General features: G+C 49.5%; 55 protein-coding genes and 1 pseudogene (1 of these 56 only partly in view). 49 read left to right on the top strand and 7 right to left on the bottom strand.

Annotated elements, in window-relative coordinates; translation table 11 throughout:
* From NR121_RS00535 to NR121_RS00435, 21 genes are all read left to right on the top strand, one after another.
* A protein-coding gene (locus NR121_RS00535; protein WP_054817205.1) for a 3-hydroxyacyl-CoA dehydrogenase family protein crosses the window boundary here: on the top strand, nt 1-270 show its 3' portion. 588 nt of this gene lie to the left of the window's left edge; 270 of the gene's 858 nt are visible here — the last part of the coding sequence; its start codon lies off the left edge, out of view; its stop codon occupies nt 268-270.
* A gap of 19 nt (nt 271-289) precedes the next feature.
* Entirely contained in the window at nt 290-1,069 is a 780-nt protein-coding gene (locus NR121_RS00530) for an enoyl-CoA hydratase/isomerase family protein (protein ID WP_256830287.1), read from the top strand.
* Nucleotides 1,070-1,080: 11 nt separating this feature from the next.
* Nucleotides 1,081-2,262 carry an acetyl-CoA C-acetyltransferase gene (locus tag NR121_RS00525; RefSeq protein ID WP_062408173.1) on the top strand — a complete coding sequence of 394 codons (1,182 nt, stop codon included), beginning with the start codon at nt 1,081-1,083 and terminating at the stop codon, nt 2,260-2,262.
* 49 nt (nt 2,263-2,311) lie between these two features.
* Nucleotides 2,312-3,895, top strand: coding sequence for a long-chain-fatty-acid--CoA ligase (locus tag NR121_RS00520; protein ID WP_062408175.1), 1,584 nt, complete (start codon nt 2,312-2,314; stop codon nt 3,893-3,895).
* Entirely contained in the window at nt 3,892-5,085 is a 1,194-nt protein-coding gene (locus NR121_RS00515) for an ABC transporter substrate-binding protein (protein ID WP_062408178.1), read from the top strand. The genes NR121_RS00520 and NR121_RS00515 overlap by 4 nt, the downstream gene beginning before the upstream one ends.
* 93 nt (nt 5,086-5,178) lie before the next feature.
* Complete coding sequence (locus tag NR121_RS00510; RefSeq protein ID WP_062408179.1) at nt 5,179-6,060, top strand: branched-chain amino acid ABC transporter permease; 882 nt, start codon at nt 5,179-5,181, stop codon at nt 6,058-6,060.
* Nucleotides 6,061-6,076: 16 nt separating this feature from the next.
* Nucleotides 6,077-7,105: a branched-chain amino acid ABC transporter permease gene (locus NR121_RS00505; protein ID WP_062408181.1), complete on the top strand. Its 1,029-nt coding sequence runs from the start codon at nt 6,077-6,079 to the stop codon at nt 7,103-7,105.
* Nucleotides 7,080-7,850: an ABC transporter ATP-binding protein gene (locus tag NR121_RS00500; RefSeq protein ID WP_054817210.1), complete on the top strand. Its 771-nt coding sequence runs from the start codon at nt 7,080-7,082 to the stop codon at nt 7,848-7,850. Before NR121_RS00505 ends, NR121_RS00500 begins: the two co-directional genes overlap by 26 nt.
* Nucleotides 7,847-8,593 carry an ABC transporter ATP-binding protein gene (locus NR121_RS00495; protein WP_306274216.1) on the top strand — a complete coding sequence of 249 codons (747 nt, stop codon included), beginning with the start codon at nt 7,847-7,849 and terminating at the stop codon, nt 8,591-8,593. The genes NR121_RS00500 and NR121_RS00495 overlap by 4 nt, the downstream gene beginning before the upstream one ends.
* Nucleotides 8,590-9,753 carry an acyl-CoA dehydrogenase family protein gene (locus NR121_RS00490; protein WP_283956631.1) on the top strand — a complete coding sequence of 388 codons (1,164 nt, stop codon included), beginning with the start codon at nt 8,590-8,592 and terminating at the stop codon, nt 9,751-9,753. The genes NR121_RS00495 and NR121_RS00490 overlap by 4 nt, the downstream gene beginning before the upstream one ends.
* A gap of 38 nt (nt 9,754-9,791) precedes the next feature.
* A complete protein-coding gene (locus NR121_RS00485; RefSeq protein ID WP_054817211.1) occupies nt 9,792-10,559 on the top strand; it encodes an electron transfer flavoprotein subunit beta/FixA family protein in 768 nt (255 codons plus the stop codon).
* A gap of 14 nt (nt 10,560-10,573) precedes the next feature.
* Nucleotides 10,574-11,551, top strand: a complete 978-nt coding sequence (locus tag NR121_RS00480) for an electron transfer flavoprotein subunit alpha/FixB family protein (RefSeq protein ID WP_054817212.1) — start codon at nt 10,574-10,576, stop codon at nt 11,549-11,551.
* A gap of 14 nt (nt 11,552-11,565) precedes the next feature.
* Nucleotides 11,566-13,605, top strand: coding sequence for a heterodisulfide reductase-related iron-sulfur binding cluster (locus tag NR121_RS00475; protein WP_256830107.1), 2,040 nt, complete (start codon nt 11,566-11,568; stop codon nt 13,603-13,605).
* A gap of 134 nt (nt 13,606-13,739) precedes the next feature.
* Nucleotides 13,740-14,189: an acyl-CoA thioesterase gene (locus NR121_RS00470; RefSeq protein WP_062408187.1), complete on the top strand. Its 450-nt coding sequence runs from the start codon at nt 13,740-13,742 to the stop codon at nt 14,187-14,189.
* Between the two features lie 10 nt (nt 14,190-14,199).
* Entirely contained in the window at nt 14,200-15,384 is a 1,185-nt protein-coding gene (locus NR121_RS00465; RefSeq protein WP_306274217.1) for a M24 family metallopeptidase, read from the top strand.
* Between the two features lie 204 nt (nt 15,385-15,588).
* On the top strand, nt 15,589-16,485 hold the full coding sequence (locus NR121_RS00460; protein WP_256830106.1) for a DMT family transporter: 897 nt from the start codon (nt 15,589-15,591) through the stop codon (nt 16,483-16,485).
* Nucleotides 16,486-16,699: 214 nt separating this feature from the next.
* Complete coding sequence (locus NR121_RS00455) at nt 16,700-17,914, top strand: betaine/proline/choline family ABC transporter ATP-binding protein (protein ID WP_054817213.1); 1,215 nt, start codon at nt 16,700-16,702, stop codon at nt 17,912-17,914.
* The gene (locus NR121_RS00450) at nt 17,911-18,576 is read left to right on the top strand and encodes an ABC transporter permease (protein ID WP_054817214.1); all 666 of its coding nucleotides are present in this window, start codon (nt 17,911-17,913) and stop codon (nt 18,574-18,576) included. Before NR121_RS00455 ends, NR121_RS00450 begins: the two co-directional genes overlap by 4 nt.
* The gene (locus NR121_RS00445; protein WP_174349836.1) at nt 18,573-19,475 is read left to right on the top strand and encodes a glycine betaine ABC transporter substrate-binding protein; all 903 of its coding nucleotides are present in this window, start codon (nt 18,573-18,575) and stop codon (nt 19,473-19,475) included. Before NR121_RS00450 ends, NR121_RS00445 begins: the two co-directional genes overlap by 4 nt.
* A gap of 17 nt (nt 19,476-19,492) precedes the next feature.
* Complete coding sequence (locus tag NR121_RS00440; protein WP_174349837.1) at nt 19,493-20,146, top strand: ABC transporter permease; 654 nt, start codon at nt 19,493-19,495, stop codon at nt 20,144-20,146.
* A 162-nt stretch (nt 20,147-20,308) separates the two neighbouring features.
* Entirely contained in the window at nt 20,309-21,631 is a 1,323-nt protein-coding gene (locus tag NR121_RS00435; protein ID WP_054817215.1) for a glycosyltransferase family 2 protein, read from the top strand.
* Between the two features lie 135 nt (nt 21,632-21,766).
* On the opposite strand, the gene NR121_RS00430 is transcribed toward NR121_RS00435, so the two are convergent.
* The 3 genes from NR121_RS00430 to NR121_RS00420 all read right to left on the bottom strand — a co-directional run bounded on the left by NR121_RS00430 (nt 21,767) and on the right by NR121_RS00420 (nt 24,639).
* Nucleotides 21,767-22,408 carry a cell wall hydrolase gene (locus NR121_RS00430; RefSeq protein ID WP_062408203.1) on the bottom strand — a complete coding sequence of 214 codons (642 nt, stop codon included), beginning with the start codon at nt 22,406-22,408 and terminating at the stop codon, nt 21,767-21,769.
* Nucleotides 22,409-22,602: 194 nt separating this feature from the next.
* Entirely contained in the window at nt 22,603-23,616 is a 1,014-nt protein-coding gene (locus NR121_RS00425) for a ParB/RepB/Spo0J family partition protein (RefSeq protein WP_062408205.1), read from the bottom strand.
* A gap of 147 nt (nt 23,617-23,763) precedes the next feature.
* A complete protein-coding gene (locus NR121_RS00420) occupies nt 23,764-24,639 on the bottom strand; it encodes a LysR family transcriptional regulator (RefSeq protein ID WP_256830100.1) in 876 nt (291 codons plus the stop codon).
* A 210-nt stretch (nt 24,640-24,849) separates the two neighbouring features.
* On the opposite strand from NR121_RS00420, the gene NR121_RS00415 reads away from it, so the two are divergent.
* From NR121_RS00415 to NR121_RS00365, 11 genes and pseudogenes are all read left to right on the top strand, one after another.
* Nucleotides 24,850-25,911, top strand: coding sequence for a Bug family tripartite tricarboxylate transporter substrate binding protein (locus NR121_RS00415; RefSeq protein ID WP_256830098.1), 1,062 nt, complete (start codon nt 24,850-24,852; stop codon nt 25,909-25,911).
* Nucleotides 25,912-26,061: 150 nt separating this feature from the next.
* Entirely contained in the window at nt 26,062-27,576 is a 1,515-nt protein-coding gene (tcuA, locus tag NR121_RS00410; RefSeq protein ID WP_137670075.1) for an FAD-dependent tricarballylate dehydrogenase TcuA, read from the top strand.
* A gap of 233 nt (nt 27,577-27,809) precedes the next feature.
* The gene (locus NR121_RS00405; protein ID WP_256830096.1) at nt 27,810-28,583 is read left to right on the top strand and encodes an SDR family NAD(P)-dependent oxidoreductase; all 774 of its coding nucleotides are present in this window, start codon (nt 27,810-27,812) and stop codon (nt 28,581-28,583) included.
* A 26-nt stretch (nt 28,584-28,609) separates the two neighbouring features.
* Nucleotides 28,610-29,413 carry an inositol monophosphatase family protein gene (locus NR121_RS00400; protein ID WP_137670077.1) on the top strand — a complete coding sequence of 268 codons (804 nt, stop codon included), beginning with the start codon at nt 28,610-28,612 and terminating at the stop codon, nt 29,411-29,413.
* A 313-nt stretch (nt 29,414-29,726) separates the two neighbouring features.
* Nucleotides 29,727-31,022: an FAD-binding oxidoreductase gene (locus NR121_RS00395; RefSeq protein WP_062408217.1), complete on the top strand. Its 1,296-nt coding sequence runs from the start codon at nt 29,727-29,729 to the stop codon at nt 31,020-31,022.
* Nucleotides 31,006-32,328, top strand: coding sequence for a (Fe-S)-binding protein (locus tag NR121_RS00390; RefSeq protein WP_256830095.1), 1,323 nt, complete (start codon nt 31,006-31,008; stop codon nt 32,326-32,328). Before NR121_RS00395 ends, NR121_RS00390 begins: the two co-directional genes overlap by 17 nt.
* A complete protein-coding gene (locus NR121_RS00385) occupies nt 32,325-33,749 on the top strand; it encodes an FAD-binding oxidoreductase (RefSeq protein ID WP_054817218.1) in 1,425 nt (474 codons plus the stop codon). The genes NR121_RS00390 and NR121_RS00385 overlap by 4 nt, the downstream gene beginning before the upstream one ends.
* Before the next feature lie 246 nt (nt 33,750-33,995).
* A complete protein-coding gene (locus NR121_RS00380; RefSeq protein WP_054817219.1) occupies nt 33,996-35,231 on the top strand; it encodes an MFS transporter in 1,236 nt (411 codons plus the stop codon).
* 204 nt (nt 35,232-35,435) lie between these two features.
* Nucleotides 35,436-35,663, top strand: a complete 228-nt coding sequence (locus tag NR121_RS00375) for a hypothetical protein (RefSeq protein WP_062408224.1) — start codon at nt 35,436-35,438, stop codon at nt 35,661-35,663.
* A 175-nt stretch (nt 35,664-35,838) separates the two neighbouring features.
* Nucleotides 35,839-36,212, top strand: a pseudogene (locus NR121_RS00370) (MerR family transcriptional regulator); the annotation flags it as partial.
* A 72-nt stretch (nt 36,213-36,284) separates the two neighbouring features.
* A complete protein-coding gene (locus NR121_RS00365) occupies nt 36,285-36,572 on the top strand; it encodes a hypothetical protein (RefSeq protein ID WP_062408226.1) in 288 nt (95 codons plus the stop codon).
* A 79-nt stretch (nt 36,573-36,651) separates the two neighbouring features.
* On the opposite strand, the gene NR121_RS00360 is transcribed toward NR121_RS00365, so the two are convergent.
* Entirely contained in the window at nt 36,652-37,014 is a 363-nt protein-coding gene (locus NR121_RS00360; RefSeq protein WP_054817221.1) for a DUF423 domain-containing protein, read from the bottom strand.
* A gap of 125 nt (nt 37,015-37,139) precedes the next feature.
* On the opposite strand from NR121_RS00360, the gene NR121_RS00355 reads away from it, so the two are divergent.
* The 11 genes from NR121_RS00355 to NR121_RS00305 all read left to right on the top strand — a co-directional run bounded on the left by NR121_RS00355 (nt 37,140) and on the right by NR121_RS00305 (nt 48,270).
* A complete protein-coding gene (locus NR121_RS00355) occupies nt 37,140-37,697 on the top strand; it encodes a nitroreductase family protein (RefSeq protein WP_062408228.1) in 558 nt (185 codons plus the stop codon).
* A 295-nt stretch (nt 37,698-37,992) separates the two neighbouring features.
* Nucleotides 37,993-38,712 carry a glycosyltransferase family 2 protein gene (locus NR121_RS00350; protein ID WP_062408230.1) on the top strand — a complete coding sequence of 240 codons (720 nt, stop codon included), beginning with the start codon at nt 37,993-37,995 and terminating at the stop codon, nt 38,710-38,712.
* An 18-nt stretch (nt 38,713-38,730) separates the two neighbouring features.
* A complete protein-coding gene (locus NR121_RS00345; RefSeq protein WP_062408232.1) occupies nt 38,731-39,501 on the top strand; it encodes a polysaccharide pyruvyl transferase family protein in 771 nt (256 codons plus the stop codon).
* A 45-nt stretch (nt 39,502-39,546) separates the two neighbouring features.
* Entirely contained in the window at nt 39,547-40,554 is a 1,008-nt protein-coding gene (locus NR121_RS00340) for a glycosyltransferase family 4 protein (RefSeq protein WP_074728235.1), read from the top strand.
* Between the two features lie 41 nt (nt 40,555-40,595).
* Nucleotides 40,596-41,690 (top strand): glycosyltransferase family 2 protein, encoded by a 1,095-nt coding sequence (locus NR121_RS00335; protein WP_054817225.1) that lies wholly within the window; start codon nt 40,596-40,598, stop codon nt 41,688-41,690.
* Nucleotides 41,691-41,720: 30 nt separating this feature from the next.
* A complete protein-coding gene (locus tag NR121_RS00330) occupies nt 41,721-42,503 on the top strand; it encodes a glycosyltransferase family 2 protein (protein WP_249929565.1) in 783 nt (260 codons plus the stop codon).
* Entirely contained in the window at nt 42,500-43,285 is a 786-nt protein-coding gene (locus tag NR121_RS00325) for a glycosyltransferase family 2 protein (RefSeq protein ID WP_062408240.1), read from the top strand. Before NR121_RS00330 ends, NR121_RS00325 begins: the two co-directional genes overlap by 4 nt.
* Before the next feature lie 19 nt (nt 43,286-43,304).
* On the top strand, nt 43,305-44,087 hold the full coding sequence (locus tag NR121_RS00320) for a glycosyltransferase family 2 protein (RefSeq protein WP_054817229.1): 783 nt from the start codon (nt 43,305-43,307) through the stop codon (nt 44,085-44,087).
* Between the two features lie 190 nt (nt 44,088-44,277).
* Complete coding sequence (locus NR121_RS00315) at nt 44,278-45,234, top strand: alpha/beta hydrolase (RefSeq protein WP_054817230.1); 957 nt, start codon at nt 44,278-44,280, stop codon at nt 45,232-45,234.
* Between the two features lie 235 nt (nt 45,235-45,469).
* Complete coding sequence (locus NR121_RS00310) at nt 45,470-46,888, top strand: DHA2 family efflux MFS transporter permease subunit (RefSeq protein WP_306274233.1); 1,419 nt, start codon at nt 45,470-45,472, stop codon at nt 46,886-46,888.
* 230 nt (nt 46,889-47,118) lie between these two features.
* Nucleotides 47,119-48,270 (top strand): alpha-hydroxy-acid oxidizing protein, encoded by a 1,152-nt coding sequence (locus NR121_RS00305; protein ID WP_062408241.1) that lies wholly within the window; start codon nt 47,119-47,121, stop codon nt 48,268-48,270.
* A gap of 174 nt (nt 48,271-48,444) precedes the next feature.
* Here NR121_RS00305 and NR121_RS00300 read toward each other — a convergent pair whose 3' ends face one another.
* Nucleotides 48,445-50,001, bottom strand: a complete 1,557-nt coding sequence (locus NR121_RS00300; protein ID WP_256830082.1) for an ABC-F family ATP-binding cassette domain-containing protein — start codon at nt 49,999-50,001, stop codon at nt 48,445-48,447.
* Between the two features lie 223 nt (nt 50,002-50,224).
* Here NR121_RS00300 and NR121_RS00295 point away from each other — a divergent pair, with 223 nt between their 5' ends.
* Nucleotides 50,225-51,025, top strand: a complete 801-nt coding sequence (locus NR121_RS00295; protein ID WP_054817231.1) for a helix-turn-helix domain-containing protein — start codon at nt 50,225-50,227, stop codon at nt 51,023-51,025.
* Nucleotides 51,026-51,108: 83 nt separating this feature from the next.
* Here the strand turns inward: NR121_RS00295 and NR121_RS00290 are convergent, their stop codons facing one another.
* Both NR121_RS00290 and NR121_RS00285 read right to left on the bottom strand, forming a co-directional pair.
* Nucleotides 51,109-51,951, bottom strand: a complete 843-nt coding sequence (locus NR121_RS00290) for an aldo/keto reductase (RefSeq protein ID WP_054817232.1) — start codon at nt 51,949-51,951, stop codon at nt 51,109-51,111.
* 60 nt (nt 51,952-52,011) lie between these two features.
* Nucleotides 52,012-53,229, bottom strand: a complete 1,218-nt coding sequence (locus tag NR121_RS00285) for an MFS transporter (RefSeq protein WP_256830080.1) — start codon at nt 53,227-53,229, stop codon at nt 52,012-52,014.
* 133 nt (nt 53,230-53,362) lie between these two features.
* Here NR121_RS00285 and NR121_RS00280 point away from each other — a divergent pair, with 133 nt between their 5' ends.
* The 5 genes from NR121_RS00280 (at nt 53,363) to sleB (ending at nt 57,535) form a co-directional block, all read left to right on the top strand.
* Nucleotides 53,363-53,758 carry a winged helix-turn-helix transcriptional regulator gene (locus NR121_RS00280; protein ID WP_062408247.1) on the top strand — a complete coding sequence of 132 codons (396 nt, stop codon included), beginning with the start codon at nt 53,363-53,365 and terminating at the stop codon, nt 53,756-53,758.
* A 240-nt stretch (nt 53,759-53,998) separates the two neighbouring features.
* Nucleotides 53,999-54,310: a hypothetical protein gene (locus NR121_RS00275; RefSeq protein ID WP_256830079.1), complete on the top strand. Its 312-nt coding sequence runs from the start codon at nt 53,999-54,001 to the stop codon at nt 54,308-54,310.
* Nucleotides 54,311-54,327: 17 nt separating this feature from the next.
* Nucleotides 54,328-55,920, top strand: coding sequence for a DUF5050 domain-containing protein (locus NR121_RS00270; protein ID WP_256830078.1), 1,593 nt, complete (start codon nt 54,328-54,330; stop codon nt 55,918-55,920).
* A gap of 193 nt (nt 55,921-56,113) precedes the next feature.
* Nucleotides 56,114-56,554, top strand: a complete 441-nt coding sequence (locus NR121_RS00265; protein WP_256830077.1) for a hypothetical protein — start codon at nt 56,114-56,116, stop codon at nt 56,552-56,554.
* A gap of 336 nt (nt 56,555-56,890) precedes the next feature.
* Entirely contained in the window at nt 56,891-57,535 is a 645-nt protein-coding gene (gene sleB, locus NR121_RS00260) for a spore cortex-lytic enzyme (RefSeq protein ID WP_062408251.1), read from the top strand.
* Nucleotides 57,536-57,671: the final 136 nt, after the last annotated feature.

Genomic DNA, 57,671 nt, shown 5'->3' with positions numbered 1-57,671 from the left:
CAGTTTATCGAGGCCATTCGTCTAGTGGAAGAAGGGGTGGCGTCGCCCGAAGACGTGGATAAAGCGATTGTGCTCGGCTTGAACTATCCCATGGGGCCATTTACGCTCCAGGACTTCGCAGGCGTCGATATCGGCCTGAACGTCATGGATTATTTTTATGAGGAATTTAAGGATGACCGTTTTGCAGCGCCTTTATCCTTACGCCGATTGGTGCGCGCCGGACGGTTAGGAAAGAAGACGGGGGCGGGATGGTATGATTACAACAAATAAGCAGGGACGTGAACCGGACATGACCTATGAAACGATAGAACTGGCTGTAAAAGAAAACATCGCGATCGTTTACTTGAATCGCCCTCCGTACAACCCTCTAAACGGACAATTATTCCGTGAGCTGTCGCATCTGTTCGATCGTCTGGAGCAGGATGCGGACATCAAAGCCGTTATTATTACCGGTACAGGAGACAGGGCATTCGCTGCCGGCGCGGACATTAAGGATATGATGGACCTGAACGCCAACGAAGTGCTGCAATTTTGCCAGGTGTCCCGGCTCACATTCTTCAAGATCGAATCTCTGTCCAAACCGGTCATTGCGGCGATCAACGGTCTGGCGCTCGGCGGCGGCTGCGAATTGGCACTCACCTGTGATATAAGACTGGTTTCAGAGCATTCCAAATTCGGATTGCCGGAGATTAATCTTGGCATAATTCCCGGCGGGGGCGGAACACAAAGGCTCCAAAGGCTGATTGGTCAGGCAAAAGCCAAGGAACTGCTCTATTTCGGCGAGATGATCGATGCGGCTAAAGCGTTGGAGATCGGACTGGCGAATCGGGTGGTTCCACTTGCGGAATTGCTCCCGGAAGCCGTGGCGCTTGCGAAAAAGCTTGCGGAAAAGCCTGTGGTGGCGATGCGGATGATGAAAACGGCGGTGAACGCGGGATATCATGCGGACCTCCAGACAGCACTGGATTTGGAAATGGCATGCTTCGGGAACGCATACGCCAGTGAGGACCGCAGGGAAGGCATGCAATCCTTTGTAGAGAAACGCAAAGCTCAATTCTCAGGACGTTAGGAGGAGAAGTGATGGCAAAACGCGAGGTTTATCTCATCGAAGGCGCGCGAACCGCCTTCGGTGAATTCGGGGGTTCCTTCAAGGACGTCACGGCTATTGATCTGGCCGCGGCATGCGCCCGTAAAGCGATGGAAAAATCTAATGTATCGCCGGAGGAAATCGATCAGGTCGTGATCGGCAATGTCATTCAATCCAGCCCGGATGCCGTTTATACGGGAAGACATGTCGGCTTAAAGTCGGGTGTCCCCAAGCATGTTCCGGGGCTTACGGTGAACCGCCTCTGCGGTTCCGGCCTGCAGGCGATCATCAGTGCGGCCCAATCGATTCTGTTGGGAGAGGCCGATTTGGCGCTTGCTGGCGGCGCGGAAAATATGAGCCAGGTGCCGCATGTGATTCGGGGCGCCAGATGGGGTATTCCGCTTGGCAAAGCTCCCATGGAGGATTATTTGTGGGAGACGCTTTACGATCCTTATGGAGATTGCACGATGGCGACCACTGCAGAAAACCTGGCCGTTAAATACGGGATTACCAGAGAGCAAGCGGACGCTTACTCCGTCCGGAGTCAGCAGCGAGCGCTGAAGGCTATAGAAACAGGCATTTTTTCGGAAGAAATCGTTCCTTATACGGTAAAAGGGAGAAAAGGCGATATCCTTGTTGACCGGGATGAGCATCCTCGATCGACAACGATGGAAGCCCTCTCCAGGCTTCCCTCCCGATTTACGATAGACGGCGTCGTCACGGCCGGCAACGCAAGCGGCATGAATGATGGCGCGGCCGTAACGGTCATCGCTTCGGAGGAGTCGGTGATCCGGCGCGGCTTAAAACCTCTCGCGCGATTGGTGGCGTGGGGCATTGTAGGCGTGGAGCCGGCCATGATGGGCATCGGACCCGCCGACGCCATTCGCCAGGCATTGCAAAGAGCGGGAATGACCCTTCAGCAGTTGGATTTGATTGAAATTAACGAAGCGTTCGCAGCTCAATATCTCGCCTGCCGGCAGGAGCTCGATTTTGATCCCGAGAAAGGCAACGTGAATGGCGGCGCCGTTGCGTTAGGCCATCCGCTCGGAGCCAGCGGTGCCCGAATCACGCTGTCCTTACTGTACGAACTGCGCCGCAGAAACCAAAGATTCGGTGTTTCCTCCTTATGCATCGGCGGCGGCCAAGGGATCGCAGCGATCTGGGAGCGAGTCTGAAACGGATGCAGGGATGGGATCATAAAAAGTCTCAAGGGGTGAATCATCAATGTATCAAGACTGCTATGGACTTACCGTTACAGAGTTATTTGAAAGGGCTTACAAGTTAAATCCTTCCAAAGAAGTGATTTATGATCGCAGCCGAAGGCTGACCTATCAAGAGCTTCGTGAAGAATCGATACAGCTGGCTGCTTCGCTGCAGGATCTTCAAGTGGAGAAGGGGGACCGGGTGGCGGTTTGTTTGCCGAACTGGCACGAGTTTGTCGTGATCTACCTGGCTCTTTCACATCTTGGTGCGATCCTGATTCCATTCAATACACGGTATCGGCAGGAAGAAGTGGAATATATCTTGTCCAATAGCGGCGCGAAGCTGGTTTTCTGTACCGATGAGTTCGGCGGCGTCCCTCATTATGAGCAATTCTCCACCTTGTTGAAGTCATCGAAGACGCTTCAGCAGATGATATCGGTCAGGTTCGAACGGCCTGGAATGCTTTCTTATCATCAGCTGCTGGAACGAGGAAAGCATCTGCCTCTTACTTTTGCAGCGATCGACCGGCGGGAGGATGTCTTCGGGATTCTATATACCTCCGGAACCACCGGCAGGCCGAAGGGTGTCATGCTTACTCATGCGAACGTTGTGCATACGGCCGCCATCACCGCGGAATCGATGCGCTGTACACCGGATGACGTTATGCTGGTGGCGGTTCCCGTCTTTCATGTGTTCGGTATTACGCCAAGCATTCTTACCAATTTCGCCTGCGGCGGAAAGATGGTGCTTGTGGACGTATTCAAGCCGAAAGATGTGCTGGAATTGATACAAAACGAGGGAATTACCATACACCACGGCGTTCCGACGATGTTTATCCTCGAACTGAACCATCCGGCGTTTTCCGTTTATGACCTTTCCTCCCTGCGCACAGGCATTATTGCCGCAGCCCCATGCCCGGTAGAAGTCGTCAAACGTATTCGATCGGACATGGGATGCGATATCGTGGTGGCATACGGGCTGACGGAAACCTCGCCGACGCTGACCATCACGGATTTCAACGATGATGATCGGATCAGGTCCGAGACGGTCGGAAAAGTGCTGCCGGGAGCGGAGGTGAAAATCGTCAATGGACAAAGGGAACCGGTTGCCTTCGGAGAGGTCGGTGAATTAGCCTGCCGTGGATTCGGGGTGATGAAAGGGTATTATCAAATGCCTCAGGAAACCAAGGCGGTGATTGACGATGAGGGGTGGTTATACACGGGAGATTTGGCCACGATCGATAAGGACGGGTACATCCGCATTGTAGGACGAAGCAAGGAAATGATCATTCGAGGAGGATACAACATTTATCCAAGGGAGATCGAGGAGGTGCTATACAAGCACCCGGAGGTTCTGGAAGCGGCGGTCGTCGGACTTCCCGATTCGGTCCTGGGGGAGATCACCTGCTCCGCAGTCCGGTTGAAAAGCGGCGCGAAGGTAGAAGCCGAAGAATTGAAGCAATTTATTCGTGAGCGGCTGGCGGATTATAAAACGCCCGACAAAATCGTTTTTATGCATGATTTTCCCATGACGCCAAGCGGAAAAATCAAAAAAATGGATTTGCAACAGCAATTGAAAATCGAATTGGAGGGTCAGTTGAGATGAAGAAGATGAAAAGACGGCTGTGGACTTCACTCATGGCTTTGACTCTATGGATTGCAACGGTCGGCTGCTCCTCTGCATCTTCGATTCCGGAGAATACGGCTGCTCCAGCAACCCCATCGGAGGGATCGGCGCAAACCATCAAAATCGGTGTCATCGTTTCCGAGACGGGACCTGCTTCCTCTTTGGGCAAACCTGAAGCTGAAACGGCAAGACTGCTTAAGAAACAGATCGAAGGGCAGTTGTTCAACGGTAAAAAAGTGGAATTGATCATCAGCGATAATGAAACGAACGATACCAACGCGGTCGTTATCGCAAAAAAAATGGTATCGCAGGATAAAGTCATCGCCATCGTCGGAGGGACGCAAACCAGCACGAGCGTAGCCATCAGCGAAGTGGCGAAGGAAAACAAATTGCCGCTGATTGCCTTGGCGCCTTTATCCAAGGAGGTGCTTGGCGAGTATGTATTCCAGGTCACGCAAAGCAACGCTACCGTGCTGCAAACGATCATTGATTATCTAAAATCCAACAACATCACTAGCGTTGCTTGGACGAATGCACGCGATGCCTTCGGCCAAAGCGGTCTGCCGATTTTCAAGGAGCTGGCGAAGGCGAATCACATCGAGATTGTCGCGGTGGAGGATTTCGACGGGGCAGCCACCGATATGACCGTACAGCTGACCAAAATTAAACCGAAAAAACCCGGCGCCGTCATCGTATGGTCTCGTCCACCGGGGGCGGGCATCATCGCCAAAAATTTCAACCAGCTCGGGTTTGACGTGCCGATGATTCAAAGCCACGCGGTAAGCAATGAAGGCTTCCTGAAGCAGATCGGAGCCGAGGGGGAAGGGGTGTTGGCGATCGGAAGCAAAATGAATATTCTGGATGCCCTTCCGGATTCGGAACAAAAACAACTGTTAATGAAGTTTAATGATGAATTCCAAAAAGAATACGGTACCTCCCCGGGGCCGTTCGGAGGGTATATGTACGATGGAATCCATCTGGTGCTCAAGGCCATCTCCAATGGCCATGAAAGTCCGCAGGCCATTCGCGATTACATTGAGAGCGGTCTTGGAAAGCACCTAGGTGTCACGGGAACGTTCGAATTCAGCGCGGATGTTCATGACGCGGCGGCAGGCGACGGGCTGGCGCTGCTGCGGGTAGCGAAGCAGGGCTGGGAACCGGCCAGATAATGTTGCGGTTTACCCGGAGGGATAAAGGCACATAGGATATCGTTTCCGGTCAGTGCGATGTGTCTATATCTCATATAGAAGAGAGGGGACAAAATGGATACGATCAGCCAAGTTATGCAATATCTCATTACGGGCCTCACGACGGGGAGCATCTATGCGCTTATCGCCGTCGGTTACGTTACCATCTATAATGTAACCGGCGTGATTAACTTTGCGCAAGGAGAGTTTACGATGCTTGGAGCTCTTCTATGCGTATCCTTCGTTCAATCGGGGGTTCCGCTGGTTTTCAGTATCATACTGGCCATTGTTCTTACGGCCTGTTTCGGTTTCTTCATGGAGAGAACGACGGTCTATCCGGTCAGAAATGCGAATTTTGTAACGTTGATCATTATTACGATTGGCGTATCGATCGTGCTCAGGGGGGCAGGTCTGCTGATTTGGGGAAACACGCCGTTAAGCCTCCCGCCGTTTTCCGACAGCTCGCCGGTTATGATCCTGGGCGCCGTCCTGATTCCGCAAAGCATCTGGGTGTTTGCGACACTGGTGCTGCTGCTGGGTATGCTGTATTTATTTTTTGAAAAAACGGTGCTCGGCACGGCGTTGAAGGCATGCGTCATCAACCCCAAGGCCGCGCAGCTAATGGGAATCAATACCCGATCGATGTCAGCTTTTGCGTTTACGGCCAGCGCTGCGGTCGGCGCTGTGGCCGGCATCGTGGTGACTCCGATCACAGGAGCCATTTACGATATGGGCCTCTTGCTCGGCCTAAAGGGCTTTATGGCCATGGTCATCGGCGGGATGAACAACATATCCGGCGCCGTCTTTGCCGGTTTTTTGATTGGCGTGATCGAGGCGTTCAGCGGAGGGTACATTTCCACTTCCTACAGCGATGCGATCAGCTTTGCTTTCCTGCTGCTGGTATTGTTCATTTCACCGAACGGCATGATGAGTAAAGCAACCGGAAAACGGGTCTAAAGAAAGGGGGAGTCTTGTGAAGAAGCAAACGCTGTATGCCAGCCGGCTCAAGCCGCTTTTCATCCTGATGGTGCTCATCGTGCTTGCGCCGGTCCTTTTTCATTCTCCTTATTATTTGACGGTATTGGTGCTGATCGGGATTTACAGCATCATTACGCTGGGATTAAGTCTGCTGATGGGATATGCGGGTCAAATCTCGCTTGGGCATGCGGCCTTCTTTGGAATCGGAGCGTATACCTCGGGCATCCTGACCGTTAAGTACGGGGTTGCGCCGCTTGTGGCGATGTTGGCCGGGATTCTGTTGACAGGTTTGATTGCTTTTGCAGTCGGCATTCCAACGCTGAAGCTGAAGGAGCATTTTCTGGCGCTGGCGACCATCGGTTTTAACATTATCGTATACATCGTCATTTTAGGCATGTACGACCTGACCGGCGGGGCATCGGGTTTAACCGGGATTCCGAAATTTTCGGTATTCGGCTTCGACATTCGCGGGGAATGGAATTATTACTTTCTCGTATGGGGGATTGTGCTTCTCCTGGCATCGTTTTGCATTAATTTAGTGCAATCCCATATCGGCAGGGTGCTTCGGGGGATTCACGACAGCGAGATCGCGACGCTCACGCAGGGAATAGATGTATTGAAATATAAGCTGCAAATTTTTGTGTTAAGCGCGGTTTTTGCTTCTGCAGCCGGAAGCTTGTACGCCCATTTTATGAATTTTCTCGCACCGGGAACATTTTACGTGCTGGCATCGATCCAACTGCTGATCATGGTCGTTGTCGGAGGGGCTCAACCGATTTGGGGCGCGATCCTTGGCGCTTTCGTGATGACGGTGCTGGCGGAAGGCGTGCGCCATTATGTCCCGATGGTAATGGATGTCGGCGGAGAAATTGAAATTATCATTTACGGTCTTCTGTTGGTTCTCGTCATGATGTTTATGCCCAAAGGCTTGCTGCCGATGATCGGCGCAATACAGGAACGCTTCCGACGCAGGAAGCTCCCGGAAGGAGGCGGGCCGCATGGACAGCGCACTGTTGGAAGTTAAGCAATTAACCAAACGTTTCGGCGGCATTGTAGCGGTGGACGGTGTTTCTTTCAACGTTCGAAAAGGGGAGATCGTAGCGGTTATCGGTCCGAACGGAGCGGGCAAAACGACGCTGTTTAACATGATTTCCTCTATTTTGGAGCCAAGCGAGGGCGAGGTCTGGTTCAAGGGAGAGAAATTAACCGGAACGCAGGTTCACCGGCTGGCTGCGAAGGGGATCACGAGGACCTTCCAAAATCTTCAAATTTTCGAGTCCATGACGGTGCTGGAAAATGTCATGCTCGGTACGCATACAAAGCTCAAAACGACGATCTTCAATGCCGGCTTTCGGCTGCCGGTGGTGAAAGAAGACGACGAAACCGCGGCTTCTTTAGCGCTTCAGGCATTGGAATCGGTTGGCTTACAGGACAAACAGGCGGAGATTGCCGGCAACCTTCCTTACGGTTTGCGCAAGCTGCTGGAGTTGGCCAGGGCGATTGTGCTGAAGGCGGATCTGATCCTGCTCGACGAACCGATGGCGGGCTTAAATGACGGGGAAAGCCACCGGCTCGCTTCGTTCCTGCTGGAGATGAAAAATAAGGGGCACTCTTTTCTTTTTGTCGAGCACGACATGGCCGCCGTCATGAAAATTGCGGATCGCATCGTCGTTATCGATTTCGGGGTCAAGATTGCCGAGGGGTCCCCCGAGCAAATAAGAAACCATCCTAAGGTGATCGACGCCTACTTAGGGAAGGAGTTGGAATGATGCTGCAGGCCAACGGCATTACCGCTTACCACGGCCGCATCCGCGCGCTGCATCAGGTCAGCCTGTCCGTCCATCCGGGCGAGATGGTATCCATCATCGGAGCGAATGGCGCAGGGAAGAGCACGCTGCTTGGGGTTCTTGCGGGCTTATATAAGCCGGCGCAAGGAGAGATTCTCCTGGGGAAAGATCGGATCGAGCATCTGCCGGCGCATCAGGTCGTCCGCAAAGGGATCAGCCTTGTGCCCGAAGGAAGGCAGGTGTTTACGAGCTTGAGCGTCAGAGAAAATCTGATTCTTGGCATGTATCACAAATATAAGCGAGAGAAGCACACGGTGGAGTCGAAGCTGGAAGCGATGCTGGAGATGTTCCCCGGTTTGAAGAAGCACTATAAGTCAGCGGCCGGCAATATGAGCGGCGGGGAGCAGCAAATGCTGGCCATCGCCCGAGGGCTGATGGCGGATCCGAAAATTATTTTGCTCGATGAGCCTTCTATGGGACTTGCGCCTTTCATTGTGAAGGAGATCCTTGTCATTTTGCAGCGCATCAGGGACGACCTCGGGACGATGGTCATTTTGGTGGAGCAGAATGTAAAAGCCGCCTTGAAGGTGGCGGACCGGGTGTATGTGATGGATCGGGGAACCTTCGTACTGGAAGGCAAACCGTCTGATCTGTTGTACGATCCGATGGTTCAAAAGACATATCTTGGTACAGTTCACGAAACCAAAGGAGCGGTAAATGCATGAGTGATGTACAGACGAAGGTGAAAGGGATGTTCTTCCTATCCGATGAACAGGAAGCGATTCAATCGCTTGCGCGAGAGTTCGCCTCGCAGGAGATTGCGCCTCGCGCAAGACACTATGATGAAACGGAAAGCTTCCCTGCGGAAATCATGAAGAAGCTTTACGAGACCGGCCTGTCTAATCTGGCGATCCCCGAAGCGTATGGCGGTGCGGGGATCGATAAGATATCCCATGCGTTAATCATGGAGGAAATCGCGAAAGCATGTGCCGGTGTTGCGACCAGCCTGGATGCGAATTCGTTGGCCTCCTATCCGATTCTGGTGGGAGGAACGGAGGAGCAAAAGCGCGTTTATTTGCGTCGTCTGACGGAAGAAGGACAGTATGCGGCTTTTGCGCTGACGGAGCCTGCCGCCGGCAGCGATGTAAGCTCGCTGCGAACGACAGCAGAACGAATCGGCGACGATTACGTGTTGAATGGGGAAAAGTGCTTTATCACCAATGCCAGCGTAGCGAATTTTTATGTCGTGCTCGCCAAGCTGAAAGGCGAAACTGGATCAAGAGCATTTACCGCGTTTATCGTCGAGCGGGACGCTGAAGGTGTTTCTGTGGGAGAGAAAGAGAAAAAGCTTGGACTTCGTGCATCCGACACGGCATCCGTTCTATTCGAAGACGTGAAGATTCCGTCGGCCCAACGTCTGGGCGCTGAAGGGGAGGGCTTTAAAATATTCATGAAGGCTCTGATGTATGCCAGACCGATGGTCGGCTCGCAGGCGGTCGGAATCGCCCAAGGCGCTTATGAAGCCGCTGTGCAATATGCAAAAGAGCGAAAGCAGTTCGGGAAGCCGATCGCCGATCTGCAAGCCATTCAATTTATGCTGGCTGACATGGCGATGAATATTGAAGCGTCCCGTTTGCTGGTACAAAAAGCGGTGTTTCTGCTGCAGGAAGGCCGTCCTTCCGTCAGGCACGCCTCATTCGCCAAGTGCTTCGCTGCGGATACGGCCATGAAGGTAGCAACGGACGCCGTACAAATCTATGGTGGTTATGGCTTTATCCGCGAGTACCCGGTCGAGAAATATTTTCGGGATGCGAAGATTATGCAAATTTATGAAGGGACGAACCAAATTCAGCGTGTCGTTATCGCCAAAGAAATTTTATCCTGACAAGTGGAGAACGTTTGTCATTTCGGAGGGAGAAGTCCATGGACATAATTGTGATCATGAAGCAAACGATGGATACGGAAGAAAATGTGGTGCTGGTCGAAGGACGCATTCAGGAAGATGGAGTGCGTTTTATTATGAATCCCTACGACGAATATGCCGTGGAGGAAGCCGTACGATTGCGGGAGGCATTCGGAGGTACGGTTACCATCGTCTCTATCGGGCCGGATCGTGTGGAAGCTTCGATGAGAACGGCATTGGCGATGGGTGCGGATCAAGGTGTCCTTGTCGATGACGAGTCGCTGTTCGGCGACGAATGGACAACCTCGAAAGTCCTGGCGTCGGTGATCCGCAGCTGCCCGTTCGATCTCATTCTGACCGGGAATATGTCTGTCGACAACGGATCCGGTCAGACGGGACCCAGGGTCGCAGAAGAGCTCGATATCCCGCATGTCTCGTCTGTTACGAAGCTGACGGTGGAAGGCAGCCGGCTCACGGTGGAGCGGGATGCGGAAGGGGATACGGAGACCGTCGAGCTCTGCCTTCCGGCGCTTGTCACCGCGCAGCAGGGGCTGAATGAGCCGCGCTATCCTTCCTTGCCGGGGATTATGAAGGCGAAGAAGAAACCGATCAATCGGATCGGTGCGGCGGAACTTGGAGTGAACGTCGGGGAAGTCCAACCGAAAACAAGGGTAATCCATCAATACGTCCCCCCGAAGAGGGGCGCCTGTCAACTGCTAGCCGGCGATGCGCAGACCCAGGCGTCAGACTTGGTGCAGCTGCTTCGAAACGCTGCCAAAGTGATATAAGAGGAGGAAACGCGATGAGCAGAAACGTACTTGTTTTGGCGGAAATTCGGGACGGCGGCATTCGCAGCGTGACCTTCGAGGCGCTGGGCGCAGCAAGGCTGGCCGCGGAGGGCGGAACGGTAAACGTTGCTTTATTGGGAGCAGGAGTATCCGTGCACGAATCTGCATTGAGAGAACAGGGCGCTGACCGTATATATAAGGTGGAGCACGAGGCATTGCGGCATTATACTCCGGATGCGTACACCCAGGCGTTCGCGGCGTTATTAAAAGAGACGGCACCGGATTGCGTCTTTATGGGGCATACGGCGACCGGCAAAGATTTGGCTCCCCGTGTTGCCGCTAAATTTGGATGGGGATTGATCTCCGACGTCACAGATATTGCGCTCGTGGACGGCGAATTGGTCTTTACCCGTCCGATCTACGCAGGTAAAGCGTTCCAGAAGAAAAAAACGACGGAGGCCGTCGTCTTCGCCACCATTCGTCCAAACAACATTCAGGTCGGCAAACCGGATGCATCCCGTATTTCGGAAACGGTGGATTTCAAGGTGGAATTCACGGATCTTCGCTCTACCGTGCGGCATGTGGTTCGTCAATCGCTCGGGAGGGTGGATCTGGCCGAGGCCAAAATTATCGTCTCCGGAGGAAGAGGAGTGAAGAGTGTCGACGGATTCAAGCCGCTGGAGGAATTGGCCGACGTGCTCGGCGCTGCCGTAGGGGCCTCGTGCGGGGCGTGCGATGCGGGTTATTGCGATTATGCTTTGCAAATCGGGCAAACGGGTAAAGTGGTTACGCCGGATTTATATATCGCTTGCGGCATATCGGGTGCGATCCAGCATGTTGCCGGTATGTCCAACGCCAAGATCATTGTCGCCATTAATAAGGATCCGGAAGCGCCGATTTTTAAAATTGCCGATTACGGCATCGTCGGAGATCTTTTCGAGATCGTACCTTTATTGTCGAACGAATTTAGAAGCGCATTGATAACGTCGTAACAGGAGGTTTCCACATGTGGCCGCTGCTGAATTTCGCTGCTTTTATCGCCGTTTCGGGGTTTGCGGTCTATTGGTTCGCAGCCGTGGTGTACAGCCGCATAACTTATATTCGACTGGGCAAGCCCCACGAATTAAAGCAGGACCTGGACGTACGCATTCGTGAATTTTTAATCCAAGTATTCGGTCAGAAGAAATTGCTGAAAGACAAAAAGAGCGGCATGATGCATATGGTGATGTTTTACGGGTTCATTATTTTGCAGTTCGGCGCAGTTGAGCTGATCGTAAAAGGGTTTATCAAAGGGTTCGAGCTGCCGCTTGGAGCGGCACACCCTTATTTCAGTTTAACTCAAGAGGTGACAACCTTCTTGGTTTTATTGGCCGTGGCATATGCCTTCTACCGGAGATATGTCGAGAAGCTTTCCCGGCTTAAACGAGGGCTGAAGTCGGGGGTCGTCATTTTATTCCTTGCCGTGCTGATGAGCTCGATCTTGCTGTCGCTGGCGTTTGAGCGGCTTTGGTTAGGGGCAGACAGCAGCTTGTATGCGCCTTTCTCTTCTTTATTGGCCGCTTTGTTTACAGGACTGTCGGAAAGTCAGGCTGGCGCAGCTTTTTATATATTCTGGTGGGTTCATTTGCTTACGCTGCTGGCCTTCTTGGTCTATGTGCCGCAATCGAAGCACGCACATCTTTTGTTTGCGCCCGTAAACATTGCGCTGCGTGAAACGAAACCTTACGGGAAACTGAGCTCGCTCCATTTGGAGGACGAGACCCAGGAATCCTTCGGTGCAGGCAAAGTGGAAGATTTCCGGCGCAATCAATTGATCGATTTGTATGCGTGCGTTGAATGCGGTCGCTGCACCCAGATGTGTCCGGCTTCGAACACGGGCAAGACACTGTCTCCCATGGATCTCATTGTCAAGCTGCGCGATCACTTAACGGAGAAAGGGGCCGTAACCTCCCGTACTCCCTGGATGCCTTCGTTATCCTTTGCATCCGGCGCTGCGGCCGGGACCAGGCAAGCTGCGGATCAGCGTCCCGAAGAGAAAAGGTTAATCGGCGACGTGATTACGGAGGAGGAGCTGTGGGCGTGCACCACATGCCGCAATTGCGAGGACCAATGTCCTGTTTCTAACGAGCATGTGGAGAAAATCATCGAAATGCGCCGTTATCTGGTATTGACTCAGGGAGACATGCCTCACGAAGCGGCACGGTACTTTCAACATATCGAGAGGCAAAGCAATCCGTGGGGGATCAGCCGCAAGGACCGGATCAAATGGCGTGAAGGGCGCGAGGATCTCGTGATCCCGACAGTGGAGGAAACAGACGATTTCGAGTACTTGTTCTTTGTCGGTTCGATGGGCTCGTTTGATATCCGCAGCCAAAACATCGCCCGATCCTTCGCCAAAATCTTGAACACAGCGGGCGTGAAGTTTGCGATACTCGGCAATGAAGAGAAAAATTCGGGCGATTCCGCGCGAAGAATGGGTAACGAAATGCTGTTCCAACAGCTTTGTCAAGAAAACATCGCAGCGTTTCAAGCCTATGGAGTAAAGAAAATCGTAACGATATGTCCGCATACGTACAACACGTTTAAAAACGAATATCCGGAGTTTGGTTTGGAGGCGGAGGTTTTCCATCATACGGAGCTGATCTGGAAACTCATCCAAGAAGGCCGCATAAGACCGGAGAAGGAAATGGAAGAGGCGGTGGCTTATCACGATTCATGCTACTTGGGCCGTTACAATGGAATCTTCGACATCCCGCGCCATATTCTCCAGGCGGTTCCCGGCGTGAAGCTTCTGGAGCTGGAACGGAACCGGGAAGACGCGATGTGCTGCGGCGCAGGGGGAGGAATGATGTGGCTGGAGGAATCGCAGGGCAAGCGCGTAAACGTCGAACGAACGGAGCAAGCGCTTCAGGCGCGTCCGACCGTCATAGGGAGCAATTGCCCCTATTGTTTAACCATGATGAGTGACGGCGTGAAAAGTAAAGGGTTGGAAATCCAGGTTCAAACCTTGGATATCGCAGAAATTGTAGAACGAGCGTTATTGTGAGTCTGTGATCGTCTGGTTATGCACGATTTTTATATTATGTTTTTAAGACGAACAGAAAAATAAAATGGAATCATTCGAAGTTTTGCATTACAATAGGAAATAGGGGTGGCAGAAAACCCAAAGGTGGTGGTAGAATGAGACGAAACCAGTTTCGTTTGCGTGTGAACTGGGGAGATACCGACAAGGCGGGCATTGTATATTATCCGAATTATTTTAAGTGGTTTGATATTGCAGCACACGAGTTTTTCCGGAGTATCGGTCTTTCTCCTTCGACTTTATCGGAGCGGGATGGCGTCATCCTGCCTCTGCTGGATGTCCGCTGCTCGTTTGAGAAACCGCTTTATTACGACGATATCATCACGGTGATGACCGAAGCAGCGGAGGTCCAACCCAAAACCATAAAGCTGACGCATCAAGTGTTTGCCCGCGGCGTTCGCACAGGTCATGGGTATGAATTGCGAGGATGGGTAAAGGAAGCAAATGGCAGCATCAAAGCAGTGGAAATTCCCGCAGCCTACCGTGCGGTTCTGGAAGAGGACCGGCCTTTTCCGCCGCTGAATGCGGATCCGTGGTTGTGCTCTTGAGGTGACAAGGATGATGGATGAATTGCTAAACAGGCATCAGCGCTTGCAGCAGCTCATGAAGCAGCGCGGAGTGGATGCCTTTGTGATTACCCATAATGTAGGACTCTATTATTTCGCAGGCTCCATGCAAACGGGATATTTGCTGATCCCTTCCGAGGGGGAAGCCACATTCTTTGTACGGAAAAGCGTATCCCGCGCCCGCAGCGAATATGCGGGAAGGGTGGAGCCGCTGGAGTCGTTGACCGAACTTCAATCCCGGTTGGAACAGGAGCGGCCCGACCTGTATCGCGGCAAGGAGCTTGTGTTTGCGACGGAGTTTGATGTGCTTCCCGTATCGTATTATCAGCGTTTGCAAAAAGCGCTGCCCGGCGTCAGATGGGTGGACGGCACAATGCTGACCCGCGAGACCAGAATGATCAAGACGCCTTACGAAATCCGCAAAATCAAGGAGTCTGCCATGGTGCTCCACACTGCGCTTGAGCGCTCCTTATCGTACATTCATGTCGGTATGTCGGAGCTTGAGATGATCAGCCGCATAGAGCATGATATGAGACAGCTGGGGCATATCGGCCTTATGCGGATGAGAGCGTATAATCAGCAGAATTCCTCCGGAATTATCGTGTCGGGAGCTTCTGCGGCATTTCCTACATCCTTTGACGGGCCTGCGGGAGGAGAAGGGCTAAGTGCAGCCTTTCCCTTCGGAGCAAGCCGCAGAACATTTGAAAAGAATGTTCCCATATTGATCGATGTTGGCTGCTGTATAGACGGGTATCATATTGACCAATCGAGAACCATAGTGTTCGGGGAATTGCCTGACGATTTGCAGTATGCTTATGATGCCGCCGAGCGAATCGCCAAACAGACTGAAACCAATATGCGGGCCGGAACCGTCTGCGAGCGGCTTTACCTGGATGCGGTAACGATGGCTGAAGCGGAAGGGCTGGTCGATCACTTCATGGGATTCAAGGCGGACAGGGCTAAATTTTTGGGACATGGCATCGGGCTTGAGCTTGATGAATTTCCCGTGCTGGCCGAGAAATTCACGTACCCGCTTCAACCCGGAATGGTGATTGCCGTTGAACCGAAATTTACTTTTCCCGGCCGTGGAGTCGTCGGCACCGAAGATACCTATCTGATTACGGAAACGGGATGCGAGCGAATCTCAATGACACCTCCCGGATTGATTAGAATGTAAACATTTCATATGTCAAAAGCAAAGTATAACGAAAAACGATGAGATCATGAGGATAATACCAGGGACTTGCTTGAAAACCACGATCATCGTCCAATTCTTGGAATATCCCGTTTTGTCAAAAGAGATCGAAGGGGTATAATTAAAGCTGGATTTCATATCAACCTTCTGTACGTAGACGGGTTAAATCATGAGGAGACAATGATCATGGGGAAACTTTCCCGGACGCAAACCGTTTTATTCATTATTTTTTTAGTTACTGTCTGGGGAGTGAATTGGCCGTTATCCAAATTTGCGTTGTTGTACACACCGCCGGTATTGTTCTCGGGACTCAGAACGTTGTTAGCGGGTCTTGTTCTGCTGCTGATTGCTTTGCCAAGATATAAAAAACTCCATTTCAAAGAAACCTGGCCGGTCTATTTGCTGTCCGCTTTGTTTAATGTCGTTTTGTATTACGGGCTGCAAACGATCGGGCTGAATTATCTGCCTGCCGGCCTGTTTTCTGCGCTTGTGTTCCTTCAACCTGTCCTTGTGGGCCTATTCTCATGGATGTGGTTGGGGGAAGCGATGTACGGCCTGAAAATGGCGGGCCTTGTTCTCGGTTTTTCCGGAGTGGGACTCATCAGTACGGGCGGTATATCCGGCCATATCTCCTTCACGGGCATTATGTTTGCCCTGGGTTCTGCGCTCAGCTGGGCGATAGGGACCGTTTATGTGAAGAAAAAAGCTTCGGCCGTGGACCCGATCTGGCTGGTGACGCTCCAATTCATCACAGGCGGGCTCTTCATGACGGCTGCGGGCTTAAGTGTAGAGCGTTGGACCGATATTGTCTGGACACCTGCTTTTATTCTGACGCTTCTGTTTATTTCGCTTTTTGTCATCGCGATAGGCTGGCTCGTATTCTTTAGACTCATTGACTCCGGTGAGGCAAGCAAAATGTCTTCGTACACGTTTATGATACCTATCGTGGCCATTCTGGCCGGAAGCCTGTTTCTTCACGAGCCGATAACCTTGTCTCTTTTGGGCGGGGTAGTGCTGATTCTCGTCAGCATCTATTTTGTGAACAAGACACCGGGCAGGGTCAGGTTAAAGACCAAAAGCTGATAACCGTATCCGGAAGGGGCTGTCCCCAAGCATTGGCATGGCATGGAACATCCCGAATAGGAAAACGAAAGGACCTCAAATCCCGCTGAAGGCGGGGATGAGGTCCTTTTTTTATATAACGTTAAGCAGGGCATAGGTGTGAGATGCTCCAATGTGCCTCGAATGTTTCAATTCGTTGAAAGATGGGTAAAAAATTAGAAAGGGGGGAATAGGGATGATTCGTTTTGAGAAAGTGAGAAAGGTCTATGAAGACGGATTTGTGGCTCTGAAAAACATTAATCTTGAATTCAAAGAGGGCGAATTAACCGTACTGATCGGTCCAAGCGGCTGCGGAAAGACCACATTGATGAAGCTGATCAACAGGCTGAATCATCCGAGTCAGGGAAAAGTATTGATCCGCAACAAGGACATTTCCGGCATTGACCCGATCCAATTGAGGCGAAGTATAGGCTATGTCATCCAAAGTATCGGTTTATTTCCACATATGACGATTGCGGCTAATGTGGGCGTCGTTCCCCGATTGCTTCATTGGGATAAAGACCGCATTGATCAGCGGGTGGATGAGCTTTTGCGCCTTGTTCATCTTGACCCTGATACCTACCGTAACCGGTATCCTGCAGAGCTTAGCGGCGGACAGCAGCAGCGCATCGGAATCATTCGGGCGCTCGCCGCAAACCCCGAAATTATATTGCTCGATGAACCGTTCAGCGCGCTGGACCCGATCAGCCGTGAGCAGCTTCAGGATGAGCTCATCAGACTTCAGCAGGATTTCAAACATACCATCGTCTTTGTGACTCATGATATGGATGAAGCGCTTAAAATAGCCGACACCATTGTTCTGATGAAAGAGGGCGAGGTTGTGCAGACGGGACGGCCCGAACAAATTCTGCGGCATCCGGCCGATGATTTTGTCAGAAATTTCATCGGCAAGAAAAGGCTGCAAACCGGAACGGCCGATCAATTGCTTAAAGTAGACGATGTCATGACGGAGAATGCTGTAACCGCATATCCGACGCGCGGCTTGGCCGAAGCCATCAAGCTGATGGAAAAGCGGAAAGTCGATTCTTTGATTGTGGTAGACCGGAACAACGATTTACTCGGTTATGCTTCGATCTTCAGTGTGCTGGACATGTACCGGGAAGAATTCGCCACGTTGGCCGACGTCATGAGCCCTTTTGAGCATGTGGTGGAATCGGGTATGCCGGTAACAGCCGCCATTTCTCTTATGAACGAACACGGGCTGCCCTATGTGCCGGTGATCCGCAACGGACGTTTTGCCGGTCTTATTACCAAGGGAAGCCTTGTCCGGCATCTGGCCGAAGTGTACGCGCCGGCTGAATCAACGGAATCGGAGCTGCCTGAGGCTGCGATATCCGATATGCATTGGGAGCAATCCACTCAGGAGATGAGGGGCGGCGAGACGCTATGATCGCTCAATATTTTGAATTTGTCTTTAACCGTCAGGAAGATATTTTGCGGGCACTGCAGGAACACCTGGTGATCTCGGCTGTATCGGTGGCGCTCGGGGCTGCGGTGGCGATTCCCATTGGAATTTGGCTGGCCGCAAACAAGATTTCCTGGATAAACGGGATCATCTTCTCCATAGCCAATATATTGCAAACGATACCCAGTCTGGCCCTGCTGGCCATACTTATTCCACTGTTGGGAGTTGGCCGCACACCCGCCGTTTTTGCGCTGTTCCTGTATTCACTCATGCCGATTCTGCGTAATACCTATTCCGGTTTTCAATCTGTCGATCCGAATCTTCTGGAGGCTGCCAAAGGAATGGGTTACAACCGAAGGCAGATGTTAATCCAGATTCAACTGCCGCTTGCTTTTCCTTATATTATGTCAGGGATTCGGGTAACGACGGTCTACATTATCAGTTGGGCTACATTGGCGACACTGATCGGCGCCGGAGGGCTGGGGCAATTAATATTTGCCGGCATGGGGACCAACAAGAAAGAGCTTATTTTTACAGGTGCTGTTCTGGCGGTTATTTTGGCGTTGGTTGCGGACTTTTTCCTGAGCCTTGCAGAAAAGCGGGTTACAGCCAACACCCATACCGCAGCCCAGGGGGAAAACCAATGATCCGGCAGAAATTTGCTTCTTCGTTATGCCTAACCATCCTTGCCGTCTTCCTCATTTTTCCGCTTTCGGGATGCGGGAACGAAGACAGGATTATCATCGGCACTCAGACCTATTCGGAGCCCAAGATATTAGCGCAAATGCATAAGCTTATGATCGAGGACAGGACTGGCCTCAAGGTCGATGTATTACCCGATCTGGCATCCAGCGGCGTTGTCACCCAGGCGTTAATAAACAACGATATCCAAATGGCCGTGCTGTATACGGGCATGATCTTTGATCAATATTTTCCGGTTGAGCCCGACAAGGACCGCGAACGCGTGTTCCGGCAGGCCAAAGAAGGCTTTGACAAGTATTACGGCTTACATTGGTTTGATCCGTACGGCTTTGAGAACACGTATGCCTTTACCGTAAGGGAGGACGTAGCGGAACAAAACCGACTCGACACGATTTCCGACGTAGCGCCTATAGCCGCCAATATGTCCCTTGGCGTAGATACGACCTGGCTGGAGCGGGAAAGCGACGGTTATCCCGCATTTCGCAAGCATTACGGGATCACCTTCGGCAGAACGATTCCTATGGAAGTGGCGCTGGTTTACAAGGCGGTGGCGAATAAGAATGTGGATATCGTGCTGGCATATTCCACCGATCCCCGCATCAAGGAATACCATCTGAAATCACTTCAAGACGACAAGCAGTTTTTCCCTCCTTACGATGCGGCGCCGGTGATCCGTAACGATGTTCTCGCCAGGCATCCGGAGTTGAATGAAATCATGAGTCTGCTGGCGGGTAAGATAGATGTGCAAACGATGATCGAGTTGAATTATGAAGTCGACATCAATAAAAGAAACGAAAGAAAAGTAGCCGAAGAATATCTGAAAAAAGTTGGACTGCTGGACTAAAGACAAGAGGTGGTTGTATGGAGTTGTTTTTTCGCTATGTGGGGGAAAACTGGCTTTACCTCGTTGAACTCACTTATCAGCATATTCTGATGGTTGTATCGGGCTTGCTGTTAGCTTTGATGGTAGGAGTTCCTCTCGGTATACTTGCTGCAAGAGTCCCCAAGCTGGCCGGTGTCATTTTAGCCTCGGCTAATGTCGTGCAGGTTTTTCCAAGCCTGGCTATGCTGGTGCTGCTGATGATTGTATTCGGGCTCGGATTCAATACCGTGGTCATCGGATTGTTCCTGTACTCGCTGCTGCCGGTAATCCGCAATACGTATGTTGGACTGACCCAGGTGGACCCGGCGATTACCGAAGCCGGGCGGGGGGTAGGCATGAATCCCTTGCAGCTGCTGGTTCTTGTGCAGTTTCCCCTTGCTCTGCCATTTGTGTTTACGGGCATAAGGGTGGCAGCCGTCATCGCGATCGGCGTCGCAACGATCGCCCCGTTGATCGGGGGAGAAGGTCTTGGACGTGAAATTTATTCCGGCATCAATATGGATAATTCAGCCCGTCTCTACGCAGGAGCTATTCCGGCGGCCGCGCTTGCCCTGTTGGCCGATTTTCTTCTGGGTTACCTGCAGCGGCGGGTGGGCCGGCAAAGGAAGGCTGCTTCAAAGACGACCGCTTAAAAGACACGGAAAAGTCGTAGAAATACGGCTTTTTTTATTGCCTTTTTCAAGAAATTACGATACATTAATAGTTAATTAGATTAAAAGTTAATCTTATAAATCATATCTTTCGCATGGCTCGTCATGATTCACAGTCATACAGTCACAGGATTGGATAACTAGATGAATAAGAGGCTGAAGAATCGAAACCTATATATTTCTGTTTTAGCAAAGTTCATACTTAGTCATCTCTTTTCATTGGGGTGGTTGTTCTTCTCCATTTGGATTTCTCAACGATGGATTATGGAATTAGGACAGATCGTGAGTATCCCGGCGGCGATCCTGATCATTGCCGGCATTGCCTATATTCCCGGCTATATGAACAGTTTCTTGGTTTCAAGTCTTCTTTTGGATAGACAACCGCCTTTTAAACATCAGTATCCGGCAAACGATATTACGGTTCTGATTACAGTTCACAATGAAGAGAAAGGAATACGAGATACGTTAAGGCAGATCAGTTGCCAGGATTATGAGGGAAGCATCCACGTTCTTCTTGTCGATAATCATTCCACGGACCGTACGGTGCAAGCAGCCCAAGATGCCGCAAAGGAATTCGGCCTTTCGCTGCAAATCATCCCTGAATGGAATAAGGGCAAACACCATGCTCTAAATAAAGGGCTAAAGTATGTTAAAACTCCATATATGGTTACGCTGGATGCGGATACCTTGCTGCATAAAACGGCTCTCCGGTTTATTGTGAGCCGAATGCTTTCTGCCCCAAAAGAGGTTTGTGCCGTCGCGGGAACGGTATTGGTTCGGAACAGCAGAGACAATATGCTGTCAAAGCTGCAGGAATGGGATTACTTTTTGGCCATTTCTTCTGTAAAAAGGCTTCAAGGTCTCTATCAACAGACGCTGGTAGCACAAGGGGCGTTTAGCTTGTATAAAACCGAAGTAGTCAAGGAAATCGGAGGATGGCCGGACGTGATCGGAGAGGATATCGTGCTGACCTGGAAATGCCTGAAGGCCGGCTATAAGGTATACTTTGAACCTTTAGCGGTAGCATTTACAACGGTTCCCGTCTCGTTGGACCATTTTGCCAAACAACGCAGCAGGTGGGCCCGCGGAATGATCGAAGGGCTTAAAACGGTAAAGCCTTGGCAGCAGCCCAACGTGTTTGCGAAATTTTTAACGGGGATCAATTTTGTCATGCCCTTTATTGATGTATCTTACACTTTCTTTTGGATTCCCGGCCTCATTTTGTGCTTTTTCGGCGTGTTTTGGATCGTCGGGCCTCTGACGCTTCTCGTCCTTCCGATCACGCTTTTGAGTTATTTCGTTCTGTATCAATTTCAGAAAAATGTCTTTAAGTCGTTGGGTCTTCGGATCCGGAAAAACAAGTTGGGCTTTGTTCTATTTGTGTTGGGATATCAAATGCTGACAAGTCCCATTGCAGTCTGGGGGTATTTGCAAGAAGCCTTTCAGCTGAAACGGGTTTGGAAATAAGAAGCTCATGCGGGATGCAAGAGCTTCTTTCTTTATCACAAAATAAAACCTGCTTTGTCGGTTATCCATGAATGGCCTCGTTAGAGGGTTTCTTATTGAGCGTGCAGGAGATATGCAGGAGTGCCGGGGGGATACTTAAAGAGTAAACACGTGCTGGTCGATACGGACTTTTATCGGACGGCTCTTGCTCCAGGCCGATGTTGCAATCTTGGGATTGTAGTAAAAGAGAGCTCCGTTCGTCGGATCCGATCCGTTTAAAGCGGCCCTGGCCGCCTGGTAGGCGGAAGGTCCCGGCGTCAGGTTGTACTGTCCGTCCAGAATGGCGGAGAATTGACCCGGTTGAAAAATGACCTCCGTAATGGAATCGGGAAATGCATTGGACTGCACCCGATTGAGGACGACCGCGCCTACGGCAATTTGGCCCTGAAGCGATTCGCCTCTGGCCTCGGCATGGATCAATCGTGCCAATTGCTCCAATACATTTTGCTTTGGAGCGGCCGATTGTTTCAATAGCGATAAGGTCTTGGAATCGGCCGTACCGCTAACAGGCAAGCCGGACTGTTTTTGAAATTTTTTTACCGCTTCGTATGTAATCGATCCATAGTAGCCGGTTGCGCCGGCCTGAAAGTAGCCAAGCGTACTAAGCCGCAGCTGCAAGTCGAGGACATGCTCGCTTTGCGTGCCCTTCTCCAGCGCTGCTGCACCGGCCGGCATCGCCATGGCCGTAAGGCCAAGGAAACCACCGATTAATGCGGCAATGACGGAACTTTTCTTCATCGTATTCAAACAACCTCCTATTCCTTTTTGGGATCGCCTGCTGTGACGGCATGGCGTGTTCAGGGATGTTCATCCGACCGGGGAAGTCACCGTACACGCTCAAAACAATAAGGCCGGAACAGCTCCCGACGGTCCTCAAAGGGTTCGAAGCCGTTGTCTGATTTTAGCCCGGGTTCTATGTTTTTTAATAATTATTAGAAAATTTGGATCGATTTTTTAACCCGGTCCCTGATGTTTTTCCATTCTGCCAGATGCTTCTCAAGGTTGTCGATCAGCTGATCGACGTCCTTCAAAAAAACGTCCTTATGGTTTGTATTGATGTCCATGTTGTCTGCGGGCACCGGAGTATGGGCTAGAAGGGAGGCGAGTAATCGCTGCAGCTGATCCTCTATCGGTGCTGCCGACCGTTGTTCTTGTTGTTCATTCTTATCCGGCTTCGTATCCTTTTTCCGGGGCGCGTTCTTCGTCGTCTTCGGTACGGCGCTCTTTTCCCTTTCTGCTTTATTTTGTTCATATATGGACCAGGTTTCAAGCAATGCGGGCCCTGTTTTGTACAATAGCTTGTCTTTCGTTGCTGAAGAGATACTTTTATCCTTAAATAATCGGGCGATCTTTTTGACATCACTCACAGGCATCTCGTCTCTGGCGATAATCAAGGCGAGCGGATCCCGGTACTCGATCGGCAAATCTTTAATGGGCAGCAGCTGATCTTCCGTCAGTTTGTCTTTTCGGATTTCCGTTCCGCTCACGATGAGCTTTTTTACGGCCATGCCGAACTTCAGCAGATCACACTTGTTTTTGATGTAGGCTTCCGGCTTGCCAAGCTTGCTGGACAGATATTTGATCGAGCTGCTGAACTTAGGATCGTGAAGAAGCTTGTTGAACGCCTCGGCTTCTTCAATGGGGGAGAAACCTTCTCTCGTCAAATTTTCCGCAATTTGTTCCAGATAAATTTCCGTTTCATCCGTTACGGTAGAGACAAGACAAGGGATCGTAGGGCGCCCCAGCATTTTGCAGGCTTTGTACCTACGGTTCCCGTATATGATTTTATAGCGGCCGTTACCCGTGGCTCTGACTTTAATGGGTGACAGCAGGCCAAGCTCTTCAATGCTTTTCATTAATTCCTGCAGTGCTTCTTCGTCAAATTGATATCTGGGCTGATCGGTATCCTCATCAATCAGGTCGGTTAAAATGTCGGTTATTTCCATTAGGCATTCGATCTCCTATCATTCGATTTCATCCCGGAGAGAAGTCCCGGGCGGGGGACATGCGCATATCAATATTATATAACATGGTCCCTTCGGAGGAAATGCGTGCTATGTATACTATATCTTTCATTTACAAAGGCGAGGGCGTTACCTGGGTGCCTCCTGGTTATATTGACTTTTCATAAAATCAACAAAAGCCTTTACCACGGACAGCTCCAAAGCCGCATGACGATGGGTCATCCAGGTTTTCCGGGAGATGGGCTGGTTCTCTTCGGAGTATAGGTCAATGGTATGCAAGGAATCGATTTCGCTGAGACTGATGCTGGGAATGATAGCATAACCCAATCCATTCTTGACGAGCTCGACACAGGTATCGATTCGGTCGACATCCATGGTGATCAGAGGGGGGTGATGAAAGGTTTTGTGCCACCAATGATCGATGGTTTGCTTGAGATGGCTGTCCGTTTTGTAGTTGATTCTTGCTAAAGTCGGCAGGTCCTCCAGATGGATAGGCTCTTTTGAAGCTATGGTAACGGGTTCTTCGTATAAAAAATAATGGTGCTCATGCCAATGATGATCCCCGCGTACAATGCCGATGTGGACTTCATCCTTATACAAATAATTCATGACTTCCGTGCTCCATCCGGTTTTTACTATAATTTCAACATCCGGGTAAAGCTTTACAAATCGTTTGAGCAAAGCGGGCAGGCGATATCGTGCGAAATTGCTTGAAACACCCAGCCTCAGCGTACCTTGAACCTGATGGCCCATGTTTTGTATTTTCTCTTTTGTTTTTCGGATTTCATGCAAAATTTGATCGGCCAGCTTGACAAGACATTCCCCCTCGGCAGTAAATTCAACACCTTTCTTTCCTCTGGAGATGATGGGGGTATTAAAATATTTTTCCAGATTTTGAATCCGATACGTAATGGCCGGCTGGGAAATATACAGGATTTCAGCGGTTCTGCTGATATTTTTTTCCGTATACAGCGTTTTTAGCAGTAAAAAGTCTTTTTCATCCATTTGAGGGCTCCTTTTTAAATAAAACTTATGGATAATGATAAGAATTAAATATTTTTGTTATCAATGGGATTATATTACAATACCCTTACGCGGAAAAGCAACCAGCTGCATGGGGGAGGTAACATTTCATGATGATTGAAACGGGAGCAGGTTGCGTTCGGCCGCAGTTTCACAAGCACAAAAAAATGATGTAAGGAGGGTATTCTTACAATGTTATTGAAAGCGCTGTCAAACAAGGTTTGGAAGATCATGCTGTCGGGATTGCTTACTCTTGGTTTAGCCGCATGCGGCAATTCATCGGAACCGAAAGTGCAGATTGTACATTCGGGGCCGGCACAGGCGAGTAAAAAAACATCCAACTATCCCGATAAGCCGATAACCATGATTGCTCCTTCCGGACCGGGAGGCGGTTGGGACAGAACGGCAAGGGTGACGGCCAAAGTATTAACCGAAACCAAATTAATCAGCAAGTCCATGACGGTGGAGAACAAGCCGGGCGGTGGCGGAGTTGTGTTTTTGGCGGACTATGCGACGAAGGATAAAAAGAACAATTACAAGCTTTTTATCAGCTCGCCTCCAATCCTGCTCAATCATCTGAAGAAAGAAGGAAACAGTCCTTTCGGTTACAGGGATACGACGCCTCTGGCGCAGTTGATTAAAGACTACGGGGCGATCGTGGTGAACGCCGATTCCAAATTCAAGGATTTGAAATCGCTGATCGATGTGTTAAAGGCTGATCCATCCCAAGTCACGTTTGCAGGAGGTTCCGCTCCGGGGTCCATGTACCATATGGTGTCTGTGCTTCCCGCATTGAAAAGCGGCATCGATGCGAAGAAAATCAAGTACGTTTCTTACGATGGCACGGGTGAATCGATGACGGCTCTATTGGGCGGCCATGCGGATGTGCTTAGTACGGACGCTTCCAGTCTGGGGGATTACCTGAAAGCGGGTAAAATCCGGGTGTTGGCGGTAGCCTCGCCGTCCCGTTTAGGCGGAGAGTTGAAGGACGCACCGACAATGAAAGAGCAGGGGGTAGATGCTGAATTTAACATATGGAGAGGCGTGTTCGGTCCCAAGGAGATGGATAAGGACGCCTTTGACTATTGGGAAGCGAAGCTCAAAGAGATGGTCCAATCGGAAGCTTGGCAAAAAGAGCTTAAAGCCAACAATTGGGAGGGCGATTATAAGAACCCGGCTGATTTTAAAGCATTCCTGGAAAAACAGGAAGCGCAAATTAAGGAGTTATTAACAGCGATAGGTATGGAAAAATAATGCCTATTCGCCATAAAAGTATAAACAAAACTTATTACATTTCATAAAATATGAATATTATATTTATGATGACGATTGATATAGACTATTAACAAGGTGATTATCACCTTGCACATCTTTACCCCAAAAAAGTCCCCGGAGGTAGGAATCATGTCGAATGAATATCCTTTACAGTATGATGTGGTTGTTGTAGGCGCAGGCAATGCGGCACTCTGTGCCGGGATATCCGCTAAAGAGGAAGGCGCCAATGTCTTAATCCTGGAAAGAGGGCCGCAGCATAAGCGCGGCGGAAATTCCTTTTTTACGGACGGCGCTATAAGGACTGCCTTTCAAAATCTGGATGATATCCGGGAAATTATCCCGGAAATGACGGATGAAGAAGCCGCTAGAATTCAGATCCCTATCTATCATGCAGAAGATTTTTACAATGATCTGATGAGGGTAACCGGCGGCAAAAGCGATCCTCAATTAGCGAAATACATGACGGGACAATCCACTCAGGTGGTCAAATGGATGCAGCGCAATGGAGTGATCTTTGAGCTCAATGAGAACCAATCCTTTGAGAAGGATGGGATACTGACCTTCTGGGGCAACCTTCCTCTTAAAACGCAAAATAAAGGGGTCGGGCTCATTGAACAATTGAATAAACGTGCAGAAGAACTGGGAATTGATATCTGGTATCAGTCTCGAGCCGTCAAGCTGGTGGAGGAAAACAATCAAATTACGGCGATTCAAATTGAACAGCCGGACGGGGTCGTGACCGTACGTACGGGAAGCGTTATTTTGGCTTGCGGCGGTTTTGAGGCGAATAAAACAATGCGCGCCAGGCATCTTGGTTCCGAATGGAACGCTGCGATTGTAAGAGGTACCGAGTATAACACCGGGGATGGGCTTATGATGGCGTTGGATATCGGAGCACAGCCTTACGGCGATTGGGCTGGATGCCATTCCATCGGAACAGACTGCAAAGCACCGGAGGTAGGCGATTTTTCCAAGCCGGGGGACATTTACAAAAAGTCCTCTTTTCCGCTTGGCCTCCTGATCAACAAAGAGGGAAAGAGATTTGTCGACGAGGGTGCCGATTTCCGGAATTATACGTACGCCAAATATGGACGGGAAGTTTTAAAGCAGCCGGGCGGCATGGCTTATCAAATTTTCGATGCCCAGGTGTATCCTCTGCTCCGCAAGGAGTATGTGATTGAGGAAGCCACGTTTGTAAAAGCGGATACGATCGAAGAATTAGCGGACATGCTTGAGGTAGATAAGACGCAATTCTTACAAACGATCCGGGAGTTCAATCAAGCTGTGCAGGAAGGCGCCTACAATCCTACCGTGAAAGATGGGAAAGGTACGGCCGGAATTACACCGCCTAAATCGAACTGGGCGCTGCGGCTGGAAGAAGGACCCTTCTATGCTTATCCGGTTACTTGCGGGATTACGTTTACCTTTGGCGGTATCCATGTGAATACGCATGGAGAAGTTCTCGGCAAAGAGGGTACGCCTATTCCGGGTCTCTATGCCGCAGGTGAAATGGTGGGCGGATTATTCTATGATAATTATCCCGGAGGATCAGGATTAATGTCAGGCGCCGTTTTTGGTAAAGCAGCCGGAGCCTCCGCTAGCCGCTATGTAAGAGAGAAAACGCAATCAGCGGCAAGTCAATAAAAACAATCGTTTGAACAACAGCTTGTCACTTTCGTTATCAGCCCTTGAATCTCCCAAGCAGGAGAGTTCTAGGGCTTTATTCATATGTGGACGAAAATGCCAAATAGTGCTAAAATTCTACGGATATAGGGGGTTTGGATGTGAGATCACGCTTCCGGTTTCATTGGTAGTCCGGCGTACATGCGGCGGAAAGCCGAAGGATCAATAAATGGATGATTTAGGGGGAACCATCGGTGACATCACTTCATGGAAAAACAGCCTTCGTCACTGGAGCTGCTTCAGGTATCGGTCGTGCATCGGCTATCCAATTAGCCCGTCATGGAGCTAACGTTTGTCTGGTTGATATTCAGGAAGAGGGATTGAACCAGGTAAAAGAAGAGCTGGAAAGGTTAAAATGCAATGTGATCGCCGTAACGGCTGATGTTACAGACTATGTCAGCATGAAGTCGGCGTTCCATCAATTTCAGCGGTGGGGAAAACAACTTGACATTTTGTTTTCCAATGCCGGCGTTGTAGGTCTGCTTACTCCGATAGAAGATATGCCCGAGGAAGAATGGGATCGAATTATGACGGTCAATGTAAAGGGAGCTTTTTTGACAGTGAAATACGCGATCCCCTTCATGAAAGACAATGGGGGATGCATTATTGTAACGAGCTCCATACACGGCAACCGTATTTTTAACAGCTACGGGATGTCGGTCTATTCCACTTCCAAGGCCGCATTGACGGCTTTCGCCAAAACGGCCGCATTGGAATTGGCACGCTACAAAATTCGTGTGAATGTCATTAGCCCGGGTGCTGTTGAGACCGGTTTGAATGATCATTTGGTTCGATCAGACGAGCTTTCGAAAGTCATTATCCCCGTGGAGTACCCTGAGGGTAAATACCCTTTTGGCATAGGCCATGCCGGTCAAATTGCTGATCTGGTTACCTTTCTGGCTTCGGGGCAAGCGGCTTATATCTCCGGTACAGAAATTTATATTGATGGAGCAAGATCTCTAATATAAACAATCAGAATGGGAGAGAAGCAGACATGAGTTATTTAGAAATCGCTTGCAAGGCGGCAAAAGAAGCAGGCAGAATGATTCGTTCCCGAGCGGGAGGTGAACTGGCCGCAGAAGAGAAAAGCTCAAGCTTTGATGTGGTGACCGAATTTGATAAAAAAGCGGAGCAGCTGATCCGTGCTTCTATATTGGAGGCCTATCCCGATCACGCTTTTCTTGGCGAAGAAGAGACCTACCATTCCTCCCGTCCTCTGCACGAAGTTCTTGAAGCGGCGGTTGACGTTCCATTCTTATGGATTGTAGATCCGATCGACGGAACGACAAATTTTGTACATGGGATTCCGGGGTTTACAGTTTCCATTGGGCTGGCTTGCAAAGGGGAGCTTGTACTCGGTGTCGTATATGATCCAAGCCGGGATGAATTGTTCTGGGCAGAACAAGGCAAAGGGGCCTATCTTAACGGTAATCCGATAAAGGTATCGGCAACGGAACATGCCGCTGAATGCGTAATCGCCACCGGGTTTATGCCGGCGTACAGGGAGCTGAATATTCCTAGCTTAGCCTCCTTCGGCAAGCAATTCCGGGGAATTCGGGTGCTTGGCTCGGCCGCTTTACATATGGCTTATGTGGCCTGCGGCAGACTCGGGGCATTCTGGCAGTACGGCTTAAATGCCTGGGATTTGGCTGGAGGTGTCGTACTTGTGAGGGAGGCCGGCGGCATGGTGACCGACATCGGAGGAGGCGAGTTTGGCCTGTCTGTTCAACATATCATCTGCAGCAACGGGAAGGTGCATCCTGCCATGATCAGCTGCTTAAAGCAGAACGTACAATAAGGGTCGAATCAAAACTTAAAAAGACAAATGGACAGTCGGTATTTGACTGTCTTTTTGTTTGTATTTTTTTCACAAACCGGTATCGCTTACCCCCATTTACAAAGTAAGGCTCATCGGCATGGCTATGATCCGATCGCTTCAAGGACGCCTGTTATGGGTCTTTTTTGCTCTTGTGAACCATAGAATATAGTAAACATGATTGTTGTGATTCATGGTCAATAGAAAAGGGCCGAGGCTGCTTTGGTTTGTCCCGGCCGCTTTACTTTGACTTATCCAAGCAAAAGAACCAGTTTATGCAAAGGTGAGGGATCGGATGACGAATTTCGATGTACAGCAGTTGATAGAATCGTGCAGGTTGACCAAGTGTACGGATCAAATGATCAAGAGTCTGGGACAGCCGGAGAATGCGGACATCCCGGTTGCCGAGCCCTGTAGTGAAGACGAGGCAGCCGGGATTTTGCGCCACGCCAGCGGCAGGGGGCTTGCCGTGATTCCCATGGGCAGCGGGAACCAGCTGCACATTGGAGAGAATCCGCGGAGAGTGGATTTTTTGCTATCCTCCAGGCAGCTTACAGGGATTGTAGAGCATTCGGCGGGGGATCTTACGATCACCGTACGGGCAGGGACTCCTTATTCCGAAATTCAGACTTATCTTAGAGAGCACAGCCAATTCATTCCCATCCAGCCGCCTGCCGCAGATGATTCAACGGTTGGAGGGCTCGTGGCGACGGCCGCGAGCGGTCCGGAAAGAATATTATACGGATCCTGGCGGGACAATGTGCTTGGTCTCCGAGTGGTATACCCGAACGGAAACGTGATTCGCACGGGGGGCAAGGTGGTGAAGAATGTCGCGGGTTATGACATGAACAAATTGTTTGTCGGCTCATATGGATCTTTAGGCTTCATAAGTGAAATTACCTTGAGGGTACGCCCCTATCCGAAGCACAAGGAGATACTCATAGCACAAAGTGATCGTCTGAAAGAGCTGACTGAACTTGCCGCTTTGGTGCTCGCCTCGGAATGTATTCCAAGCCGTCTGGAGCTGTCATCCAATCCTGCGGCAGGAGGGTATGAGCTCGCGATCGGCTGTGATGAAGTGGGGAGCGCTGCCAGTTATCAGGCGGAGCGGATTCGCGCTCTTGCCGGCACCCTGGGAGCTGCCGTTGAATTTACCCGTCTCATGAATGAACCGGTAGAGCCATATGAGCTTCAATACCGGACCCGATGGAAGGGGCTGGAGCCCGATTCTTTGCTGTTAAGAGCGGCTTGTCCGATCCCGGACATGACGGACCGGCTCTCTTTGTTCGAGAAGGAGGCGTCTGCACGGAACGTTTCAATGGAATTTGCCGCAAGTCTGGGTGTCGGAACGCTCCGCATTCGCCTTCGTTCAACGGTTCCTTCTGCGTTGGTTGAGACAGCGCTGCGGTTAAGAGAGCTGTCGGAAGAGCGAGGGGGCTACCTGGTCGTGGAATACGGGGAGGCCCCGCTTAAAAAGGAAATTGGAGTATGGGGTACGATCCAAAACGGACTTTCGATCATGAAAGGCATCAAACAAACCGTCGATCCGGCTTGCATTCTAAGTCCGGGACGGTATGCAGGAGGGCTGTAGCGTGAACAACCATTTCAAGTGGCCGGATCCGCCCGGTGCAGATAAATATTCCGTGTGTGTGCATTGCGGGTTGTGCTTGCAGGCATGCCCCACTTATCTGGAAACAGGCAATGAGGCGCAATCTCCCAGAGGACGCGTGGATTTAATTAAAGCGGTCTCCGAGGGGCGCATGGCGATCAATGAATCTTTTATCGATCCTGTATTTCGCTGTCTGGATTGCCGGGCTTGCGAAACGGCGTGTCCATCGGGGGTGCAGGTGGGGATCTTGATCGAGGAGGCACGGGGCCAAATCCGCCAGGCTGAGCCTCTGACAGGCTTGAAAGGGATGGTGAGCGGCGTTTTTCTGAAGGGCATATTCCCGAAACCCGGCCGATTGAAAGCCTTGGGCAAACTGACCCGATTTTATCAAAAATCCGGAATGCGGAAGCTGGTCCGCGGTACCGGAGCCATCAAGCTGTTCCCCAAGCATTTGCAGGACATGGAAAGGGTCATGCCGGAGGTGTCCGCCCGCACTTCACGGGAAGCGCTTCCTGCGCTTCTTCCGGCCGTCGGAGTCAAACGGGGCACCGTCGGGCTGATCCTCGGCTGTGTGATGGATGTCCTTTATTCCGATATTAATCTGGCCACGGCTCGTGTGCTGGCGCGCAACGGATTTGATGTCATGGTCCCCCAGGACCAGACCTGCTGCGGAGCCCTTCAGGTACACGCGGGGGAACGGCCTACGGCCAAGATGATGGCTAAGCAGAACATCGACGCTTTCCTGAAAGCCGGAGTGGATTATATCATTATTAATGCGGCCGGCTGCGGCGCGACGTTGAAAGAGTATGAAGAATTGATGCACAGCGATCAGGAGTATGCCAGCAAAGCCGGGCAGTTTGTAAGCAAAGTCCGGGACATCGCTGAATTTCTGGTAGAGGTCGGTTTTGAACCACCAAAGGGTAAAATAGACGCAAAGGTTACCTATCATGACGCATGCCATCTCGCCCATGCCCAAAAGGTTCGAACCCAACCGCGCCAGCTGCTGCGTTCCATTCCGGGAGTGGAGCTGATCGAAATGCGGGATTCCGATGTGTGCTGCGGGTCTGCGGGGATTTACAACCTGACCCATCCAGACATGGCTGAACCTATCCTGGAGAAAAAAATGGCCAATGTCCCTCCGGAGGCCGCATGCCTTGTTATGGGCAACCCGGGCTGTATGATGCAGATGTCCGTAGGTGTTCACCGGAAGGCCATGGATCAGGAAGTTGTGCATACGATTACCCTTTTGGATCGGGCATATGAGGCGGAAAAGAGGACGGGAACATGAACCAGGAACAATTAGTTGCCGAACTGCAGAGAATCGTAGGTCCCAAGGAAGTGATCCATAAACCGGATGATCTTATTGCTTATGAATGTGACGGATTTACGATTGTTCGCGCCCGTCCGCGGGCCGTCGTTTTTCCTAATAATACCCAACAGGTTGCTGCCGTAGTGAAATTGCTTCACGATAACGGGATTCCGTTTATTCCCCGCGGTGCCGGAACAGGGCTCTCCGGAGGGGCTACGCCCATAAACGGCGAGGTATTGATCAGCCTCGTTAAGATGAACCGGCTGTTGAGCGTGGATTTCAAGAACCGGACGGCGGTGGTGGAGCCGGGACATGTCAATTTGAAGCTAACGAATGCCATAGCGCATGAAGGCTATTATTATGCTCCGGATCCCTCAAGCGGCATGTCCTGTACGATTGGCGGAAACGTAGGGGAGAATGCCGGCGGGCCGCATTGTCTGAAATACGGGGTCACCAGCAACCATGTCCTCGGTGTTGAAATGGTCATGCCCGACGGTGAAATTGTAACGTTAGGCGGAGCAGTACCCGACATGCCCGGCTATGATCTCACGGGCTTAATCGTAGGCTCGGAAGGCACAATGGGCATCGTCACCAAGATCGTCGTCCGGATTCTCAAGAAGCCGCAGGGCGTCAAAACCGTGGTTGCCCTGTATGATTCGGTGGACGATGCGAGCCAGACGGTCTCCGCTGTCATTGCAAGCGGTATCATCCCCGGAGCGCTCGAAATGATGGACCGCGTCGCCATTGAAGGGGTGGAAGCGGGAAATTACCCTGTCGGCTACCCGAAGGATCTGGCGGCCGTGCTCCTGATTGAATTGGATGGCCTTACCGCCGGTATGGAAGCGATGGCGGAGCAGATTGTCGACATTTGCAGGCAATATCACGTCCGTGAAGTGCGGGTGGCGCAATCGGACAAGGAAAGAACGCTTTGGTGGGCCAACCGCAAAACGGCATTTGGAGCGATGGGGAAAATCTCCCCGGATTACATGGTGCAGGACGGGGTCATTCCCCGCAGCCGGCTGCCGGAAGTGCTGCGGCGGATTTCGGATATCAGCAGGAGATCCGGGCTGCGTATCGCCAATGTATTCCACGCCGGAGATGGAAACCTGCACCCGCTTATTTTGTTTAATTCAGCCAACCCGGGAGAAACGGAGCTGGCCGTGAAGGTCGGCTCGGAAGTGCTGCAAGTGTGCGCCGACGTGGGAGGCACCATAACAGGCGAGCATGGGGTAGGAATCGAGAAGCAGCATGACATGCCCAAAATCTTCACACAAGAAGAGATCGATGCCCAAGTGGAGATCATGCGGGTGTTCAATCCCCATAATCTGTGCAATCCGGATAAGCTGTTCCCCAAGCCTTCGCGCTGCGTAGAAGTGAAGAGAGCGGCGCATACGCATTGAAGCTGAGCGAGGCGTCCGACGCTTCTGGTTGACGAGTTTACTCTATTTAAAGCGGGTGCTGAGGCAAGCGCCCGCTTTAAACATGAGTACGGCTTTTTTTATATGAAGGGTGATTGACGTTTTGGCTTCCATCGGTTTAAAGTGATTCTGAAAGGCGTCTGCGTTTGAAGTCCTAATCTATGGAAATAATAAAAGAATTGGAAGATGCCGATGCACGATTAAACCAAGGGAAAAGGAAGCTTGAACATGAAAAACACAGCCTTACTTCGAGATCCGAAACAACGCAAATTGCTGTTCAGCGCCGGTCTAAGCTGGCTGTTCGATGCGATGGACGTGGGCATCATCTCGTTTATCGTGGCTGCCTTGGCTGTCGAATGGAATCTGGCCGCACAGCAGATTGGACTGCTAACGGCCCTGAATTCGATCGGAATGGCTGTAGGAGCGGCCGTTGCGGGTTCTCTTGCGGACCGTTATGGACGCCGGTCCATTTTGATTTGGACGCTTCTTATTTTCTCTGCAGCCAGCGGGTTGTCCGCTCTGGCCACCAGCTTTGCCGTTTTATGTGTCCTGCGTTTTGTGACCGGATTCGGTCTTGGGGGCGAGCTTCCGGTTGCCTCGACGCTCGTTTCCGAGTCCGTACCAGCTCATGAGAGAGGCCGTGCGGTTGTGCTTCTCGAAAGCTTCTGGGCGGGCGGTTGGATCGTCGCGGCGCTGATTGCCTATTTTGTCATTCCGCATTACGGCTGGAGGACGGCCTTTATTATCGGTGCATTACCGGCTTTGTATGCTTTGTACCTCAGACGGGCTATTCAGGATTCTCCCCGCTATATCGGGCAGCGGAGCCGGAAGCTCTCGTTTATGGAACGGGCGGCATCCGTATGGTCGCCCAAACACCGCAGGTCAACCGTCACACTCTGGATTGTGTGGTTCACCGTGGTATTTTCCTATTACGGCATGTTTCTGTGGCTTCCGACGGTTATGGTCATGAAGGGCTTCGAGCTGGTGAAGAGCTTTCAATACGTCTTGATCATGACCCTCGCACAGCTGCCGGGATACTTTACCGCCGCTTACTTTATTGAAACTTTAGGCCGCAAGTTTGTGCTTGTTGCCTATTTGCTGCTGACGGCAGCAAGCGCCGCATGGTTCGGCAGTGCCGAAACGGAAGGCATGCTGATGGCGGCCGGAATTTGTCTTTCCTTCTTTAATCTTGGCGCATGGGGAGGACTCTATGCCTACACGCCGGAATTGTACCCGACGTCGGTTCGCTCTACCGGTGTCGGACTTGCCTCCTCCTTCGGCCGGATCGGAGGCATCATCGGCCCATTCCTTGTAGGTATGCTATTGGCGCGAGGGCTTCCGATGACCTTTATATTTATGGTGTTTTTTGTTTCGATTGTCATCGGAGCATTAGTCGTACTGTTCTTAGGTAAAGAAACCAAAGGAACAGATCCGGATCAAGACACCGATGTTTGCATGGCCTAATGAAACGGTTGTCGCTATAAGCTTACATAACATTGGGGGCTCTTTATGCTTCATTGTGAAGAGGTCGCGATCCCAACACATGGCGGCTCTTGAAATTAGGGATTGTGCTCTTGACAGGATCGCTGTAGTATTACTTATCAGAAGGACTTTTTCCATATGCCGTAAATTTATGCCGTAAATTAATGATGACGAGAGGTGATTTCAATGGGAAAATGCAGTATTGATCATTCTCATGAAGATGTGGCACAAAAGCTCGAAAGCCAAAAAGAGTTTTTACCCGAATCCTTAACTGCGGATCTGCAGCAGTTTTTGCTGAGAGAACATTCGCAGCATACCTTAAACGAACTATTTCACCTGCTGAAAAAATATGATCTTGCGTCTAAAGAAGAGCGGGAAGAGAGAAACGTAAAATTAAAACAGCTTACGGGCTAAGAAAAGAACGAGAGCGCAGCATAGGCTCTCGTTTTTTATTCATGCTGCAGGTTTATTTAGAACATTAATGCAATGCTATGCTAAAGTGTGATCGGGTCCGCCTGTGATCTAAAAAAAGGGGTTGACTTTGACGCTGCGTAAAGGTTTACCGTTATTTATGTCAGGGGGTGAACAGATGGAATATACCGTGCAAAAGCTAGGGATCAGCACCAGAGCGCTTCGCTATTATGATGAAATCGGCATCCTTAAGCCGGCAAGAATCAACTCATCAGGATACCGGATCTATGGTCAGGCGGAAGTTGACAGACTGCAGCAGATTTTGTTTTACAGAGCATTGGGGTTCGGTTTGGAACAAATTAAAGAAATCATGACCGCCCCTTCCTTTAACAGAGCTAAAGCACTAAAAGAACATCGTAAAAAGCTCCTTGACAAAAGAAAGCAGTTGGATCTGTTAAATATGGAGAAGATTCCGTAAACCAATCCAATGAAATGCTTAAAAATATGACACAAGAAGAGTATGAAGAAGCAATGCGTCTGGCCAATGAAGTGACTGCATACCACATTCGACTGCGGTATGGTAAACTTTAGATTCCGAATACAATCTGTCGAAGGGGGGAAATGATGAACTGGATTGCCAAACAGCTCTATTATAAGGTTCAAAGGCAGATGACAGGCATCTCACAAATAACGGAAGCGCAAGAGCGGTGGATGTATTTGTATGAAGACAAAGTTGTGACACACTATCGGGAATTTCCCATTCATGAAGTATTTGATATATCTTATCGAAAGTTGGGCGGTACGGAAGGGATTTTGTATTTGCATACTAAGCAGGGCGTTTATTCCTACATGGTCAAAGCAGATCCTTCTGAATTTGTCGAGGCTTTCAAGCAGCTGGAGTCCAGTTCCTGAAGCCCTCCGGAAAATGCAAAAATCCCCCGGGTTCTCCGGGGATTTGCGCTTTCCGCTTCGCAGCATATGCTTATGCTACTTATGCTACGGCAATCATTAGAATGATCCAACCCGCCAAGAAGGCAAGCCCTCCAAGCGGTGTTATCGCACCCAGCTTTCTAACGCCGGATAAACTTAAAGCATACAGGCTGCCGGAGAACAGAAATATCCCGGCGAACAGGACATAACCGGCCATGATGACGAGAGAAGAATTCTCTACGCTTTCCGAGATCGGTCCGAGCAAAAGCAGACCGAGCGCATGGGCGATATGGTATTGGATTCCCGTCTGGTACACCTTCATCATGTCTTCGGACAACCTTTTCTTTAAGGCATGCGCCCCAAAAGCGCCTAAAGCAACCGCGATGAACATATTCAAGCTTCCGAGCATGATTAACGTCTTCATGAACAACGCCTCCATACAAGATAGTACCGAACCGGAGGCTATTTCGTCAAATCCGCCCGTCCGCTAGAGGAGTCCGGATTTGCCGGTTAAACCCTATGAACCCTAGTAAAAAGGAGAGAGGAAACATGTCTGTAATGAACATATTAAAAAGCCGCAGAGCAGTAAGAAACTATGAGCCGAAAGAAGTCGAAACCGAGAAAATCACCAGGCTGCTGGAAGCGGCTGTTTGGGCGCCCAATGATCGTTTGCGCGAGCCGTGGCATTTTTATGTGATCCGTGGGGAAGCCAAGACGCGATATGAGCAAATTGCCCGCGAATTTCTGGAAGAACGGTTCCCGACAAAGCCTCATTTGGTCAAGGAATCGATCGCCGTGCTGGAATCAACGCCGCTTGTCATTGTAGTCACCTCGGATATCATTCCTGGTGATGAGGCGTCCTCGGAGGATAACGAATACGCCGTTGCATGTGCCATTCATTCCATGTGGCTTGCTGCACAGGAGCTTGGGCTGGGACTGGTGTGGCGGACAAGAGGAATCGGCCTTGCCAGAGACGAACGATTACATAAGCTGATCGGATCACCCGAGAATCGCAAAATTGTCGGCTCCGTCTTTGTGGGCTATCCGGCCGCAGACAGTCCGGAAACCAAGCGGACGGCAATCGAAGACAAAACTACCTGGTTGTAAGACGGTCAGGCAACCCCGGTTCGGCACTCTTCCGAATTTATCCCAAATTTTCACTCCGGCCCGCGTGTTAACGCGGGTTCGACTGTTGAGCAGGCCTCAACAGTCTTTTTTTTCAATATGAATTTCTCGACTCCGCGGCAACTATCATTCCTGAAAATAGATGGAAATTCTGAAAGAAGGAGGGGTTTATTTGCGAGAGTTCATTTTTATAGATTACTAATTGATCTGTCTATACATATCAAAACTGAAGTGAATATAGTAATAGTCAATAGCTAGTATTGAAAGGAGGGTCGGGATGTTATTTCAAAGAATCAAGGGACTGGTGAGCATCATTATTCCATGTTATAACGCATCACCTTATCTATTGGATTGTTTAAACAGCATCGTGTCACAAAGTTATCGTGATCTTGAAATCGTCATCGTGAATGACGGTTCAACCGATAATACAAAGTCCGTGATTCAAACATGGTTAAATACGACTGAAGTTAAGGAACGGTTTGCAACGAAACATCGAATCCAAATCCTGAATTTACCTTATAATACCGGATATGCCGGGGCGAATTCGATAGGTTTGTTTTTAGCCAGGGGAGAGTATATTGCAATTCAAGACGCCGATGATTTGTCGCATCCGGATCGTATTTGTAAACAAATGGAGTTCCTCAGACAACATCCACAGGTAAATCTAGTAGGAACCAGCATCGCGGAATTTCGATCTGGCAACCCGAAAACGAAATTTCAGGTGAAATGGATTAAATACGGATTTGATCAAATTAGACAAAGCTATGAAAACGGAAGTTCAGGCGCTTGCTACGGCACTTTGTTATTTCAAGGAGAGGTTTTTGATCGGGTAGGCGGTCTATTCCGTTCACTTCGGGGCAAGCGCAAGGTTACCGGGCATGATTACTTTTTTATTTTTCGTTGCTTGAAAGAGGGCTATAGGATTGAGAATATTCCGGAAGTACTTTACTATTACCGCTTGCACCCAGACCAAATGTCCGGCAGAGGAAACAAATAAGAGAGGAAGGTGGAATCATTGAATAAACATCGAGGAGATTTTTCGAATTTTGAAAAAGGACTTGAGACCAGCAGAGCAAAGCTTACTCAGGCTCTTGCCGATTCGCAGGATATCACATTTATTACTTGCGGCGGAAATATAGGGGATTATTTAATTTGGGCCGGCACGAGACAGCTCTTGACACAAGTAAGTTACAAGGAAATAACAAAAGAAGGTCTTATAAAAGCCGAGGGGCATACGGCACTTATGACGGGAAGCGGCGGATGGTGCAAATCGCATGGTTCGATGCCAAAGCTTCTGCCCGAAATTGAGAAAAGATTCGAGAAAGTCATCGTTCTTCCTTCCTCTTTTGATCGTGATTTATATACAGTTCAGCGTGTGCTTTCGAATACTCGCGCACTGGTTTTTGCCAGAGAGGAAGAATCGTATCGTCAGATTAAAGACTTATGTCATGCCGATATTGCGTATGACTGTGCCTTATTTTTTGATTTTGCTCCATACCGGGCACCTGGCAAAGGGGAGCTTGTCGCTTATCGCACCGATGGGGAATCTGCTCGTTCAGCAGTTCCGAACAATAATTATGATATATCCAGAAGATCTATTTGTAAAAATCATGAAGATTGGCTTCGAATCATCGCCCGATACGAATCTGTAAGAACAGACAGGGCACATGTTATGATCGCGGCGGCAATGCTTGGAAAAAAAGTACTATATTCATCTTCCAGCTATCATAAAGTTCCCGAAATTGCTAAATTTTCGCTCAAAGATTTTCCGGTTTATCCTGAATAAAAAATAACCTTCGCAGGCAGTCAGCGCTTGAAAGGAGGCCGTATTTTGTTTAGATTTCGGTTTATTTTAGACTATTTTCAACTGCCGTTTGCTACAGGACCTACACTTGCATCAAATATGAGAGCAAAATGGTTATCGCAATTGTGCCCGGAGGATTTGGAAATCGGATTTTCCCCATTCGCCGGACAAAAACCGCTGTATCATTCAGACAAATTCCGGATCGTTCCCAAAAATGAGTCCGGCTGGTGGAACCATTATTATTTTAATTCTTGGCAAATGGAGCAGGAGACCCGCAACTGGAGCCTGGGACCCAACATCAATCCCCAAAAAACAGCAACGCAGCACGTTCCGATTATCGTTAATTCGCAATATCAGAAAAATCAGCTTTTGAAAAGCTGGACAGATTATCCGGATGACTTGATCAAGGTCATCCCCACCATGGTCGATCACGAGCTTTTTAAGCCGGGGCAGAAAAACAGGCAATTCACTGTTGGCTGGATCGGTTATGACCACCCGAGCCGGTCTACCAAAGGAGCGGAAGTCATTCCCTATCTTGCCCGGAGATTCCCGGATATTCAATTTCAGATGATTCATGCCAAACCCCCGGCGTATCGCCATCTTTGGCTGCCGGTCCCGCTCAAAAACCTCACCATCTACGAGCAGGTTCCTCACCACCAGATGAGGGATATGATCAGTCAATGGCATCTGCTTATATGCGGCAGTAAATGGGAGACCGGCGCAACGCACGTCAAGGAGGCGATGGCTTGCGGAGTACCCGTTATCGGGTGCGATGTAGGTGCGCTGCCGGAGGTGGCCGGAAGCCAAATTTTATTGAAACATATGAAATGGGAACCGGTCGAACCGGAGTGGGTTGTGTGGACGCAGGAGTCGCTGGAGCGCTTTGCGGCCGCTTTGGAAGAGGTATTGCACGACTCCCGCCGCTATAAAAAGCTGGTTAAAGACGCTATTGCGGAAAGCCGGAAGTCCAATCCCAAAATTATAGCTTCGCACTGGTTTGATTTTATGTACAAATGCAGAGACTTTCAGCAATAAGCGGTTCATTTTAAGCTATAACATTTAAGGAGGTCCGATTCATGAGTAAAGTTACGGTATTGATTCCATTCTACAATCCGGGAAAATATTTGAAGGAAGCTGTCGAAAGCGTATTGATGCAGACGTATGAGAACTGGAAGCTCATTTTGATAGACGATGGTTCGACGCAGGAATATTTCTCCCAAATTCAATCCTATGTAACAGATAAGCGCATAACCTTAATACGCAACCCCAGAAATCTCGGTCAATCCAAAAGCCTGAATGAAGGCCTGAAATTAGTGGATACACCGTATACCGTCCAATTGGACAGTGACGATTGGTTCTATCCGCATACGCTCGAAGTGCTGGTGAGAGAAGCGGAAAAACAACCTGCTGATGTGGCCGTCGTAAGCGGCAATATCAACATCGTATTTGAGGATGCGTACGGAAATCGCATAGCCAATGACGTAATGAAGGGCAGGTCGTTTCAGGACCGATATGATTTTTTGCTGGCCAACCTTTCTTTATGGCCGCGGTTTTATCGCACCTCGTGCTTGCGGCATATCGGCGGCTGGCCGACGGATGATCCTTATGAAGGCAGACATTTGGAGGACAAGCGTGTATTGTACCGGCTGATTGAGCATTTCCGTTTTCACTGGGTCGATCACATGCTGTACAATTGCCGCCGGCACAACAATAACCAGACGAATCAGACTGCGGTCTATTCGGAAATGACAAAATGGGCCGTAAATGATGCTTTACGCAGGTGGGGAAGCCGGTATAAACCCGTTTTTTTAACTTACGGGGCAGGATGGACAAAGTTGGATCGACTCATTGAACAAGAAACAATTCCTAAGAAAACAAAATCACCTGTGAAAAAAACTGCAGCCAACGTACTCCCCAGTCCGGTTCTCCAGGTCCAAAATCAATCAACTCATCCCACATCCGCCACCGCCAGTACAAAACCAAATACCGGTTTCGGCACAGGCCCCAACACCGTTTCTGGAACAGCTCCCAACACCGGACTCGGCATGGGTCCCAACACGGGACCGGGAACAGCCCCCAACACCGGACTCGGCACAGGCCCCAACACCGGTCCAGGGACAGCCCCCAACACGGGACCGGGAACGGGTCCGGGAACCGGTCCGGGGACGTGATGACCTATTAACGATCTGGTAACGATCATCGTGCCGACATTCAATAAAGCCAGCTTTATTCAACAAACGCTTCTTTCCATTTATCAGCAATCGTATACCCAATGGCGCTTGCTCGTCATCGACGATGCTTCGACGGACCGGACGCCCGAATTGGTAAAATCCCTTTTGACCACACCCCGGGCCAAACTTGTTCAATACAAAGTAAATCGGGGAATAGGCCACATTTTGAACCAGGCGTTGTCTATGGTGAATACGAAATATTTCATTCAGGTTGACGGAGACGACTGGATCGCTCCCGATACGCTCGAACGCCTTATTCACCGGATGGAGAAGGAGCCGGACTCGGTAGCCTTGGCCTATGCCAATACCATCCATTGGCATCAAATCGGCGGTGTGGACTATTACCATAAACTGGTTCGCCACCGTCCGTTTCGGGACCGCTATGATTTTGCCGCTTACGATCCGATGGTGCAGCCGCGATTTTATCGCACGGCATGCGTGCGACAGGTTGGAGGGTGGGAGGTGGATGATCCTACCCAAGGCCGGATGATGGAGGATCGAAGAATGCTCTTGCGGTTGCTTGACCGGTTTACATTCGCTTATGTAGACCGTCCTTTATACCATTTCCGTTACCATCATTCGAATTTAAGTTTGGACAGCAACGCCCATGTGTATAATCGTCTTCGAAAACTGTACACGGATCGAGCGCTTATTCGGTGGGGCGATCTTTATACGGCGGATTATGTCGGACCCGAACATCTGTGGCAATCCGTAAGGCTTGTTCCGAAGAGGAAGGGGGGATCCGCCACATGAAGGTTACCGTGGTGATTACTTTGTACAACAAAGAAAAATTTATAGATCGGGCGATTCAAAGCGTACTGCATCAAACCCATTCGAACTGGACATTGATCATCATCAACGACGCATCCACCGATCATTCGTTGGCTAAGATTGAGCCTTATTTGAAGGACCGACGGATTAAATGCATAACGCTGAAAAGAAATCTGGGCCAGGCGCATGCGCTAAACTATGCCCTGACACAGATTGAAACTTCTCATTTTATTCAACTTGACGCGGATGATTGGCTGGATCAAGCAGCGCTCGGGCAAATGGTCGATGCTGCGGGAGCTTTTGCCCATGCAGGATTAATCTATGCAAACAATATTGTATATTGGGAAAACGAGGCCGGTAAAGTCATAAAACAGGAACCTATTGTGCTCAGGCAGTATACAGACCGTTACGATTTATTAAAACATATGAATCATACCCTGCTGCCGAGATTTTACCTGACCCAAGCCGTGCGGGATATCGGAGGATGGTTGTCGCAGAAAAAAGAGGATATCTACTCGGAAGACGTCCAAATCTTATTGAGATTGTCCGCCAAGTATCCGATGGTATGGCTTAACCAGTTTTTATACCATAGACGCAAGTATGCCCAAAATATAAGAGCTTTTGAAACTAGCCGTCCGATGAGATGGAAATACCGCTATGATTTGTACAATCAGATGTTAAGAGAATGGGGAAATGAGTATCGGGCGATTTGGAAAAAGGATGGGGACGCTTATATTTTAGTTGACCTGGTTCCGAACAAATAAAGAAAGGATGAGCTCTAAAATGGACTATACCATTGTAATTCCGGTTTATAATATGGAGAATCAATTGCAGCATGCGATTACAAGTGCGATCAACCAGACTCATCCCCCTGCCGACATTCTAATATATGACGATGCTTCCTCTGATAATTCCATGACTGTGATCAACCGCTACGCCAACGATAAACGGATTCAGGTGGTCAGGATGAAGCAAAATTCGGGGATTTCCGTTGTCCTCAATGCCGCTCTGGCAAAGGTACGCACTCCTTATATGATCCAGCTGGACGGGGATGACTGGTTGGAACCGAATGCGGCCATATCATTAATCGAAGCTTTGGAACATCGGCCGGGTGCTGCTTTTTCCTATGGAAATCATCGTTTGTGGAGCATCAATGAACACAAACAATCCGTGCTATGGGATCAAGTGATACAGCCTTCTTTTAACTCCAAATACGACTTTCTCCTAAAGCTGGGATATATGTTAAATCCAAGGTGCTACAGGGTTTCTTGTGTACGCAAAGTGGGCGGATGGATTACAGACGATCCCGATGACCCTTGGAAGGGCCGATATTATGAGGATGCCCGGATGATCCTGCGGCTGGTTGGGAAATTTGAATGGGTGCATGTACCGAAGTTTTTGCACAATGTCAGGTATGATCTGAATAAATCGGCAAGCAAGATCAAGATTTATAATCATCTGAGGAAAATGTTTTATGAGAAAATGTTGATCAGCTGGGGTAATGAATACAGGCCCGTATGGGAGATGAATGCAGCCGGCAGGATTGTACTCAAAAAGTTGGTTTAGAACAACGCCAACCAATCGATATCATACAGCCCACAAAACCTTATGGCGTTTTGAAGTGAGCCCTTAGCCATTTAGCGGCATGAAGCGTTTTTCAATGTCCGTTCCACGGGGGATACGTCAGAGGTTGATGTGGGCTTTTTCTATATTCGCAATCCGATTTAAGTTATAATCAAAAAAAGGAGGCGTCTTGATGATCAGTGACATCTTCACATTCCATGATGCGGAAGGTGTGTCGATTACGGTTCACCGTTGGCTTCCGGAGGAAGGGACGCCGGTAAAGGCCGTTCTGCAAATTGCCCATGGCCTGGCGGAAAGAGCACAGCGATACGAACGGCTGGCGGTGCAGCTGACGCAATCGGGCTATGCCGTTTATGCGAATGATCATCGCGGGCACGGTTTGACGGCGGGGACGTCCGAGCGGATTACGCATATTGGCCATGCCGGATTCGACAGGATGGTGGAGGCGCTGGCCCTGCTGACGGATCGCATCCGCTCCGAATACCCCGGGGTCCCTGTTTTCGTGTTGGGGCACAGTATGGGATCGTTTTTGACGTTATTGTACATGGAGCGTTATCCCCATAAAGCGGACGGGATGATATTATCCGGGACGAAAGGGCGACAAACCTTGCTGCACAGTCTTGGCTTCCTGCTTGGCAAGCTGTTCTCAACCTTGCAAGGAGAAAAGCACTGCAGCCGGTTGTTGAACTGGCTGGTAACGGGTCAGTACAACTTGTTTTTTCGTCCGAACCGCACCAGGTACGACTGGTTAAGCCGGGACGAAGCGGAGGTTGATGCCTATATGAAAGACCCCCTGTGCAATGCAGGGATCACGAACGAGTTCATTATGTATATGACCAAAGGTTTGTTGGAGGCCTACCGTTCCGATCGACTGGGGCGCATTCCGAAATCGCTGCCGGTTTACTTGTTTGCCGGGGATAAGGATCCGGTAGGCGGTATGGGCAAATCGTTCTTATGGCTTGTATACGAGCTTCAAAGACAAGGGGTGCACGATGTAACCTACAGGCTCTATTCCGGAGGGAGGCATGAGATGCTGAACGAAACGAATCGCGATGAAGTGACCGGGGATTTGTTGCGATGGCTTGAAGCCCGCGTGAACGCGACTGATGCTGTCAAAACGGAAATGTAATTCCATTCATGCATACATATTGGTAAAGGGACTGGCTTGAAAGGGGAATAGAGCAATCGGTAAGAAGCCTCGACCCCTGCTGCATGTTAGAATAGAGAAGATATAAAATCAATCCTGACGTATAAAGAGTTCAGTCGGCGGCATTAGACATGAGAGGAGAAAGACTGTGGAAAATCAGTACGAATCAAATGCTGACGGAGGGACATTTGGGAGCAAAAGCAACTTTTTAGTGGTCATGGTTATGATCCTTGGCGTGTTCGCAGCCATATTGAATGAAACGCTCCTAAGTGTAGCTTTGTCCAAAATCATGGGAGACCTCACGATTTCGCCTGGCTCCGCGCAATGGTTGACAACCGGATATCTGTTGGTAATCGGTATGCTCATACCGGTCACCGCTTTTTTGATTCAGCGGTTTACAACAAGAAGCTTGTTCCTTTCAGCCATGTGCGTGTTTACAGCAGGTACATTCGTAGCGGCTATCGCACCGGGGTTCGCCCTGCTTTTCATCGGAAGGGTGCTTCAAGCCGCGGGAACCGGGGTGCTTTTTCCTTTATTGACCAATGTGGTATTCGCCACGGTGTCTATTGAAAAAAGAGGCTCGGCCATGGGGATGATCGGCATTGTGATCACATTTGCTCCCGCGATCGGCCCCACTTTGTCCGGTATCATTGTCGAGCATTTCAGCTGGCGGGTTCTCTTTTATAGCGTTTTGCCGGTCGCTCTGTTTGTCATTGTTTTTGCATTTTTGAAGCTTAAAAATGTGACGGAGACGTCAAAGCCGAAGATTGACGCGGTGTCGCTTCTTCTTTCAACCGTAGGATTCGGGGGGATTGTGTACGGCTTCAGCAGTGCCGGTGAAGGACACGGGGGGTGGTCAAGCAACGGGGTCCTTATTCCCATTGCCACCGGGATCGTTTCTTTAGGCCTGTTTATATGGAGGCAATTGACGGTGTCAGAGCCCTTGCTGGATCTAAGAACATTTAAATACAGCATATTCAGGATGTCGACTCTGATTATGATCATCGTTATGATGGCGATGTTCTCCGCCATGCTGCTGCTGCCGATTTTTTTGCAGAACGCGCTGGCCTACAGTCCGTTGAAGGCAGGTCTGGTTATGCTGCCCGGAGGTATTGTCATGGGGATGATGTCGCCGATTACGGGCCGGTTATTTGATAAATTCGGCGCCAAGTGGCTTGCGGTCATCGGATTGGCGCTGATAGGCCATTCGCTGTGGCAGTTTGCCTTTATCACCTTGTCCACCTCATACAGCATGATCATGGTATGGAACACGCTGTTGATGCTGGGGATCTCGATGTTAATGATGCCGGTCATGACCAACGCTTTGAACGAGCTTCCGCCCCCGCTATATCCTCACGGTACGGCCATTATCAGCACGCTTCAGCAGGTGGCGGGCGCGATCGGTACCGCACTGCTGGTCACCGTGATGACCAAAAGCTCCGAACGCTTTCTGGAACGTGCGGCGGCTGCGAAAGAAGCGGCCGGACTGCAAATTCCAGCCATGATGGCCGGAATGAAAAGCGCGTTCTTGCTTGCATTTGGACTGGTCGCCATCGCTTGGACAATATCATTTTTTCTTAAACGAGCCGCGTCGCCGGAAGGGGATACGGAAGGCAAGCGAGTGTCTGCACACTAGGGCATGCGGATTCAATCGGATCGAAATACCTTAAAACAGAGCGGCTGCTCTGTTTTTTTGCTGCGGGATAGGCTGGACCCAACCAAGGGCATCCATCGAAGTTCACGTCGGATGGATTCACTTTGCAGGATTTAAGGGTTATTTGTAGAATAATCTACGATGCTGCATGAATTTAGACAGCTAGTTTGGGATAGCGGTATTCGCTAACCAGGGGAAGGGAAGAGTGCGTTGTGGCAGTAGCAAAGGACAATAAAGAAACTTATCTGTTCACAAGAGTGGACAAAAATACGAAATCACTTCCGGTCTCGTTTGAAGATTGGGCATTGAAGGCAAGAGAGATTCTGCCTGACGGTCCATTTGATTATATCATCGGCGGGTCGGGTGTGGAAGAGACGTTGGCAGCCAACATTAAAGCGTTTTCCCGGTGGGCGATTGTCCCGCGGATGTTGAGGGATGTCACCCATCGTTCGGCTCACATCACGCTCTTTGGCCAACAGCTGCGTACTCCGGTTTTATTGGCGCCGGTCGGCATGCAGGCCATTGCTCATCCGGATGGCGAGCTTGCGACGGCCAGAGCTGCAGCGGCGGCTGGAATTCCTTTTGTGGTCAGCACCGTTTCCTCTTATTCGTTGGAGCAGATCGCACAAACGATGGGAGATGCTCCCCGCTGGTTCCAGCTCTACTGGTCCAACGACCGCGAAGTGTCCGCAAGCATGGTAAGGCGGGCGGAAGCAGCGGGTTATTCTGCGATTGTACTGACGGTAGATACCATCATGCAAGGATGGAAACGCCGTGATTTACGCAACGGGTATTCTCCGCTTCGGGAAGGGAAGGGGCTGGCCAACTATATTCAGGACCCTGTGTTCCGCTCTCGTTTGACGGAAGTCACCCCGGAGAATGCAGTAGAAGAAATTATCCGTGGGATCTACCATCCGGCATTGAGCTGGGGCGACATTGCATTTTTACGCGAGCATACCAGCCTGCCGATTTTGTTAAAAGGCATACTTCATCCGGAGGATGCGAAGCTTGCCTTGGAGCATGGAGCAGACGGCATCGTTGTGTCCAATCACGGCGGGCGCCAGCTCGACGGGGCTGTCTCCGCATTGGAAGCACTGCCCGGAATTGCGGAAGCGGTGAACGGGCGGCTTCCCGTACTTCTGGATAGCGGCGTTCGCACGGGCTCGGACGTTATCAAAGCGATGGCTTTAGGGGCCAATGCGGTCATGATCGGGCGTCCGTTTATGCTGGGCTTGGCTGTCGCGGGGGAACAAGGCGTTGCAAGCGTACTGGATACCTTGTTAGGCGAACTGGATGTGGCGATGGCTCTTTCAGGAAGCAATACCGTTGCTGACTTGAATCCAAGCATCCTTGTCCGCGTGTAAAAAAGATTGTCGCGGGGCCTCATCGCAATGGAGGATGGAGTCCTTCACATCAAGCAGTCCGAGACTTTGTTTTCAGGTCTTGGACTGCTTTTGTATGGAGGCAAATCGACATACTTCTGTTGTAAAAAAAGCATATCCGACCTAGCGCGGTTGGATATGCTTGGGAAACATCGTTTAAAACACTTTGGTCGTCCAGGATTCACAGTTCCATGTATCGGTAACGATATCGCGATAAAATTCCGGTTCGTGAGAAATCATCAGGATGCTGCCTTTGTAAGCCTTGAGGGCGCGCTTGAGCTCGTCCTTGGCATCCACATCCAGGTGGTTGGTCGGCTCGTCGAGAACAAGCAGGTTTGTTTCGCGGTTGATCAACTTGCAAAGCCGCACTTTTGCCTTTTCCCCGCCGCTAAGCACGGCAATTTTGCTTTCGATATGCTTGGTTGTGAGTCCGCACTTGGCCAGCGCCGCGCGCACCTCGAACTGTGTAAAGGAAGGGAATTCGTTCCACACTTCCTCGATGCATGTATTGTAATTGGCCTCCTTCATTTCCTGCTCGAAGTAGCCGATGCTCAAGCTTTCTCCGAGCTGGACGGAACCGGACAGAGCCTGAATCTCCCCTAAAATACTGCGCATCAGCGTCGTCTTGCCGATCCCGTTCGCACCCACAAGCGCGATCTTCTGGCCGCGTTCCATGCGCAGGTTAAGCGGATTCGATAAAGGATGGTCATAACCGATGACAAGCTCCGCCGTTTCAAAAATCAGCTTACCGGAGGTTCTGGCTTCCTTGAAGTTGAACTGCGGCTTCGGTTTTTCCTTTGCCAGCTCGATGATTTCCATCTTGTCGAGCTTCTTTTGTCTGGACATCGCCATGTTTCTCGTCGCAACACTTGCTTTATTACGGGCTACGAAGTCTTTCAAGTCCGCAATTTCCTGCTGCTGGCGCTTATAGGCTGCTTCAAGCTGCTGCTTTTTCATTTCATAGACCTGCAGGAAATGGTTGTAATCGCCGACATAACGGGTCAATGCTTGATTTTCCATATGATAGATCAGGTTAACGACGCTGTTCAGGAACGGAATGTCGTGAGAAATTAAAATGAAGGCATTCTCGTAATCCTGCAGGTAACGTTTCAACCAGTCGATATGCTGCTCATCGAGATAGTTCGTCGGCTCGTCGAGAAGCAGGATGTCCGGCTTTTCGAGCAGCAGCTTCGCGAGTAATACCTTTGTTCGCTGTCCGCCGCTAAGGTCATTGACGTCCTTATCCAGTCCGATATCCGTAAGTCCCAGTCCGCGGGCGGTTTCCTCGATCTTGGCATCGATCATGTAAAAATCCTGATTCGTCAATGTATCTTGAATCGTTCCGACATCCTCGAGCAGCTGCTCAAGCTCTTCCGGTGAAACATCGCCCATTTTCGCGTACATGTCGTTCATCTCCTGTTCCATGTCGAACAGGTATTGGAAGGCTCCCTTCAGGACATCGCGGATCGTCAAGCCCTTGCTGAGCACCGCATGCTGATCAAGATACCCGACGCGCATGCGTTTGGACCATTCGATCTTGCCGTCATCCGGCTGGAGTTTGCCCGTAATGATGTTCATGAAGGTAGATTTTCCTTCACCGTTGGCGCCAATGAGTCCGATGTGCTCGCCTTTGAGCAGCCGGAAGGATACGTCGTTGAAGATAGCGCGGTCTCCGAAGCCGTGACTTAGCCGTTTTACATTTAATATGCTCATAAATAACACCTTTTCTTTTAACTTTTTCTCGTCCTATTATAAGCTTTGAAGGGCGCATAACTCAATGCGGGAGACCATGCAAATAAATTTTGTTCTGCGGAAGGAAATGATTTACAACAGAACATATGTTTGATATAATTATTTTTGTAAAGCGCTTTAATCGTGTGGGGTATCCAAGTTGACTGGTCATCACCTAAAATACGGACGGAAGGAAGATGCAGGAATGCGGATTGACCGATATGCAGAAATAGACGAGGTAATCGCTTATATTCATCAGCATATGGACGAACCGCTTTCGCTTTCCCGACTGGCCGCTCATATCGCCTACAGTCCATACCATTTCACGCGCATTTTCAAAGAAAGAACGGGCATTCCGCCTTTATATTATGTTTCATCCCTCCGGCTGCAAAAGGCAAAAGAGCTGCTCCTGCGCACGAATTTGAGCGTTCGCGATATTGTATTGGAGATCGGACAGCAGAGTCTGGGAACTTTCACCACCCGATTTACCGAACGGGTAGGCATGACGCCGTCGGATTTTCGGAATTCCTCCTTGCTGCAAGCGGAGAGCCACTTCCATACACTGCGGACGCTTAAGCATTGGTACGAATCTCCTCCTGCTTCCAATCAACACGCCAGAATACAAGGGACCGTCCAAGCCGAGCAGCCTTTTGAAGGCGTCATTCTGATCGGCTTGTTTGCCAAACCGATTCCGGAAGGACTTCCCCTTTATGGCACACTGCTTTCTTCTTTAGGACATTTTTGTTTTACGGGTGTCAAACCGGGCACCTATTATCTGATGGCTACATCCATCTCCTGGGGGATGCAAACCATGGATGTTCTGCTTCCGCATACAACCTTACGCTTCCGGTCAAAACAGCCGATCGTAGTCGCACCCTATGGCTCCGTACCCCATCAGCATGTTATGCTTCACGTTCCCCGTCCGGATGATCCTCCTATCCTGATTTCGCTACCCTTGTTGATGAATAATTTCCTCACTCGGCTTTTTCAATACAATCATCGTTAAGAAACGGATTAACCTTCTATAAGGCTCAAAACGCCGTCCTTCCGCAAGGGAAGGGACGGCGTCCTGGTCTGATCGGCTTCTAATTAAAAATCAAAGTTGTCCGGATCCGGGCCGACACGGCGGTTTTGGTTTAACGCATCGATTTGATCCATTTCATCCTTCGTCAGCTCAAAATCGAAGATCGATGCATTTTCGATGATCCGGTGTTCTTTTGTTGTCTTCGGTATGGTGATAACCTCATGCTGCAGATCCCAGCGCAGAATGACTTGAGCGACAGATTTGCCGTGCTTGTCGGCAATTTTCTTGAGAACCGGATGATCCAGCAGCTGTCCCTGCATTAACGGCGACCAGGCTTCCAGCTGTATGTTATGCTTTTTCGTAAAGCTGAGCAGCTCTTTTTGCGTCAGGAACGGGTGGAATTCCACCTGGTTCACCATGGGTTTAATTTCCGCATCCTTCATTAGATCCTCCAGATGATGAATCTGGAAGTTGCTGACCCCGATCGCTTTAACCCGACCCTGTTGATAAAGGGTCTCCAAAGCTCTCCAAGCATCTTTATATTTGCCAGCCACCGGCCAGTGGATGAGGTAAAGATCCAAATATGCCAAGCCCAGCTTATTCAGGCTCGTCTCGTAAGCGGCCAGTGTGGATTCATAACCCAGGTCGACCGTCCATACTTTAGAAGTGACAAAGAGCTCTTCTCTGGCAAGATTGTTCTCGTGAAGTGCTTCGCGGATTCCTTGTCCGACACTGCTTTCATTGCCGTAAATCGCCGCTGTATCGATACTTCGGTAGCCGTGTCTTACCGCTGATTTAATGGCTTCGACGAGCTCCGAGCCTTCTTCTACTTTAAAAACGCCGATGCCCAGCCAGGGCATTTGAACTCCATTGTTCAGTGCAATTTTGCTTTGTAAATGTTGGTTCATAAGGACTGCCTCCAGATTTTATTATTTTATTTATGTCAGTATTTCATGCGGTTCAATGGTTCAATGTATTGATAAGCAGGTTCCCGCATGAGCTGCGGTTTTCTGTCTTCTTTCCAGAACCATGCTCCAGATTGTGAGGACCACGGCTGCCAATACCATGACTGCGCCGATCCAAGCCGTATGAATAAGCCCGATGGCATCCGTAACGATACCGCCCAGATAGGCTCCAATGGCAATGCCTGCGTTAAAGGCGGCAATATTAACGGCAGATGCGACATCGACGGCCCTAGGGGCGTAACGCTCTGCCAGCGTGACGACATAAACCTGAAGTCCGGGTACGTTCATAAAAGCCAGCAATCCCATGCCGAAGATGGTGATTAATCCCGGAATTTTATACGGGGCGGTGAATGTAAGAAGAAAGAGTATAAGAGCTTGTAAAACAAACATCCACAGCAAGGCCGTAAGCGGCTTTCGGTTCGCCGCCTTGCCCCCGATGACATTGCCGATGGCGATGGCGATTCCGTACAGCAGGAGAATGAAGGCTACCGTCGTTTCCTTAAATCCAGTGATGTCATGCAGTAACGGGGATAAATAAGTGAAAACGACAAAGGTTCCTCCATACCCGAGGGCGGTAATCATAAACGCAAGCAGCAGCCGTCCGTTAGTGACAAGTTTCATTTGATCGCGAATCTGTATCTTGCCGCCTTTGCGCAAATGGGAAGGGACAAGGATCATGTTGGCGATGAAAGCAACAATGCCAATGACGACAATTGAAATAAAGGCTGCGCGCCAGCCCAGCTGCTGGCCGATAAAGGTGCCGAGCGGCACACCGGTAACGGTGGCGACCGTCAGCCCGGAGAACATGATCGCAATAGCGCTGGCCCTGCGGTTCTCAGGTACGATGTCGGCCGCGATGGTCGAACCGATCGACATGAAAACACCGTGAGAGAGCGCGGAGATGACGCGGGCTGTAAGCAGCATTACAATTCCGCTGGAAAGAGCGGCAAGGCTGTTGCCTATAATAAAAACAAGCATGATCCACACCAGCAGCGTTTTGCGGGGAATGCCCGATGTCACAGCTGTTAATACCGGCGCTCCGAAAGTAACGCCCAGGGCATATAACGTAACGGTTAACCCGGTTAAGGTAACGGAGATGTTTAAATCTTCAGCGATCAGGGGAAGGAGCCCCACACTGATAAACTCGGTTGTTCCAATCGCAAAGGCGCTTATGGCCAAGGCTAGAAGCGCCAACGTACTTCTATTTTTATCCAAAGACATTCGTTCCACTCCTATCTGGTAATTACCGGCCGGCAAATGTTATTATGTATCCAGCGGACAAAAATGAACAGTACGTACTTTAAAGTACCATAGGTACTCAAAAGTTCCTATACACCAAGGAGGCAGATGAACGATGACTAAAAAGAAATACAACATCTCGGTTGAGGCTACCCTTGAGGTCATCGGGGGAAAATGGAAATGCGTCATCCTGTGCCATTTAACGCGCGGTAAAAAACGGACAAGCGATTTAAAACGCCTGATGCCCGGAATAACACAAAAAATGTTGACTCAGCAGCTCAGAGAATTGGAAGAGGATGGCATCGTGAACCGAATCGTCTATAACCAGGTCCCGCCCAAGGTAGAATATGAGCTCAGTGAATACGGATGGAGTCTCAAATCGATATTGGATGCCTTATGTGATTGGGGAGAAAAACATATCATCAAAGAATATGGCGATAAATATGCGGTGCTGGAGGATAATATATTAAATCAAAGTGATGCCGATCTGCAGAGCCTTACGAATAAGTAAGGCAGCCGGAAAATGTAAAAATGAAAGAAATGACCGCCAACTCCGGAAAGAAGGGGTATGAACGTTCACCTTATCTGAATTTCAAGAGGCAATAGACCAACAAATTGTTCACAATCGAAATAAAAGTCTTTTTTATGAGTCGGCTAACGGTCAATTGGCATTAAATCCTTCTAAAAAAACTCCGGTTTAGTCCGTTACCTGAGGCGGAATAACGTTCACGCCTATGGAATGGACAGAAACTTGGTGAAGACTTCAAATTTCTTATTTCAAATCAATTGGCTTGAATCTACTTTTCCTTCAAACACTTGGGGGACTGTCATTTCCCATATGGCTTTTTCAAACCATTTTACTCATCATCATTTAAAAACCGACGGGAAGTTCGAAGCCTACGCTCGAAAATATATGGAAATTCTAAACGCGTTAAAGGTTGGCGGAAGCTTTATTTATACACCGGGTCTTTCTTTTATTGAAGAATTATTAATCGCATCCAACGATTCGTTTGCAGTGGAAGCCGGAAAATATACGACAAAAGTAATTCTAAAGAAACGTTAGAGAGGACGACGATTCCTGTGAGAAAGAAGATGTTTTTATGGGCCGGTTCATTGACGCTTTGTTTGAGTTTGCTTCTGCCTTCCGGTAGAGGTCTCGCTGCGGAGCATCGTGTAAGCGTTACATTGCCAACATTTGAGGTGAAGCTTAACGGAAATAAAGTCGAAAATGAATACCGGGAATATCCGTTACTCGTGTATAGGGATATCACCTATGTTCCGATGACATGGTATGATTCCAGACTTTTGGGCTTGGAAACGGAATGGACGCAACAGGACGGGCTTAACATTGCTAAAGGAAAAGTGACTTCATCTTATGTTCCTTACAAAACCGATCATAAACATTCGGGCGGCTACAAGGCAGCCATCCCTGCATTTAAGATTACTATCAACGGCAGGACGGTGGACAATTCCAAAGAAGAATATCCCCTTTTAAGCTTCAACAACGTGATCTATTTCCCTCTGACCTGGAAATTTGCACATGATGAATGGGGTTGGGAATATGTGTGGGACGATAACGAAGGTCTGAATATAAATTCCGGCAACCCTCAGGTGAAAACCGTGGATCTCCCAACCTTTGCAGGTGAGAATGATGTTGCCGTATTTAAAGGATATTATTACTTTGCAGAAACCATAGGAAACACGAACCATGTATACAGAGCGCCTGTTCATAACACGTCAAATAAAGAACCGGTATATTCTTATGATGTGGATGCCTCATACAGCTTTAATAAGCGTTTGAATTTTGAGATCAGAGATGACGAACTCTGGTTCTCTTATCATGTTGGCGGAGCAATCATGGGCTACGATGTCTATTGCAAGGTAAACGACAATGGAAAGGCTGCAATAGAGCAACAAGGGTATCTCGATTTTAAACAGACTCCGAATGGAACCTTAACTATCCATCAATTCGTGCCGCCAGGAGGGAATAATCTATTGCTGGCTGCGGCCGGGCAAGAGAATCAACATGGCAAACGGATAGGGAATCCGAATCTGATCTACGGATGGCATGTAACGAATGACGGTACGTCCACAAGCTTTGGCCCAGATCGCTCCACTACCGTTCTCGGAGACGATGTCTATGTGCTGGCATCATCGTATCCTGTTGAACATGGGGATTTAAACAAGATTTACAAGATCAATATCAAGACAAATGAAACGGAAAAGATCATCCATGCGGAAGTGAGCCATTTTAAAATATTGAATCACAAGCTGTACTATGTAAAAGATGCGGATCATTCTTTATATTCAGCGAACCTGGATGGAACGGATGAGCAAAAATTATCCGATCTTCCCGTTGCCAATTGGTATGACGAAATCGACGGTCAGGTGTACTACACTGCTGCCAATGTAAAAGGGCAATTCCATCTTTACAGGGTGGAACCGTCCAAAGAAGATGCGCTTGTAATCAAAGAGCCGGTGGAAAGCGTCCAATTTGTGAATGATAAAATCATATGCAAGCTTGCAGCGGGAGAAGGATATGGCGTTAAGGTATTGGATCAATCCGGGGATCTTCATCTGGCCATTACGGATCAGGCGTCAGATGTTTTTGCATATCATGATTTCATTCTCATGGTGTCTGCAAAAGATCAATCGATAAAGGTGATTCAGTAGAAATGGCAAATGCGGTAAACGGATGACCCTCCATATAGCCAGCTTCAAGACCATTTTTTACTAGTGATATGAATACCCAGTTCGGATTTTGTTTCTCAACATATACTAAATTTACAATAAAATAATATTTTGATAAAATACGCAGCTCCCGAAGTGATGATTCAACAAAGGGTTGGAAAGGAGGGAGTCGACCTTGATTAAATTGGACAGGTACATGAAAAAGAAAATAAAAGGAAAGAAATTCATTGGGGCCGGCAGAACGCGAATCGTATACGATTTAGGCAAACGCCGTGTGTTTAAAGTAGCCAAATCCAAAAAGGGAATCCGGTCTAATCAAACGGAAGTCATCTTGTATAAGTCATCCGAGAGACCGATAAAAAAACACCTTGCCCGAATTATCGATTACGACACGTCATATCGCTGGGTAACCATGAAAAAGTATAATAAAAAATTCCCCAATATTCCTAAATATAGAAAAAAACTTAAGAAATTAGTAAAGAAATTTCATAAAAATGGAATCCTTCCCCCAAGGAGTGTACGCGATTATCATACACCCTATACGCCTAACCTGCGTTTAAAACGGAATAATCGGGTCGTGGTCATCGATTATGGGAACTTTAAATATAAACGATAAATAAAAACAAAAGAAATATGGAGAGCATTGCCGTGAAGGATTATAGGGAATGATGCATTTTCAAGGAAAATGAAGGATGTAAATGGAGCTATCGGCAGCGCGGCTCCTTTGTTGTTTATGGCGATCATGAAGACCTGTAACCTTAGGAGAAATCTGGAGAAAAGTGAATTACATAGAAGAAGTGCAGTTGGGAGCACAACCGTAACACTCTTTCATGTAAGCAAGCCCCGGGATGAGGCTTGCTTATTTTTTTCCAAATTAATGCCAATAATTGCGGGTTGTGACCCGATACCATCACCCGGTACAATGAAAAAGGATGAAAGGAGAGATCATACCATGAAAAAATGGACGATGGCCATCCTTTTCTCATTCCTTTTATTTTTTTCATTTGCGGTATATGCGGATCACGCAAACGCCGCACCAACGCTCAATATGGGCAGTTCCAATGGGGATGTATGGGATGTGCAGTACCGGCTGAAGGTTTTGGGTTACTACCAGCAGCCCCTAGACGGTAAATACGGAGCACACACAGCCTCCGCCGTACGCAGCTTTCAAAAAAATTACGGCCTCACGGTGGACGGCATTGTTGGGGACCGCACGTGGGCTATGCTTAAAAAATACAGCTTAAATCAGGCAGAAATCGATATCCTGGCCCGCGTTATACACAGCGAAGCACGCGGTGAACCTTACATGGGCAAGGTGGCCGTAGGAGCTGTCGTCATGAATCGGATACAGTCGCCTTTATTCCCGAATACAATTCAAGGCGTAGTTTTCCAGCCAAGAGCCTTTACTGCTGTAGATGACGGACAGTATTGGTTAACACCCGACCGCAGCGCCTATCTGGCAGCCTTCGACGCCGTACGCGGTTGGGATCCGACGAAAAACTCGCTCTATTACTTTAATCCCGACACGGCAACGAGCGCATGGATTTGGACGCGTCCGCAAGTGTTGAAAATCGGTAAGCATATTTTTGCGCGTTAATCCGTTGGAGGATGCATATCACAACCTTTAACCAGTACCCTTATGAGGGTGCTGGTTTTTATTTTAACTTTTATTGGCACCTTTTATAACTTTTATAAAGACAAATTTTGAAAACAGTTTGTCGTCTTTTACATAT

Source organism: Paenibacillus sp. Pae15 (assembly GCF_024519685.1).
Classification (GTDB): Bacteria; Bacillota; Bacilli; order Paenibacillales; family NBRC-103111; genus Paenibacillus_G; species Paenibacillus_G naphthalenovorans.
This window is presented reverse-complemented; position numbering and strand designations above follow the sequence as displayed.

Excerpts from the sequence above, each read along its gene's own strand:
- NR121_RS00365 (WP_062408226.1), top strand. The coding sequence starts at position 36,285 with ATGAACTGGATTGCCAAACAGCTCTATTATAAGGTTCAAAGGCAGATG.
- NR121_RS00415 (WP_256830098.1), top strand. The coding sequence starts at position 24,850 with ATGTTATTGAAAGCGCTGTCAAACAAGGTTTGGAAGATCATGCTGTCG.
- NR121_RS00530 (WP_256830287.1), top strand. The coding sequence starts at position 290 with ATGACCTATGAAACGATAGAACTGGCTGTAAAAGAAAACATCGCGATC.
- NR121_RS00435 (WP_054817215.1), top strand. The coding sequence starts at position 20,309 with ATGAATAAGAGGCTGAAGAATCGAAACCTATATATTTCTGTTTTAGCA.
- NR121_RS00310 (WP_306274233.1), top strand. The coding sequence starts at position 45,470 with ATGGTTATGATCCTTGGCGTGTTCGCAGCCATATTGAATGAAACGCTC.
- tcuA (WP_137670075.1), top strand. The coding sequence starts at position 26,062 with ATGTCGAATGAATATCCTTTACAGTATGATGTGGTTGTTGTAGGCGCA.
- NR121_RS00460 (WP_256830106.1), top strand. The coding sequence starts at position 15,589 with ATGGGGAAACTTTCCCGGACGCAAACCGTTTTATTCATTATTTTTTTA.
- NR121_RS00335 (WP_054817225.1), top strand. The coding sequence starts at position 40,596 with ATGAGTAAAGTTACGGTATTGATTCCATTCTACAATCCGGGAAAATAT.
- NR121_RS00525 (WP_062408173.1), top strand. The coding sequence starts at position 1,081 with ATGGCAAAACGCGAGGTTTATCTCATCGAAGGCGCGCGAACCGCCTTC.
- NR121_RS00320 (WP_054817229.1), top strand. The coding sequence starts at position 43,305 with ATGGACTATACCATTGTAATTCCGGTTTATAATATGGAGAATCAATTG.
- NR121_RS00510 (WP_062408179.1), top strand. The coding sequence starts at position 5,179 with ATGGATACGATCAGCCAAGTTATGCAATATCTCATTACGGGCCTCACG.
- NR121_RS00350 (WP_062408230.1), top strand. The coding sequence starts at position 37,993 with ATGTTATTTCAAAGAATCAAGGGACTGGTGAGCATCATTATTCCATGT.
- NR121_RS00400 (WP_137670077.1), top strand. The coding sequence starts at position 28,610 with ATGAGTTATTTAGAAATCGCTTGCAAGGCGGCAAAAGAAGCAGGCAGA.
- NR121_RS00520 (WP_062408175.1), top strand. The coding sequence starts at position 2,312 with ATGTATCAAGACTGCTATGGACTTACCGTTACAGAGTTATTTGAAAGG.
- NR121_RS00425 (WP_062408205.1), bottom strand. The coding sequence starts at position 23,616 with ATGGAAATAACCGACATTTTAACCGACCTGATTGATGAGGATACCGAT.
- NR121_RS00515 (WP_062408178.1), top strand. The coding sequence starts at position 3,892 with ATGAAGAAGATGAAAAGACGGCTGTGGACTTCACTCATGGCTTTGACT.
- NR121_RS00450 (WP_054817214.1), top strand. The coding sequence starts at position 17,911 with ATGATCGCTCAATATTTTGAATTTGTCTTTAACCGTCAGGAAGATATT.
- NR121_RS00390 (WP_256830095.1), top strand. The coding sequence starts at position 31,006 with ATGCAGGAGGGCTGTAGCGTGAACAACCATTTCAAGTGGCCGGATCCG.
- NR121_RS00315 (WP_054817230.1), top strand. The coding sequence starts at position 44,278 with ATGATCAGTGACATCTTCACATTCCATGATGCGGAAGGTGTGTCGATT.
- NR121_RS00395 (WP_062408217.1), top strand. The coding sequence starts at position 29,727 with ATGACGAATTTCGATGTACAGCAGTTGATAGAATCGTGCAGGTTGACC.
- NR121_RS00500 (WP_054817210.1), top strand. The coding sequence starts at position 7,080 with ATGGACAGCGCACTGTTGGAAGTTAAGCAATTAACCAAACGTTTCGGC.
- sleB (WP_062408251.1), top strand. The coding sequence starts at position 56,891 with ATGAAAAAATGGACGATGGCCATCCTTTTCTCATTCCTTTTATTTTTT.
- NR121_RS00355 (WP_062408228.1), top strand. The coding sequence starts at position 37,140 with ATGTCTGTAATGAACATATTAAAAAGCCGCAGAGCAGTAAGAAACTAT.
- NR121_RS00290 (WP_054817232.1), bottom strand. The coding sequence starts at position 51,951 with ATGAACCAACATTTACAAAGCAAAATTGCACTGAACAATGGAGTTCAA.
- NR121_RS00455 (WP_054817213.1), top strand. The coding sequence starts at position 16,700 with ATGATTCGTTTTGAGAAAGTGAGAAAGGTCTATGAAGACGGATTTGTG.
- NR121_RS00295 (WP_054817231.1), top strand. The coding sequence starts at position 50,225 with ATGCGGATTGACCGATATGCAGAAATAGACGAGGTAATCGCTTATATT.
- NR121_RS00300 (WP_256830082.1), bottom strand. The coding sequence starts at position 50,001 with ATGAGCATATTAAATGTAAAACGGCTAAGTCACGGCTTCGGAGACCGC.
- NR121_RS00440 (WP_174349837.1), top strand. The coding sequence starts at position 19,493 with ATGGAGTTGTTTTTTCGCTATGTGGGGGAAAACTGGCTTTACCTCGTT.
- NR121_RS00470 (WP_062408187.1), top strand. The coding sequence starts at position 13,740 with ATGAGACGAAACCAGTTTCGTTTGCGTGTGAACTGGGGAGATACCGAC.
- NR121_RS00325 (WP_062408240.1), top strand. The coding sequence starts at position 42,500 with ATGAAGGTTACCGTGGTGATTACTTTGTACAACAAAGAAAAATTTATA.
- NR121_RS00475 (WP_256830107.1), top strand. The coding sequence starts at position 11,566 with ATGTGGCCGCTGCTGAATTTCGCTGCTTTTATCGCCGTTTCGGGGTTT.
- NR121_RS00285 (WP_256830080.1), bottom strand. The coding sequence starts at position 53,229 with ATGTCTTTGGATAAAAATAGAAGTACGTTGGCGCTTCTAGCCTTGGCC.
- NR121_RS00380 (WP_054817219.1), top strand. The coding sequence starts at position 33,996 with ATGAAAAACACAGCCTTACTTCGAGATCCGAAACAACGCAAATTGCTG.
- NR121_RS00480 (WP_054817212.1), top strand. The coding sequence starts at position 10,574 with ATGAGCAGAAACGTACTTGTTTTGGCGGAAATTCGGGACGGCGGCATT.
- NR121_RS00280 (WP_062408247.1), top strand. The coding sequence starts at position 53,363 with ATGACTAAAAAGAAATACAACATCTCGGTTGAGGCTACCCTTGAGGTC.
- NR121_RS00485 (WP_054817211.1), top strand. The coding sequence starts at position 9,792 with ATGGACATAATTGTGATCATGAAGCAAACGATGGATACGGAAGAAAAT.
- NR121_RS00385 (WP_054817218.1), top strand. The coding sequence starts at position 32,325 with ATGAACCAGGAACAATTAGTTGCCGAACTGCAGAGAATCGTAGGTCCC.
- NR121_RS00420 (WP_256830100.1), bottom strand. The coding sequence starts at position 24,639 with ATGGATGAAAAAGACTTTTTACTGCTAAAAACGCTGTATACGGAAAAA.
- NR121_RS00465 (WP_306274217.1), top strand. The coding sequence starts at position 14,200 with ATGATGGATGAATTGCTAAACAGGCATCAGCGCTTGCAGCAGCTCATG.
- NR121_RS00430 (WP_062408203.1), bottom strand. The coding sequence starts at position 22,408 with ATGAAGAAAAGTTCCGTCATTGCCGCATTAATCGGTGGTTTCCTTGGC.
- NR121_RS00375 (WP_062408224.1), top strand. The coding sequence starts at position 35,436 with ATGGGAAAATGCAGTATTGATCATTCTCATGAAGATGTGGCACAAAAG.
- NR121_RS00445 (WP_174349836.1), top strand. The coding sequence starts at position 18,573 with ATGATCCGGCAGAAATTTGCTTCTTCGTTATGCCTAACCATCCTTGCC.
- NR121_RS00490 (WP_283956631.1), top strand. The coding sequence starts at position 8,590 with ATGAGTGATGTACAGACGAAGGTGAAAGGGATGTTCTTCCTATCCGAT.
- NR121_RS00495 (WP_306274216.1), top strand. The coding sequence starts at position 7,847 with ATGATGCTGCAGGCCAACGGCATTACCGCTTACCACGGCCGCATCCGC.
- NR121_RS00360 (WP_054817221.1), bottom strand. The coding sequence starts at position 37,014 with ATGAAGACGTTAATCATGCTCGGAAGCTTGAATATGTTCATCGCGGTT.